Below are 57,671 nucleotides of genomic sequence, written 5' to 3'. Positions count from 1 at the left end.
CCTTCGACGATCAGGGGCGGGCCGTATCGATCGAGGAAAAGCCCGAGCGGCCCCGGTCCAGCTATGCGATCACGGGCCTCTATCTGTTCGACGGCACGGTCTGCGATCACGCCGCCACGCTGACTCCCTCGCCACGCGGCGAACTCGAGATCACCGACCTGGCGCGCCGCTACATGGATGCCGGGACACTGCATGTCGAAGCGATGGGGCGCGGCTTCGCCTGGCTCGACACCGGCACGCATGACAGCCTGCTGGAGGCGGCGGAGTTCGTCCGCACGATCCAGCACCGCCAGGGCATCCAGATCGCCTGCCTGGAGGAGATCGCCTATCTCCAGGGGTTCATCTCCCGCGAGCAAGCCGAGGCGCGAGGCCGGGCACTGGCCAAGACCGCCTATGGCCGCGCGATCCTGACCGCGATCGAGGACACCCCCGCGCCGCTGCCGCTGGGCGAACGGCGCAAGGGGGACAGGCGGCAGGGGTGAACGATCACCCCTTGGTCAGATACAGCGCGCGCAGCCTGGCGATCTCGGGAGCGCCCAGGCCGAGTTCGTCCTTCAGATACCCCATCGTCCCGCCGGGATGGCGGTCGGTCACGGCGAAGACCGCGTCGATATAGCGGCGGTCGACCCCGGCGAAGGTGCGCGCGGCCTCGGGGGAGAGCTTGGCCCAGAAGCCGGTCGGGTGGGCGGGCATCGGCGCCATGTGCTGGTTGGACAGCAGATAGTCGTCGATGGTCGTCGCCCTCGGCACGCCCAGCGCGGTCAGGAGCAGCGCGGCCGCGACGCCGGTGCGGTCCTTGCCCGCCGTGCAGTGGAAGGCGAGCGGCACGTCGCCCGCGAGCAGTTCGGCGAACATGCGGCGATACTGGCCGCGAAACTGGTCGAGCAGTTTCGGATAGGTCGCGGTCATCGCCGTCACGACCTGGTCATGCGTCCAGCCGGCGGGGTCGCCCGGCAGCCTCAGGCTGCTCATGTCGAGCGCATAGTCGTCGCTCAGCACCTTGGGGCTATGACCGGCGGGCCACAGCGTCGGCTCGGTCGCGCGTTCGCGCGTGTCGCGAAAGTCGCAGACGGTTCGGATGCCGAGCTTTTGCAGATAGGCATAATCCGCTCGCGTCAGGTCGTGCATCTCGCCCGAGCGATAGAGCAGCCCCCATTTCACCGTTCGGCCATCGGCGGTGCGATAACCGCCCAGATCGCGGAAATTGTGCCCGCCCTGCAAGGGCAGGACGCGGCTATGCGCCGGAGCGGCCACGGGGGCGGAGGCCGAAGCCCCCGTCGGAATGGCCAGCACCAGGGCGAGTGCGATCATCGCGCGCATCAGAACTTCACCGTCGCTTCGAGGCCATAGGTGCGCGGCTCGTTGAAGAAGCCCGACAGGCCGGTCAGCGTGTTCAGCCCCTTATAGAACATATGCTGTTCGTTCAGCAGGTTGCGCGACCAGGCCGAGACGCTCAGCCGCGCGCCGGTGTCGTTGAGAGCAATGTCGGTGATGCCGATCCGGCCGTTGACGACGAAGCCCGGATCGCCCTTGGGTTGGGCGACGCCCGGCGCGGGGTCGTTGTAATTGGCATAGAAGCCGCTGTCGTAATTGGCGTCGAGATGCGCGACCAGGCTATAGTCGCCCATCGGCCGCTCGTAATCGACCGCGCCGCTGGCGGCGTGCGCCGGGGTATAGACGGGGTAGATCTTGATCGGCGTCGTCACGATCTGGCCGGTCGCGCCTTGCGGGAAGGGGTTCACCGTCGCCGGGATGGTCACGTCGTTATAGGCATAGCTGGCGGTCAGCGTCAGGCCCGCCATCGGCGCGACGGTCAGTTCGGCCTCGACACCCTTGGCGCGGCCGGTGCCGGGTGCATTGGCGGTCTCGATCGTGGTGCGGTTGGTCTGGAGCAGGTTGCCCTGCGCATCGACCTGCAGATAATTCGCCTGGAAGTCGATCTGGATCGCCTTGTACGCGCCGGTATAGGCGGCCAGGTTCAGGCGGACGCGGTGGTCGAGAAACTCGCTCTTGGCGCCGATCTCGAACATCGACAGCGTTTCCGGGTTGAACGGCGCATAGCGCAGCGAGCGCGAATTGGCGCCGCCCGACTTATACCCCTCCGACCATTTGCCATAGACATGCACGTCGCTCGTCACGTCATAGGCCAGGGTCAGCAGTGGATCGACGCGCGACCAGGCGGCGTCCAGTGTGCGCGGGGCCACCACACCGTCGACATTGGGCGTCTTGCCGTTCACGATGAACAGCTCGCCATGCTTCATGTCGCGGGTATAGCGCGCGCCGCCCGTCAGGTGCAGCCGGTCGCCCAGGATCGCCGGGGTCCAGGTCGCCTGGCCGAACGCGCCGATGCTACGCGTCGTGATCCGGCTGGCGCGGTCGAAGGGGACGGTGGCGATGTTGTAGTTCGCCACGGTCGCGGCGGTGCCGTCGGCGTTCCACACCATGGTGTTAAACGCCTGGGCATTGTCGCTGCTATGCTCGCGATAGGCCATGGCGCCCGCGACATATTTCAGGCGCGGGGTGTCGCCGATCAGCTGGATTTCCTGGCTGAACTGGTTCTGTGCAAAGCCCGCCAGGCTGTAGCGGCTGAAGCTGGTGTTCGGTTTGTAGGTGGTGCTGTTCTGGCCGCCATTGTCATACTGGCTCTGGTCCAGCTCGCGGTACGCGGTGATCGACTTGAGCTGGAGCCCGGGCGCGAGGTCGAGGCCGAGCGTCAGGCGATGGCCATGCGTCTTGCCGATGCTCTCCTGCTGCGGCACGCCGATGCTGGCGCGGCGCACCCGGTTCGGCTGGAGCGGCAAGGCGGGCGCGCGGGTCAGCGTGCCGTTGGTGATCGCCTGGAGATAGAGCGGGGTCGAGGCGTCATAGGAGGTGTCGAACGCATAGTCGGCACTCACCCCGTCTTGCGGCTTCCACAGAACCTCGACATGCGCACCGTGCCGGTCGAAGCCGTTGAAATCGGCCTGTCCGGGCAGCGGGTTGATGACCAGCCCGTCGCGCTTGGTGACGATGCCGTCCAGCTTGACGCTGAAATTATGCCATTCGGGCAGGTTGAGGTGGGCCTCGGCCTTGTGCGACCCGAAATTGCCGATCCCGGCGGTCGCGGTCAGGCCGAACTCGCCGGTTGGCTTTCTGGTGACGATGCTGACCGCGCCACCCTCGGTATTGCGGCCGAACAAGGTCCCTTGCGGGCCTTTGAGCACCTCAATGCTCTCGATATCGTAGAGCGCGGTGCCTAAGCCTTGTGCGCGGCCCAGATAGACGCCGTCGATATAGACACCGACGCCCTGGTCGCGCGCGGGCTGGTTGCTGTCGGCCAGCACGCCGATGCCGCGAATGTTCATGATGAGCGCCGAGTTGCGCGAATAGAAGGGCGCGACACGAAGCGACGGGATCGCGCCGTCCTGCAGGTCGACCAGCGACTGGACATGGCGGTTCTGAAGGTCCTCGGCCGACAGGACCGAGATCGCGATCGGGGTCTTCTGCAGGCTCTCGGGCCGCTTCTGTGCGGTGACGATGACCTCGTTGAGCGAACCATCGGCATTGGTTTTCTGGTCGTCGGGCGCGGTCGTCTTGGCCGGTTCGGGCGCGGGGTCGGGATCGGCCGCAAAGGCGGGCGTGGCGAGCAGAAGCGCCAGTGCACTGGACGCAAAGAGCCGCCCCGCGAAACGCAGGTTGAACGAGATCATGATGTGGAGTCCCCCCAAAGGATTATGCGGCCGTCCCTTGGTGCCGCATCATTGCGGCTTGATGACGTTCTGGGGGAATGATGCGGTTTTTATGATGACAATGATGTCATCTGGGGTGGTGAGAGGATGATCGAAATCGTACGCCGCGCCCGGCGACCGTTCCGATTGGGATGGTATTTTGGGAAAATGGCATCACTTCCCGGCGATCGTTCGATCAAGCCACGCCTTGTAGAAAGCTACCCGCGTAGCCGCGAAGGTTTGTCCGCATAGACCCATGCGGAACGAGCCATCCTGCATCTGCGGCACAATCTTCTTTTCCTCGGCAAGAGTAGCGTCGAGGCCGTGTGTGATTCCGGCGAGGTATTTGCGTCCGGACACATCGATCGTGACCGGACCACCGCTGTCCCCACCTGCCGTTGCGCCACTAAGCAGCGGGGCGTGAGCACCACAATCGAAGGCGAAGCGAAGCCACTGCCCATCGGTCCGGGTCAGCCGGTTTTCTGCTCGCCGCAATTGCGTCCGATGACTGGCATTGTCGGGTGCGCCGGTGACGTCGGTGCCTGTCGCTCCCGCACCATATACCGTGCTCAATATTCCCGGCTTGGCGTTGCCCCAGTAGACCGGCATTGGCTTTACGTCAGTCACAGGCTCGGCAAGCTCTAGCAGAGCAATGTCGTGCATGTCGGCCATTGCCTTGACATACTGCGCTGCAAAGGTTTCGGGGTCTGCCGTCTTGAGCCCACCAAATAACTTCTGCCAGCCATCTCGGGCAGCAGGGTAATCCGGATATACAACGATCCGGCTTACTGCCCGTCTCTTGCCGTTAAGCGTTACGTACCTCTCCTCGGGCATCATCTGCATCATGCTTACGGCATGTGCCGCCGTGACGATCCAGCGCGGGGCAATCAGCGTGCCATGACCCTCATCGGGCAGGTCTGCCAACGCGGGAATAGTTTGCGGATCAACGCGATATTGCGCGTCCTGCTGCGTGCGGCGGATAACAATCGCGTCGGCGTCTGCGGCGATCAGCGCCAACGGAACAACGAGCCAAGTCAGCTTCCCCACGAATACCCCTTTGCCTCTTTGATCTTTCGCCAATCGATATGCGATCGGACTGGGATCGTACATACGGCGTTGATCGCTTCGCTTCCATTCTCGCAACGAAGGTTCAGGGATTGAGCCGGGGAGCATGCGCCGATCGCGCATGTCGCGGTCGACCGGCTTTCCCATAACCTGTTCCCGAATGCGTTTCCCGAAATGGCCCTTTGGACATGGGAAATGGGGACGCTCCGCAAACGAGCCTATGTGTGGCGGAGTGGCTGTCCGGCTCTATCCGCGTCAAACAGCGTCACCTCATCCGTCGCGCGATCCATGCGCCTTATTCGGTCCCGGCTCGGGGCGGAGTGACACGCTAAGGACGGCCCCCATCTGGGAGGCGACAGACTTTGGGAATGGGGCGGAGCGGATCACGCCGCTCCACCCCCGGTCGATCAGAAGCGCAGGCGCAGGCCCGCCGTGATCGTTTCCTGATGGTCGTCGCGGCCGGTCTGGGCGCTGCCGGTCGCATAGAGGTCGACGCCGTTCGCGAAGCGATAGGCGACGCCGCCCGTGGCGGTGCCGACCAGCGGCGCGCGCGCGGCGCCCAGCGCGACGAGGCCCTCGCCCCCGCCTGCATAGCCGCCCAGCGCGACGGCGCGGTTGCCCTCGATCTGGTAACGCGCGCCCAGCGTCACGAAGGGGCGGAAGGCTGCGTCCGACGCATCGCTGCGGCCGAAGGTGACACCGGCATCGGCAAAGCCGGCGACCAGATCGCGGCGTGCGACGGTCAGGGCGAAGGGGCTGCCGCCCGTCTCGCCCACGCCCGCCCGGCGGGTGCGCAGATAGGTCAGCCCGGCGCGCGGGGTCAGCGACCAGCCCTCGGCCAGCTCGGCCGCATAATGGACCGACAGATCGCTGGTCCAGCTGTGCAGGTCATAGCGCCCGAACGCCGAGGTCGTGCCCGGCAACGCGCGGGTCGTACGCGCCTGCGCACCGTCATAGACGATCGACGCGCCGAAGCCGAAGCCGTTCGGCATGGAATAGCGGCCATGGACACCCGCGACCACGCCGTCCGCCTTGGTCGAGGCGGCAAGCGGGGCGATCGACTGGCGGGTGTCGAGCCAGCCACCGAACGCACCGATCATCCACTGGCGATCGCCGTAACCGACGCCGCCCAGGAACCCGTAACCGCGCGTCTGTGCCGCGCTGGTCCCCTGGCCCATGTCCGCGCCCAGCGTATGCCACTGGCCGAGCGTCTGGGCGAAGGTGAAGACGCCGGCGTCCTCGCGCGTGGTGGCGAAGGCGGGACCGCGCGCGGCCTGGACCAGACCCAGCGCATTGTCGACGCCGATCTGGGCGGCCGAGGCATAGGCCTCCGGCGTTACTTGCGCGAAGCCACGCGGATTGGACGCACCCGAAATGGTCAGCAGCGACGGAAGTGCGGCGAACAGCGTGCTCGTCGCGGGCTGCTTGGCGAGCGTCGCGTTGGCATAGTCGATGCTGCGCGCCACCTGCGGGCTGAACCGCGCATCGCCCAGGAACTGGCCGAGCAGCTGGATGCGGTCGGCGCGCTGGACGATGAAGCCGAACAGGTCGGACGGCTTCAGCACATTGCTGTAGCTGCCCGAAATCCCGCCGCTGGCGACGATCAGGTCGTAGGAGGTGCCGGGGCGAAGTGCGCCGCTCGACACGATCTGCAACGTCGATCCGCTGCCGATGGTCAGCCCGCCATTGACGATCAGCTTGTCCGACACGGTCGGGGTCAGCTCGAAGTAGGACAGCGAGCCGCTGGCCAGCGTGACGTTGCCGTTGACCGTCATCGTGCCCGGCGACGCGCCGGGGCTCAAGATACCCGCGACGTTCACATTGCCGTTGACCGTGCCCGCCGAGCCGAAGGTCGCGCCCTGGCGCACCAGGAACTGGGTGGCAGCCATCGTCGAGCCCGCAAGCCCGACCAGGCGACCGCTCGCCATGTCGACCGAGCCGAACGACGCGTTGCCCGACACCGTGGCATAGCCGCCGGTCATCGCCAGCGCCTCGACATTGGCGACATTGGTGAAGGCGACCGGCGCGGCAGCGGTGCCGCCCGACAGCGCGATCGTGTCGGTCCCTGCCCCGCCGTCCACGGCGCCGGCGAAGGTGCCTGCGATGGTGAAGCGCTGGTTGCCGCCCGTGAAGGCGACCTGGCCTGCGGTCAGGCTGCTGCCCGAGGCGATGGTCAGGTCGGTCGCGGCGTTGACCTGGGCATAGGCTTGCGTTCCGGTCAGGGTCAGGTTGCCGGTCCCCTCGGTCGCCAGCGTCTCGAAGCCGTTCAGCGTGCCGGCCGCCAGAATCTGGTTGCCCGCAAGTTCCAGCGTGGCGCTGTCATTGCCCGAGCCACCCGTGACGGTGCCGAGCAGGACCGAGCCCGCCGCCAGGCGCAACGCGTCATTGCCCGCGCCCAGATCGATGACCCCGGCCAGCGTGCCGCCCTTGGCCACGGTCAGCGCCAGGCCGCCGTCGCCGAAGCTGAGCGGTGCGCCCTGTGCCCCCAGCGAACCGGTGACGGTCAGCGCGTTACCGGTGAGGGCGACATTCTCGAAGCCGGTCGCCACCCCGCTCAGCACGACGGGCGCATTGGCGGTGAAGCGCAGCGAGTCGTTGCCGGTGCCGCCATCATAGCGGCCCGCCGCATTGGCCGTGCCCAGCCCCAGCAGGTCGTCGCCCGCGCCCAGCGACACGATGGCGATGTCGCCATCGACGCGCAGCTGCTCGGCCGCGTCGGAGCCGGTGACCGCGCCGATGCGGTTGCCCGCCAGCGCGACGTTCAGCCCGGTGCCCGCCAGCGCGACGGTGTCGAAGCTCTGGTCGAGGGTCAGCGACAGCGTGCCGGTGCCGGTCACCGCCAGCTGCTGGAAGTTGCTGCGCTGGCCGAGGCCCGTGCGGTCGCCGCTGAGCAGCGCGGTATAGAGGTTGGTGCCCGCGCCGCCATCGACGCCGCCCACCACGCGTGAACCTGCGCCCTCGACAAAGCTGTCATTGCCGTCGCCCAGCGCCACCGCGCCCTGGACCAGCCCGGCATTGACGAAGCGGTCGTTGCCGCCACCCAGCGCGACCGAGCCGGCGATGGTGCCGTTGTTGGTCACCGTCTCGGCCGCGTCGGTGCCGGTGATGGTCACAGCACCGGTGCTGGTCAGCGTCTGGCCCGCCGCGACCGTCACCGATCCGCCCGCCACGCCCAGCGTGTCGAAGTTGAACGCGCCTGCATAGGTGACATTGCCCTGGCCGGTCTGGCTGAAGCGTTCGAAATTGACGAACTGGTTGCCGTTGACGGTGCCGCCCCCGGTCGCGTCGATGATCAGGCTGTCGGTGCCGTCGCCGCCATCGACCGTGCCGATCAGCGTCGCGCTGGCGCGGTGCAGGAAGCTGTCGTCGCCCGCGCCGAGGAAGACATTGCCCTCGATCCGGCCGCTATTCTCGATCCGGTCATCGCCCGCGCCGAGTGCGATCGAGCCGATGATGGTGCCGGTGTTGACGATCCGGTTGTCGAGCGCGCCGGTGGTGTGGATCGCGCCCGCCAGATAGGTCGAGCCGTTGAAGACCGCGAACTGGTCGGCGCTGTCCAGCGTGGTGCCGGTCCCGCCGCGAATGGTCCCCGCATTGGTCAGGTCGAGCGCGGCGCCGGTCGCCAGGACGGCCACCGACTTCTCGCCGGTTGCCTCGATCACGCCGCTGGCGGTGTTGGTGATCGTCGCGGCGACATCGCCGTTGCCGAAGACATGCACGCCGCCTGCCGGAGACGTCGCGGTATATTCCACCGGCTGCATCCCGCCCGGATAATAGACGCCGCTGCTGACCAGCCCGCCGCCATTGCCACGGATCGTGCCGCTGTTGGTGATGGCGATGGTGCGCGCCGGGTTGGTCGTCGCGGCAGGGGCATAAAAGCCGATCTGCGCACCCACTCCGCCTGCCCCACTGGCGTCGATCGTCCCGCTATTGTCGAAGCGGATCGCTCCGCCTGCGCTCTGGTAATCGTCGATCCCCAAGGATGCGGCCGCTTGACCCTGCTGGGCCGTGGTGATCGTACCGCTGTTGCTTAGCGCGATCTGCATCGATTGCGCCGCATTGGACTGCGGCGTCACACCATAGGTGGAATTGTTGACATAGGCGCTGACGCCCTGCGTGACGGTTCCGCTGTTGTCGAACCGGATCGATCCACCGGCGCCCCGTTGATCGTTGATCTGAAGCAGAACGGCCATCCGCCCCTCGGCGGTGCTGCCGATGGTGCCGGTGTTGGTCAGCGCGATGCCCAGCGGTTTCGGCGCGGCGGGCGTCGTCGTGCCGCCACCGTCGTAACCGCCGTAATTGCTGGCAAAGGCACCAAAGCCCTGGGCGATCGCGCCACTATTGGTGGCGGTGATCGTCCCGTCATTGACCGACAGGCTGACGCTGGGCTGGTTGCCGTCGTTCAGGATGCTGCCCGAATTGGCGAAGCTCATGTCGCCGACACCGCCGATCGACACGGCCACCTGCTTCAGGGCGGCGTCGCCGATCGCGCCGCTGTTGGTGAAGCGCGACACCCGGCCGATGACGCTGCCCTTGACGACGGCCTGGTTGGTCAGCGCCGCCAGGACGGTCTGCGGCTGAAGGACATAATAAGGGCTGTCGCCGATGGTAAGATCGCCATCGACATTGGCGGTGTTGACGATCTGGCCATCGCCCAGCACGTTCAGTGACGCCAGCGTCGCGCCCGACTGGACGGTCACGACCGTATCCATGCCGATCGCCTGAACGCCCTCGCGCTGGAAACCAGCCAGGGTCACGTTGCCCAGCGTGACGGTGCCGGACTTCGTAAAGGCATGGCGATAGGTGTTGGTGCCCGCGCCCGCGTCGATCGTGCCGGTAACGCCGATCTGGCCGTCGGTGACGACCAGCGTGTCGTCGCCGTCGCCGAAGCGCAGATTGCCGTTCAGCGTGCCGCCCGCGGCAGTATAGACCGCGTTGGAATAGGATCGGCCGCCATAGCTGGCATAACCCAGATCGACGTCGCCGATGATCGTCCCGGCATTGACGACCTGACCGCCGTTGATCCGGATGGCGTTCTGGCCGGTCGCCCCCGCGATCATGCCCCCGGCCAGATTGCGGATCGCGACGCCATAGCCGTAATCGCCGGTGATCGCGATCCCGCCGGTGCTGGCGATCCGGCCGCTATTGTCGAGCGTGTTGCCCAAGGGGTTATAGCCATAATCGACCTGGACCGCAGGGCCGGTCACCTCGATCGTGCCCGTGTTCACCAGCGATCCGACGCCGCTGATGCCGGTCGCCGCACGGCCCCCGGCGGCCTGCACGATGCGGCCGGTGTTGGTGACGCTCTGCGCGCTGCGAATGCCGGTCGCCCCGTCCAGCGTGATCGTCCCGTCATTGGTGACGCTCTTGCCGCCCGAGATCGCCGCGATCTGGCTATAGACCGGCGTACGGGCATCGCGGACGGTGATCGTGCCCGCATTGACGAAGCCGTCGCCACTGCCCAGCGACACGGCATAGCCCGGATAGGAATTCGCATCCGACGCCGTCAGCGACAGCGTGCCGCGGCTGGTGACGGTCAGCGCATTGTCGGCATAGGTCTCGCCCGGTGCCACGGTCCGGGAAGTTACGGAAATCGCTGGGCCGGTCGTGGCGGCGATGTCGGCGGTCAGGTCGACCGTCCCCTGCCCGGCCAGCGTCAGCGGACGGCTGGCGCCCGTGCCGGTCAGCGTCAGCGCGACCTTGTCGAACAGTTCGTAGCCGACCGTTGCGAAAGCGGCCGAGGTCGGCAGCGTCGCGCTGGCGTCGCTCCGCACGCGCAGTCGCAGAATCGCCTGTGCGCCCGAAACGGTGCCGGTGATGCCCGCAAAGCGGTCGCCGCTCGACCCCGCCATTTCGGCGACGAGCATGTCGCCCTTCGACAGCGCCAGATTGCCGTTCAGGACACCGCCCGCCAGCGCATAATAGGCATTGTTGTTGCCATAATAGCTGTCGAACGAGGACGTGCCGAAGGTCACGTTACCATTGATCGTACCCGCATTGGCGATGCGCGCGTTGGACACCGTGAAATTGCCGCTCGTCCCGATGCCGCGCGTGCCCCCGGTGATGACGCCGCCAGCCTGGTTGTTGAGCTGGCCGTAAGAGTCGATGAACACACCGGTGCCGGTCGCAGTGATCGTGCCGCTGTTGGTCAGCCCGCTCGATAGCTGTAGCCCGGCGATCGTGCCTTCGATTCGGCCGCTATTGGTCCAAGTCGAACCATAGGACCCCGACAGGGTCACGGCGATCCCGCCGGTCGAGCGGATCGTGCCCGAATTGGCAAAGCTCGGCCCGAACAGCGAAACGGCGGTGCGGGTCGCGGTGATCGTGCCCGAATTGACGAAGGCGCCTTGCGAGCTGAACGAGATGCCGTTCCCGGTCGCGGCGACCGTCCCGCTATTCTCGAACCGGTTCACCGAGCCCAACTGAACGATGAAACCGCCGCTCTGAGTCGTGGTGCCGGTGATGCTGCCCGCATTGGTGACGCTCGGCGAACCGGAAGAGCCGAACTCGTCGGACAGGAGGATGCCGGTGCCGCTCAGTGCGGCATTGCTGATGATCGTACCGCTGCCTGCGATGCGCAAAGGTCCCGCAACCGTAAAGCCGCTCGACAGTGTCGCGGTCACCTTGGCATCGGGGGCCAGGATCAGCTGTTCGTAATTGGTCGGCAGCGTCACCGGCGAGGACACGGTGGCATCGCTGGTGAAGCGGACGCGCAGCGTGTCGGTGCCCGCCCCGCCGTCGATCATGCCGCTGATCCCGGTGCGGATCGCGCCGTTCGCATAGCCGACGGTCAGCGTATCATTGCCCGCGCCGAAACGGACATTGCCGGTAATCGTGCCGACGGCGTTGTCGACATTGCTGCTATAGCCCTGAGAACCGATCGCCCCCAGAACATCGCCGACGATCGTGCCACTGTTGACCAGGGTTACCCCGCGGTCATTCTGAATGGCGGTCGTTCCCGCCGTCGTGATCCGGCCACCAACCTGATTGATCAGCGACGTATAGCCGTCCGCAATCGCCGCGCCCGTCCCGGCATTGCTGATCGTGCCGCTGTTGGTCAGCGTGTACGCGCGGACATTGGCCAGCGTGGCGGCGGTGCCGTTGTTGGTGATCGTGCCGCTGTTCGTCCAGCTATTGCCATAGAGAGACGCGTTGGAACTCGCGCCCGCATCGATCGCGCTGCGCGTCCCGCCGTCAATCGTGCCCGCATTGGTCAGCGTGCCGACAGCGCCGCTAATCGCGCCGATCGTGCCGCCAGCGCGGTTGGTGATCGATTGGAACACGCCGTAGGACGGATCGGTCGACAGCAGTGCATATCCATTCGTGCCGGTGCCGGTACCGCTGATCGTGCCGCTATTGTCGATCGACGCGGTCGTGCTGCCATAGCTGGTGCCGGTCTGGCCGATGACGACGCCGTTCGCCCCGCTGACGCTGCCGCCCGCCGCGACGGTCATGTTCAGGTTGAGGCCGGAATAATATGGGCTCGTCGTCTGGCGGATCAGTTGCACGCCCGTCTGATCACCGCCATCAACGCGGCCCCCGATGGTCAGCGTCGAATAGCCATAGCCGCTGAGGTTCGTGGGAATCGCATAGCGGATCGCGGCCGCCCCCGTGTTCGTCACGCTCGCGCCCGCCGCGACGTCGACCGTGGTGCCCGAGGTCGTGACGACCAGACCGTTGCTGTCGGTGCCGGTGCAGCTGCTAGTCGCGTTGGCCTGTGTCGGGTCGGGGGTGCACTGGGCGAAGGCGGGTTCTGCCACCAGGATCGCGACCAGGATCGCGCTCGACTGCAACGCACGTGCCTTTACCTGCCGGCCACGCGACAACGCCTTCACCATTTCGGACATCCCCCAATTGAAGAGCGACATCTATGGTGAAATTACATTCATGTCACGGGAAATCATGACGACTACGTCATGCTCAGATAGAGACAGTGCACGCGATTATACGACGCCTTTCATGATCGGATCGTCATCATGAGGGGGTGCTGATCGCAAGGCTATGAGCTGCCTATTCATTGGCGATCACGCATCTAAGCTTTGTCAGGGCAAATATATCGCCGGACGTGGCGACTAATGCGGCCGGTTCAGCACTCCGTCGGGATCGAGCAACTCCAGCGCCGCCCCCTCCCCGTCGTCGCCCAAGCGGTGCCAGCGCCACAGGACCAGCGCGGTGCCGCCCGGATTTTGTGCGGAGGGGACCAGCGCGCCCTCTGCACCCGCCGCCATGAGGGAAGCGGTCAGCATCCAGCTCGGCGGGATGCCGGCTTCGATCTCGGCGATGTGTTTCCAGGGCGCGGCCATGGCCTGCGCGACCGTGTCGTCGGCCGCCCGGCCCTGTCCGTCGGTCAGGTCGGCGATCGCCGTCGCGTCCAGGCGGTAAGGGGCCAGCGTGCCCGGCTTGGCGAGCCCCTGGTAGAATTCGGCGATGGCGGTGGCGTGGTCGGTGCCCAGATACAGCGCCGCCTGCCCCGGTGCGTTCCAGCGGCCGCCATGCAGCCGCGCCCCCTCCCCCGATAACGGATCACGCTGATAGCGGATGGTCAGCATCCGCCAGAGCGGGCAACGCAAGGGCTTCAGGGGATAAGGCATCCGCGTTCGCTCGCGGCGATCAGGAATAGACGCCCTCGGCCATGCGATCCAGGTCGCGCAGGACCAGCGCGGCATGGCCTTCCTCGACCAGCTGTTCGGGCGTCTTGCCGAAACCGGGCAGCGGCTGGTGGCGGAACCAGATGATCGCGCGCCCCTCGTCGCCCGACAGTTCGGCCGCGCGCGCGATGATCCGGGCGATCTCGCCCAGCCGTGCCTGGACCGCAGGACTCCCCGGCTTGGCGGCCATGGTGTTGCGGTTGACCTGCGCCAGCTTGGCCAGCCGGGTCAGCGGCAGGCGCAGCCGCTCGGCCAGGCGGCGCGGCGCGATCATGTCGTGATCGCGGATATCGTCCAGAAAGGCGGCGATCATCAGCGGATCCTCTCCGGTAAATTCCCATGTGCAAACATCGTGCACGGAATATGCCTGTTTCTTGCACGATCTTCAAGCCGCGCCCGCAAATAGGAGGCCATGACGGCCATGGCGGATTGATCCAGATCGCCCTAATACTCCCGGCCCCAGTATCGAGGGGGGACGAATGACCGGGGGCAGCGATTGAAGGAAGCGATCGGCTTTTCCAGCGAGGGCATGACGCCCGACCTCGCCTTTGCCGGCTATCGCCAGCTTTACGCGCAGGGCGCCGATGTCGAGCGGCTGGACGGGCCTTTTCACGCCCGCGTCACCGGCTGGCGGTTTCGCCACATGCTGCTGTTCGACCGGCAGCTGTCGGGCATGGCGCATGTCCGTGAGGAGCGGGTGACGGCGGACGGGTTCGACCATATCGTCCTGCACCATGTCCTGTCGGGCACGCTGATCGGCCAGGGGCGCAGCGGGTTCGAGCGGGCCGGGCCGGGCGACATCGTCTTTCTCGACACCAGACGCGGCCACCGGACCGAGGCGCGCGACCTGCACCTCATCACCGCCAGCATCGCGCGCGACCTGATGCTGGCGGCGCTGGGCAGCCTGGGCGCGCTGCACGGGATGGTCGTCCATGCGCCCGAGACGGCGATGCTGGGCGAGTTTCTGCAGATGCTGGTCCGCCATGCTCCGACGCTGGACGACCGGCATGACGGGGCGTTCGCGCGCGCGTTGATCGAACTGTTGCCGACCGCCCTGGGTGGCCCGCGCGACCTGGCCGTCGAGGCGCGGCGGCAGGACCATTTGCGGCGCGAGGCGGTCGAACAGCTGATCGACCGCGAGATCGCCAATCGCCAGCTGACCGGCGCGGCGATCGCCGAGCGGGTCGGCGTGTCGCGCGCGACGCTGTACCGGCTGTACGAGCGGACCGGCGGGATTGCAGGCCATGTCCGGCGTCGCCGCATCGATGCGGTGCGGCGCGCGCTGGAGGGGGCAGCCGAGCCGGATCTGGACGCGCTGGCGGAAACATACGGGCTGGGCAGCGCGGCCGCGCTGATCCGGATTTTCGAGGCCGATCAGGGGATCGACCCGGCCGCCTATCGCGCGCGCCTCCGCCAGGACCGCGGCGACCCGGTCGAGACCGGCACGCGCCGGTGGAACGGGTGGATGCAGGAATTGGATTGAATCCTATGCCGCCCCGGCAAGGGGAGGAATTGTCACCCGCCGTCCCGCCACCCAGGCGGCACCACAGCCCAGCAGGCAGGTCATTCCCAGCACCCGGCCGATCGCCTCGGCAAGGCCCGTCGGCCCGGCGATCGCCTGGCTCGCCAGCCCGACCCACCAGGGGCCGAGCGCGGTGCCAAGCAGGGTGACGATGGTCAGGAAGATCGCGGTTCCCTCGACCCTGAGCGCCGGGGGAATGCGCGCCTGCAGCCCGATCATGCCATTGGCGAGCGCGATCGACAGCCCGGCCACCGCCACGACCAGCGCCATGACGGCCACGATCAGGCTATCCGTCCGGGTCAGCGGCCACAGCGCCAGCGCACAGAGCGCCAGCCCGATCAGCATCAGCACGGGCGCGCGCGCCCGCCCCGGGCGATCGGCGAGCACACCGCCCAGCGCATGGCCCCCTGCCCCCGCCAGCATCATCACGATCCCGACCTGAAAGCCCGCCAGGGGCGGGGGCAGCGCGTGCATCCGGATCAACAGGCTGGCCGACCAGCTGGTCAGCGATTGCAATACCAGCGCCGCGCACAGCGCCGACAGGATATGCGGCGCCAGCATCGCCCGGTCGGCGATCATGTGGCGCAGCGCTGCGCCCATCCGCCCGCGCCGATCCTCGCGCTGCCCCATCGGTTCGGCCAGCCGCCCGATCAGGAGCGCGACGGGTAGGCCGAGCAGCCCGGCGGTCGCGAAGGTCAGCCGCCACGGCGCGACCGGCAGCATCGAAAGCGCTGGCAGGGCGAACACCGCCAGCAGCCCCCCGCCCCCGATCAGCGCCAGCCCCCGCCCCAGCGCGGCGCCGGCGGTGAACAGGCTGATCCCCCGCCCGCGATGCGCCGGCACCATCGCGGCGACGATCAGTCCCATCGCGGCCGGCCCGATCGCGGCCTGCGCCAGCCCGAGCAGCATCCGCGCCGGGACCAGCATCCCGACCGATCCGGCCAGTGCGCAGGCGATCGTCGCCACGCTCGATCCCAGCAGCGCGATGGGGAGCAGCCGGGCGACCGGCCAATGCCGGGCGAGCAGAACCATCGGCACCACCGCCGCGCCGTTGACGAAGGCAAAGGCCGGTCCCTGCAACACCCCGATCGCGGCGTCGCCCAGCCCCAGATCGGCCTTGATCGGCTCGATCAGGATCGACAGCAGGAAACGGTCACCCACCGCCAGCATATGCGCCAGCGCCATCAGCATCGCGATGCGATAACCCCGATGCGGGAGCGAGAGCGGCACTGGGGTTCCCTTCTATGGATCCTTTCCCCCTGGGCAGAGAGGGTTGGCGGAGCTTGGGTGAGGGGTTGAGCGAGCCAAAGGCCCGCGCGCGCACCCCTCATCCTGCTCCGACCAGGTCATTGCTGTCGCAAAGCCCCAGTCTGCGCAACCCTCTCCACCACCAAGGGGATAGGGGAAATACGACCTCAGAAGGGGGCGTTTAGCGGCCGATAAGCAGGGGCCGTGGGACGGGGAAGTCCGATCCGCAGCATCTCGGGCGGGCATGGCCGTTGCAGCGCGGCGATGTCCTCGATCGACCCGTGCAGCCAACGTTCGCGGTCCGCAGCCGCGACGATCATGGGCATAGGCGAAAGGTCGCCGTCCTCACACTCGACCAGCGCGAAGCAGCGTGCATCGCCGCTGTCGCGCCACAGCCCCGCCACGGTGAAGACCGGCGCGTCGGCAAGCGCGAACCAGGTCGCGCGCCGATCCCGCCCGGGCCGCGCGGAGGACGCCATGGTGCAGGCCGTCAGCGGGATCAGGCAGCGCTGCGCCGGACGCTCGGCCAGGCGACGCCACCAGGGCAGCGACAGGCCGGGTATCCGGGTGGTCGGCTCCCTCCCCTCCCCGATTCCCCAGCGCTGCGTGTCCAGCCCGGCCCCTTCGGGCGTATGGCGGATGACGAAGGCGGGATGGCCCGAGCGCAGGTCGGCCAGTTCCGACCAGGTGCCCCAGGACGCCTGCGCGGTCCAGCTGATAGCGAAGCTGCGGCACAGATCCTCGGCGGTGCGGTCGAGCGTGGCGCGATCGCTGGCCGCCCCGCGCAGGGTGAGGTCCATCATGGTCATGATGGCGCGATCATGGCGAACGCCGTCGCGGCGCAGAGTCCGTGCCGGTTCCGATGGCATGGCAAAGGAATGGCAAGAGACGAGACGCGCACGATCGGCCTTTGACGCTGGAATGGGGTGAGACGGACGACATGGTTGGGACACATCGCCCGCCTCACTTTTAAGTCTGTAGGTCAATCATTTGGCACTGCCCATGGGGCAGGTGGTGACGTCTCACGGTTGAGACAGTTGGGCAGGGAACCTCCGCCAAGACAGAAGAGGCGCCCGTTTCTCCCCTTCCCTCTGTGAGGGGCGAGGAGAAAAGATAGGCGGCCATATTCTAACCAATCGCCTCCGCCGCCAGCCGGCGCACATCGACCCGCGCCTTCAACCGAGCGCAGAGCAAGGCGGTGCCGCTGATCTTGCGTTGGACGAACAATGTCTCGACATGCGGGACGTGCCAGGTGGCGCGGTCGGCGATCATCGCCTTGGTCTCCTCGCGCACCACCGGCACGAAGGCGCGGTCGCCAAAGTCGAAGGCGCCGGGCCGCGCCATCGTGTCGTCGATCGCGGCGATGATCCGGTCGACCGCCGGGCGGTGCGCGGCGACCGCCGCTGCGCCCAGAAAGCCCGTCTCCACCGCAATCTCACGGATGCGGTCGCGGTCATGCGCGAGGCCCGCCTCGATCAACCGGCGATAGGAGGCGACGGTCTCGGGCGGCACGTCGCGCGCCGCGCCGAAGTCGAGCAGGACGAGGCGGCCCGTCCCCTCGGCGGTGTCGGCCTGCCAGCGATAATTGGCGAAGTTCGGATCGGTCTGCATCATGCCGAAGTCGAACAGCTCGCGCAGGACCAGCTGGATCAGCGCGGTCATCGCGGTGTCGCGCGTCTCTTGGGGGGCCTCGACCAAAGTCTCGATCGACTGGCCCGGCACGAAGTCCATCGCCAACACCAAGGGCGTGGTCAGCGCGGCGTCGGGCAAGGGCACGACATAGCGGGGATCCCCCGCCAGCCGCTCGCCATAAGCCTGCATACGCTCGGCCTCGCGAATATAGTCCGCCTCCTCGGCCAGCTGGCGCTTGGCTTCCTCGAGCAGCGGCTTGAGGTCGATCGCGGGCGGGATCAGGTTCGACACGCGCAGCAAGGTCGCGACATTGTCGACGTCCGAGCCGATGCTGTCCCGCACGCCGGGATATTGCACCTTGATCGCCAGCACCCGGCCATCGGGCAGCGTCGCGCGGTGGACCTGCCCGATCGAGGCGGCCGCCATCGGCGCGGCCTCGAAATGGCGGAAGCGGCGTCGCCAGTCTGCACCCCACTGCGCCTTCAACACCTTGTCGAGCTGCCCGGGCGGCATCCGGTACGCCTGGTCGCGCAGCCGGGCGAGGATCGCCTGGAGTTCGGGCGGCAACAGGTCGCCCGCATCCATCGAGATCATCTGCCCCAGCTTCATCGCCGCGCCGCGCAGGTGCGACAGCCGGTCGGCGACCCGCGCGGCATTGCCCGGCGTCAGCATCAGGTCGCCAAGTTTGGGCCGCTCGCCGCTCGCCAGCCGGCGCGCCCCCTCGGCCAGCATCCCGCCCGCGACCCCACCCGCCAGCCGCCCGAACGCGCCCGCACGGGCGAAGCGACCGCTGGGGACGGCGCGGTGGATGGGCTTGTCGTCGTCATGGGCCATGCCGGGCATAGCGGCGGGGCTGCGGGTTGGTTCCGTCGCCGCGCGCCAATCGCCAGGTCAGGCCGTGCGCGCCTTTGCCAATCCGTCGCGACGCAGGGCCATGCCGGCCGCCAGCCAGAGCCCACCGGTGGCCATCAACCCCGCCACCTCGCCGCCTGTCGGAGCTTTGATGACGAAGCCCAGGATCGCTGCGACGATCAGCGCCGTTCCCAGAGCATAGAATGGACGGAAATTGCCTGCGAAAGCGATCGGCAGGAAATGCAGCCCGACCACCAGCGCCATCGACGGCAAAAGAAGATCGGGCCGATGCAGGTTCATGACGATGTTGGCGGCCAGGAACAGACCGACGCCTTCGCCGATACTGCTCCACATGATGGCGCGTTCTTCGCCCGGCGACGGCTTGACGCCCTCCCCCGGCATGCGGATCACATGGTTCGCGGCGATACCGATCAGGATGAACCCCAGAAAGGGCACAGCCAGAGCGACCCCGTGAAGGTGCCATTGCCAATATAGCGTCATCGAAGCGAACACCGCGCCGAAGAAGCTCATGATCAGTGCGCCCCATGCCCCCATAGACCATGTCCTATCACGCCATGGGCCGATCCTATGCCTGCGATCGGAATGGGTCGAGGCATCGGATGCCCGCCGTCCGGTACATTTTCGTCATGATGCCGTCAGGAGTCCGCCGGGGCCGATGGTATAGACTTGTCCCGAACCGTGCGGGGTCCGCATGTTCAAAGGGGGTTGGCGATGAGCCTGTTGTCTTCGATCGCGGCGCTCGTCCTGGCGGTTCAGGCGACCCCACCGCCCGCCCCGCCTTCCGCCGACAAGGCCCCGTCGCTCGACCAGCGAATGATGCCGCAGCTCCAAGCCGCCGCCCAGGCGGTGCGCGCGCACCAGCCCCAGGCGGCGATCGACGCGCTGGCCCCCGTCCTTGCCGCCTATGACGCGGACCTCGCGCGGGAAACCCGGCGTATCTATTGCGGCATGTCGGTGCAGGAGACGCTGCTGTACCTGACGATGGCGGCCAAGGATAAGGTGGCGGCGGTCGCGGTGCCGCCCGGCTATTGCACCGCGCTCTATCTGAAGGGCTATGCGCTGGTCGATCTCGGCCGGATGGCGGAGGCCAAGGCGATCTACGAACGCCTGCTGACGCTGGCGCCGATGTATGCACAGTATCAGACCGAATATGGCCAGTTGATCCGGCTGGAAAAGGACTGGCCGCACATGCTGGCGATCTGCACCAAGGCGGGCGAGGCGGCGGCTATCGCCGATCCCGCGCTCAAGCCGAGGCAACAGGGCGCGGCGCTGCGCTGCCAGGGCTATGCGCTGACCGAGCTGCACCGTTATGACGAGGCGGAGAAGCGGTATCGCGACGCGCTGGCGATCAACCCGAAGGATGCCGTCGCACAGCACGAGCTCGGCTATATCGCGCAGCAGCGCGCCAAGGCGAAGCCGACGGCCAGCTGATCGGGCCGCTCGCGGATCGATACGGACCTTCGCATCATCGCGCCGGGACGGTCCCGTCCTCTCGGGTGATTCCCATGCATCTTCTGCTACTACCTGCGCTTCTTTTCGCCAGCGCTGCGGAGGCGGCCGTGCCGATCGGCCATTTCCAGACCTGGCTGCCGTCGAGCCGCGCGCCGATGGCCTTCACCTCGGGCGGCGTGACCGTGGAGGTCGCCCCCCTGCCCTGCCCCGCGCATCCCGTGGGCGATGGCGGGTGCAGCGGCGACGGCTATAACAACCAGGCGCGAGTCACGGTACAGGCGACGGGGGTCGAACCGATGTCGGTGACGACCGACCGGCAGAGCGGCTATGCCCGGATCGCGGTCGTGCGGTTCGGGCGCAGCGATCCCCGCCCCGGCGTCATAGTCGAAAGCCAGTCGGGCGGATCGGCGGGTGCTCTGAGCATGCAGTTCCTAGTCCCGAGCGGGGCGGGCTATCGCGTCCTTCCCCTCCCCCAAACACCGGACCACCCGTTGCAGGGCCAGATCGCCGACGAACCGCGCGACCTGTCGGGGGACGGGTATATCGACCTGACGTTGGAGGACGGGGCGTTCGGCAACGCCTTCGGCTGCAACGCCTGCACCCCGCGCCCGCCACGCGTGTTCGCGGTCAAGCAAGGCCGCGTCGTCGACGAAAGCCGTGACCCGGCGCTGCGTCCGGTCTTCGCGGCCGACATGGCGCGGTTGGAGCCGCGCTGCCTGTCGACGCAAACCTACCGCAACGGCGCCTGCGCCGCCTATGTCGCCGACGCCGCCCGCGCGGGGCGGTTCAAGGCCGCCTGGGCCAGGATGCTGGCGCATTATGAGCGGGGCGGTGCCGTCTGGCAGCCGGACAAGGGACGGCGCTTCAAGGACTTCCCGGAGTCGCTGCGCGCGTTCCTGATCCGCACAGGCTATTGGCCCCACTAATCCTCCCCGGCACGGGGAGGGGGACCGCCGCGAAGCGGTGGTGGAGGGGGCGTGCCGCACAGGAAACCCCTTGTGGAAGCCCCCCTCCGTCAGGGCTTCGCCCTGCCACCTCCCCGTGCCGGGGAGGATCAGAGGGTGTGCTCGAACGACAGCAGGATCGGGCAAGGCCCCTCCCCGCCGCGCCCGCATTCCTGCGCCAGATGCGCCAGCGACGCCCGCGCCTTCTGCAACCCCGCGATCTGCGCATCGAGTGCGGCGATCCGCGTCTTCGCCAGTTCGCGCACCCGCGCCCGGTCGTCGGTCGCGTCGAGCGCGAGCAGCTCGCCGATCTGCTCCAGCGTGAAGCCCGCGCCCTGCCCTGCGCGGATGAAGCGCAACCGCCGCACATCGTCCTCGCCATAGCGGCGTATACCCCCGGCCCGGCCCGGCCCCGGCGCGCGTTCGGGCAAGGGCATCAGCCCGCGCCGCTGGTAATAGCGGATCGTCTCCACCCCCACCCCGCCCTCGCGCGCCAGTCCGGCGATGGTCAAATCGGCCATGTCTTGACTCCGTACCATGGTACGGATGCCATATGGCGCATGGACCCCAGCCGGAGAAGGACCATGACCGCGACCCGTAAAGCCACGCTGTACCGCATGGTGATGCCCACCCACACCTGCCCCTACGGCCTGAAAGCCAAGGACCTGCTCCGTCGACAGGGTTATGCGGTCGAGGATCACTGGTTGCGCACCCGCGAGGAGACCGACGCCTTCAAGGCCGAGCATGGCGTGAAGACCACGCCGCAGATCTTTGTCGGGGGCGAGCGGGTCGGCGGCTATGACGATCTGCGCCGCTTCTTCGGCAAGCGGGTCGCCGATCCCAAGGCGACCAGCTACCGCCCGGTTATCGCCCTGTTCGTCATGACCGCGCTGATGGCGCTGGCGGCAAGCCAGGCGGTCTATGCCACGCCGTTCACGCTCCGCGCGGTCGAATGGTTCGTCGCGTTCAGCATGGCGGTGCTGGCGTTGCTGAAGCTCCAGAATGTCGAGAGCTTCGCGACGATGTTCCTGAACTATGACCTGCTCGCCAAGCGCTGGGTGCCCTATTCCTATGTCTATCCCTTTGCCGAAGGGCTGGCGGGGGTGCTGATGATTGCAGGCGTGCTCACCTGGCTGTCGGTGCCGATCGCGCTGTTCATCGGGGGCGTCGGCACGGTGTCGGTGGTCAAGGCGGTCTATATCGACCGGCGCGAGCTGAAATGCGCCTGTGTCGGCGGATCGAGCAACGTGCCACTCGGCTTCCTGTCGCTGACCGAGAATCTGATGATGATCGGGATGGCGGTGTGGATGGTGTCCCGATGATCCTCCCCGGCACGGGGAGGTGGCAGCGCTTAGCGCTGACGGAGGGGGGTTTCCGCAAGGGACGTCCTGTGTGGCACGCCCCCTCCACCACCGCTTCGCGGCGGTCCCCCTCCCCGTGCCGGGGAGGATTAAGTTTCCCCGGGGAAACATCGTCCCGCCCTCCCCCACCTTGCCCGATTGAATGAACTTTGCCATTAACCACCACCAAAAGCTTCAAGGGGTGTGTGAGTGGCGGAAGATCATGCAATGCTGTCCCAGATTGGCGATCTGGCGAGCGCGGGGGAGCGGATGATCGAGCGCCTGCGGCGCAAGGCGTTCCTACCCGAAAGCCGGAAAGGTCTGCACGTCCGCTTCGGTATCGCGGAGGCCGCGCAATTGCTCGGTTGTTCGACCAACCGCATCCGCATGGCGGAGGAGGATGGCCGCCTCCCCCCCGCCCCGACCACCGACAATGGCCGTCGTCAGGGTTATACGGTCGAAGAACTGCTGCACATGCGCGAGGTTCTGGGCGCCTCACCGGCCCGCGCGCCGCTGGATATTCCCGCGATCATCGCGGTCCAGAATTTCAAGGGCGGCGTCGGCAAGTCGACCGTGACCACCCACCTTGCCCATTATTTCGCGGTTCAAGGCTATCGTGTGCTGGTCGTCGATTGCGACAGCCAGGCGACGACGACGACCTTGTTCGGCTTCAACCCGCATTTCAACGTCACACGCGAAGAGACGCTCTACCCCTATCTGTCGATCGACCCGACGCAGAGCGACCTGGCCTATGCGGTCAAGCCGACGCCCTGGCCCAATGTCGACCTGATCCCGTCGAACCTGGAGCTGTTCGACGTAGAATATGAGCTGGCCGCAGCGGGCAGCGATGGCGGATCGGTGCTGGCGGCGCGCTTCCGCAAGCTAAAGGCCGGGCTGGCCGATCTGGCGCGCAACTATGATGTGGTGCTGCTCGATCCGCCGCCCGCGCTCGGCACGATCAGCCTGGCGGTGATGCAGGCGGCGAACGCCCTGCTGGTGCCGATGGCGGCGACGACGCCCGATTTCTGTTCCACCGTCCAGTTCCTGTCGATGATGGATCAGGTGCTCAACCAGCTGACGGGTGCCGGGATCGAGGTCGATTACCAGTTCGTCCGGCTGATCTGTTCCAAGTTCGACGGCAACGACCCCAGCCACGCCATGGTCCGCGCGATCATGGAACAGAGCTTCGGCCCCGCGCTTCTCCCCGTCCCCATCCTGGAGTCCGCGGAAATCAGCCATGCCGCGATGCGGATGATGACCGTCTATGAACTGGAAAAGCCGATCGGCACGCCCAAGACGCACAAACGCTGCCGCGCCAATCTGGACGAGGCGCTGCGTCAGGTCGAGCAGCTGGTCCGTCAGGGCTGGGGCCGGGTCGAACCGCTGAGCGAGGAGGCGGTGATCCATGCGGCGGCTTGAGTTTGCGAAACGCGCGAAAGAGCGCGTTTCGGGGCAGTGCCAGCCCACTCCCCCTCCCGACCTCCCATCAGCATACCGTGTGGGTGGCCGGGAGGGGGAGCGAGCTGGCACCGCAAAATCCCCGCTTTCCTACACGATGATGTTCTTGCAATGTTCTGCCGGGGAGGAAATCCATGGCGCGTAAACAATCCGATTATCTGGCGGCTCTGCTGGCGGAGGAAGAGGGCGATGCCCCCTCCCCTGCCCCGGCGCACGAGGCCAAGGCGGACCGGGTCCGCACCACCACGCTGTTGGGGCGCGAGTCCGCGCTCGCCCGCGTCGCCAGCGGCGAGGTGCGACAGGTCACGCAGCTGCTGCTCGACCCGGCGCGGGTGAAGATCTGGTCGGGCAATGCCCGCAACTACGATCTGCTGACCGAGGCGCATTGCCGCGAACTGATCGACTCGATCATCGCCGAGGGGGGGCAGAAGGTCCCCGCCGTGGTCCGCCGGGTCGAGGGCGATCCCGATCACGATTATGAGGTGATTGCAGGGACCCGCCGCCACTGGTCGATCAGCTGGCTGCGCGCCAACAGCTATCCCGACATGATGTTCGTGGCGCAGGTCGCGCAACTGGACGACGAAGCCGCGTTCCGCCTCGCCGATCTGGAGAACCGCGCACGCGCCGATGTCTCGGACCTGGAGCGGGCGCGCAATTACCTGGCCGCGCTGACCACCCATTATGGCAACCACCAGACCCGCATGGCCGAGCGGCTGAAGCTGTCCAAGGGCTGGCTGTCCAAGATGCTGAAGGTGGCCGCGCTGCCCGACGAGGTGATCGCCGCCTTTGCCTCGCCGCATGAGGTGCAGCTCAAGCCCGGCTATGCGCTGGCGCAGGCGATGCAGGACAAGGGCGAGGGGCGCGCGATCATCGGCGTGGCGCGGGTCATCGCGCGCGAACAAACGGCCCGGCGCGAGGCGGGCGAGCCCGCCATTCCCGCAGCGGACGTGCTGCGCCGGTTGCTGGGGGCGGCGAAGATGATGGCGGGCGAGGACGGCGAGCCGGAGCGTTACAGCTATCACAACCGTTATGGCCGCCCCGTGCTGTCGGTCCAGTCGGCCAATCGCCAGGGCGTGACGGTGCGGCTGCACGCCGGGTCAGGCGCGGATGTCGAGGAAATCGTGAAGGCGCTGCGCGGTGCTCTGGAGCATCTCGAACAGACGGGCAGGGGGCTTCAACCCTGATGTTTCCCCGGGGAAACACCGTCGTCCGCCCATCCCGCATGTTTCCCCGGGGAAACATGCGCCGGGGTCATGCCGCATGAGCACCAAGCCCAAGGACGGATCGGCCGAACAGTTCGAGCTGTTCCTGCCCTATCTCGCCGACCTGCCGCTGCGCGATCAGCGCGAAATGATGGAGCGGCCCTTCTTCAGCCTGGCCAAGTCGAAACGGGTCAAGCCGATCGACTACCGCTCGCCCGACGGCAAGCTGTGGGTGCATGTGTCGGGCAATCCCGATTACGGCATGGCAACGATCTGGGATGCCGACATCCTGATCTATTGCGCCTCGATGCTGGCCGACATGGCGCGTCGGGGGATCAACGACGTGCCGCGCAAGCTGCACCTAATGCCCTATGACCTGCTCCGCGCGATCGGCCGCCAGCCGACGGGACGCGCCTATGAGCTGCTCGGCCAGGCGCTCGACCGGCTGGTGTCGACCACGGTCAAAACCAATATCCGGGCGGAGAACCGGCGCGAGGCGACGTTCAGCTGGCTCGACGGCTGGACCCAGTTGGTCGACGAAAAGACCGAACGCTCGCGCGGCATGACCATCGAGCTGTCGAGCTGGTTCTACGAGGGCGTGATGATGACGGGCGGCGTGTTGTCGATCGACCGCGCCTATTTCGACATTTCGGGCGGCCGCGAGCGCTGGCTGTACAAAGTCGCGCGCAAACATGCCGGCGGGGCAGGGGAGGGGGGCTTCGCCATCTCCATGCCGACCCTGTTCGAGAAATCCGGGGCCGAAGGGCAATATCGCCGCTTCAAGTTCGAGATCGCCAAGATCGCCGAACGCAACGAGCTGCCTGGCTATGCCCTGACGCTCGAACAGGCCGAGGGCAAACGCGAGCCGAGCCTCAGGATGCGCAGGCGGGCGGAAGGGGAGGGGGCCACGCCAGCCGTACCTGCCCCCCCGAAGAAGGCCAAGGCCGCTGCCGCCCGACAGCTCAAGGCATCGACGCCGGAGGACACTCCACCGCCCCCCGCCGACCGCGACCTGGATGCCAGCGCGCTGATCCGGCGCAGCGTCAAAAGCCTGTCGACCCGGTCGACCTTCGGGGAAATCACGGACGCGACGCTGGCGCTGCTGCGGTCCGAATGTCCGGGCTGGGACTATCAGACCCTGCACGCCGAATTCAAAGCCTGGGTCGAGGGCGATCCCGCCCGCACGCCGGTCAGCTATCAGAACGCCTTCATCGGCTACGTGCGCCGCTTCGACGCCAAGAACCGGCACCTGCTACGCTGACGAGAGGGGAGGGGGGTGCGCCGATGCCGCCCCCTCCCCGACATTTTAGCCGCTAAAATTAGGACGCAGGAGGGGGATGCGTAGCCCATACGCGTTCCTGAAATATCGCGTATTCGATCCTCATTCCGATCGCGCGTAGCGGCGGGTTGCAACTTTGAACCTCACCACGCGCGATCGGTCAAAAACTGATTCAATCCGACCCGTTCCAGCGGCGTCCGTCACGCCTTTTCGATATATCGGGAACGGGCAACGACACTCCCGGAACGGTCGGGCGATACATCGGGAACGGCCATCACGATATTCCAGGAACAGATAGTCGATATGTCGGGAACGCGAAGGTCCCTAAAAAGCGAGCGAATTCTGCGTTTTAGCCTGTGGAAAACCGGGCTTAACCCTTTAAATCTCATCTAACGCTCTAACTCCCGAGATATGTTTTGTAAGTTTTTTTCATAGAGTTTGATGAGTTTTCTGAATCAGTCGCCTTTTCGCTTTGGGTTCGCCGCCTGTCGATTCACAAAGGGTCATGCCGATCGCACGCGAACATCGCTGGCTCTACCCGATCGACTGGCGCGAGCTGTCCGCGCTGATCCGCTTCGACCGCGCCAAGGGGCAATGCGAGCATTGCGGCCGGCCTCACGGTCGCGACATCGTGCATCTCGGCGACGGAACTTGGTGGGACGACACCCGCGCCCGCTGGCGGGACGGCCGGGGCAGGGGGGTAAGGGCACTGCCCAGCCCCACCGCCATGATCCACGCGCAGCCGGGCCTGGCAGGCATCGCACCGCCGCTGCCATTCCGTCGGACCCGCGTGATCCTGGCCAGCGCACACCTCAACCACGACCCCGGCGACAACCGGCCGCGCAACCTCGCCGCACTCTGCCAGGCCTGTCACATGCGCCACGACGCGCACGAGCATCGCCGACGCCGGTTGCGCAATCAGTTCCGGTCGCGTGCGATACGCGACCTTTTCGCCTGACTAAATGGGGGCAGAGACGATCCCCTCTGTCCTTCAGAGAGGGGCAGGGGGGTGGGGCGCTTCGACGGGCGGATCGCTGATGGAAAGGCTCCGCCCCGACCCCGCCGCTGAAGGGGAGGGGCACGTGACAGATCATGTCACGTCATTCCGATCCACCATCCTCGTCGCGATCACCCAATTCATACTCGAAAGCACGAATGGAACGCCGCCTGACCCCTATTTCCCAAGGGTCTCCCCGCTTGCCCTCCCCAAAGTTCGTGCTTTCGAGTATGAATTCAAACATGACGCGAACGCCCACTTCCCCGCCCCAAAAAGACACCGCACCGGCCCGCCCGGCCGCGCGCCCGCAACGCGACCTGTTCTATCTCGACAGCCCTCTCACCAGCGAGATCCGCGGCGAGCGCTCGCTGATGGCCTTTCCCTTTTTCGCGCTCAGCAAGACCGCCTGGATGAAGCCGCTGACCTATCAACATGCCAATGTCGCGATCGAGGTGCGCCCATCGGCCAAGGGGGTGGCGACCATCTATGACAAGGAGATCGTGCTCTACATCGCCAGCTTGATGGCGGGGAAGATCGAGCGCAGCGAGGAGGTGGGGCAGGACTTCATCTTCACCGCGCACGACCTGTTTTCCGTTACGGGGGCGAACCATTCGGCGCGTTCCTATCAACGGCTGTCCGAGGCGCTGGAGCGGCTGCAGGGCACCCAGATCAAGACCAATATCGAGGCGGGCGGGGAAGGGGAGGAGGGCTTCTTCTCCTGGCTCTCCGAGGCGCGGCTGCACTATTCCAAGACGCGCAGCGGCGAGCGTCGGCTGAAGGCGGTGAAGGTGCGGCTGTGCGACTGGCTGCACCGCGCGATCCTGCGCGACAAGCAGGTGCTGGCCTATGCCGCAGCCTATTTCCAGCTCGGCCCCGTCGAGCGGCGCATCTATGAGGTCGCCTGCGCGACCGCCGAGGAGGGGCGGCTGGAGATCGATCTGGCGACCTTCCGGCTCCAGGTCGGCTATCAGAACCCGCTCGCCAATTTCCGCGCCGCGATGAAGGCGATCGCCCAGGCCGACGCCATCCCCGACTATCAGGTCGCCTTGGTCGAGGATGCCGAGGCCGAGGAGCCCGCCGAGGGCAGGGGGCGTGGGCGCCGTGCGCCCTCCGCCAAGGTCATCATCACCGCGCGTCCCAAGGCGCTGAGCGAGCCTTCCGGCGAGGATGCGAATCACCTCGAGGCGTGATTCGCGCCAGGGCGGTCAATTCATACTCGATAGCACGAATTGTGCGTCCGAATTGATACTTGATAGCACGAAGTCTTCGCCCAATTGATACTCGATAGCACGAATGACACGCCCGATTTCGATCGTTTCGGGCGTGTTTTTTTGAATTCCTACTCGAAAGCACGAATGCCGACTGCTTTCCTAATCGGAGATTTACTGCGAAGTTAACCCATATCGCAGGTCGAGATCTGCGGTGCTGCATTGGGGCAGCGTCTGGACAGCATATGGGAGCGGTCGTGACCACATAAAGGAAAGCCCGGCACGAAGGCCGGGCATCCCAGGTTTAGAAGGAGCGACGTCGCCAAACGTCGATCCGGGGTGTCACTCACCTCCTCCTGATACGCCTGTCGCCCTTGCGGTTCAAGGATGCGCGCTTCGCGCCACGCCCTTTCTTTGTCCTTTTTTGGTCCGGCCCCGGATGTGAAGGGGAAGGAAGATGACGGCGTTCACCTTTGGTGAAGCGACGACGCGCGTGCTCGCCCAGGTGGCAAGAGGGCAGGGGGGTACAGCACCCCGCCGTGCCGGCGTGCGCCGCGGCAGTATCGAGGCGGGCACGTTCGAGGACGGCTTCTTCGCCAAGCCCGCCAAGGGCGAGTGCGACCGGCTGATCCGCATGGCGCGCGTGGCGCTCGACACCGGCCGCCGGGTGAAGCGCGAGGCACGGGGGCAAGGCAGGGAGCTGACCGGCCCCGAAAAGCTGCTCGCCGGACTGACCGCGGGCGCGGTGCGGGTGTACGAGGAACTCTGCACGCTCGCCCGGCTGAACGGCGGCAAGGTCTATCCCAGCTATGACCGGCTGGCATCGGCGACCGCGCTGGGCCGCGCCACCGTCGCCCGCGCGCTCCAGATCCTGGAGGATGCCGGCTTCCTGGTCCGCCAACGCCGCTTCCGCCGCGTGGAAGGACAGGGGCCGGGGCCGCGGTTCGAGCAGACCTCCAACGCATATCGTCCTGTCGCCCCGAAGAAGCTGCTGTCGCTCCTCCCCCGCTGGCTGCGTCCCGCGCCAGCGCCCGACGATGCGCTCCAGCATGTCGCGGACCAGGAGGAGGAGCAGGAACGGCTGAAGGGCCAATTGTCGTGCCGCGAATTGGCGCACTTCACCGTGGGCGGCTCACTGGGACGCATGCTGGCCCAACTCGGTGCCGCGCTCGACCGTCAGTCGGATTTACGTGAGTCTCATTCGTGTCCTGAACCCCTTCTGGATCCATTAGATCAAGAGCAAGCTGCCTCAGTCTCGCCATACAACATGCAAAGGTGACGTCATTGGAGAAGCAATCCTGCGAACGGCACGATAAGCCCAGCCGCCAGTTTTGGAAGCGCCGCCTTTGTCGGCGCTTTGCTTCCGAATGGGGAGTAATCGGGTTGGCAGCCTACCATTTCACCTCCGTCGCTGTTTGAATGCGAACGGACCTTGGGCGGTAAATTCCACTGATCAGATGAGTGGAGATGCACCTCAGCTTACTGGTATGTTACCGATAAGCATGCGACTTTGTTATCCAAATGGCAGGGCCGGCGTAGCCGCCGATCAGGCGGGGCGCCGCCAAGGCAGGAGCTGTGGAATCTTAGAAAAGTTTTTTGCCAGAATGGCAGGAATTACCGGAATCCCCGCACGACGCAGGGCAAGCGCGTCCTCCCGGGACTTACGGATGACCGCAGATACCGAACGATTGCTCGCGCCACCCATACGCATTTTGACGATAGTGCCCGGAAAGTAGCGGAAATCACCGCCACCTCCGAACAATCGTAAAATAAAGTCATAGTCGGCAGCGATCCGCATCGTCTGGTCAAAGCCCCCAAGTTCTAGGAAGCGATCTCGGCGCACGTATAGCGATGGATGAGGTGGCATCCATCCGAAGCGCAACCGTCGCGATGTAAACGGCGTAGATTCCCAATGCCTGACGATGGCAGTTGGATCTTTTTTGCGAACATAGTCCAAATCACCCCAGACCGCGTCCGGCCGCGCGCTGCCCAGTTCGCCGAACAGCGTTGCCAAGGCATCTACCGATGCAAAAAGATCATCTGAATGGAGAAAGCCGACATAGTCTCCTGTCGCCAGCGAAAGCCCGCGGTTCAGAGCCGGATATATGCCGCCATCGCGCGCGGAGACATAGGCTCCGAAGTGATTGCGGTACCGGTCCAGCACATCACATGTTCCATCGGTGCTGCCGCCATCGACGACAACCAGTTCCACATTTACGCCACGCTGCGACAGGACAGAGGTAATCGCCGTCTCGATCTCGGCGACATTGTTATAGACGGCTGTAACCACCGAAACTTTCATGGCAGGCGATTCTCGCTGGATGAGGAGTACCGGGCAGCCGATACCTTAAGATCAATCATGCGCTCATAGAGAGTTCGCATGCGGCAGAACAACAGACCCGGTCGGCCGTCCCGAAAACCGGCGCGCAGCACGTATAGGTACAGGAAGATCAGTGTCGGGCGGCCGGGCATACGATAGGCGAGCTGCTTGGCTGCCTTCCGGCGTGCCAGCGGGTCACCCGACAAAAGGTCGCGCCATGCGATAGGGCGAGACCTTTCCTGAGCCAGTACTAGTGCCTCCATTGTCGAATAGCGATTATGGCGTTCGAACCAATAGGCGATACCGCGGTTGAACGGAAAATGGATGATGTGGTTTTCCAACTCGCCAATGCCCAGTGATGTGCAGAATTCCTCGTTGATCTCCCGCTCCACCCGGACAGAGCCTAGTCGCAATAGTCTGCCGAACCATGTAGGGTAGCCCGAACTTCTCTGTAGCCAACGGCCCAAGAACATGTCCTGGCGGCGCATCCGGAACATCCCGATATCGGGGCCTGCCGTACCGAGGCGTCTTACGATTTCGGCGTGAAGCGCGGGTGTCATACGCTCGTCGGCATCCAGCATCAGAACCCACGGATGACGGTAGCCGGGCAGATCGAGCGCGGCGTTGCGCTGGGCTGCATAATTGTCGAAGTCCCGCTTGAATATGCGGGCGCCAGCGGCCGACGCAATGTCGCAGGTATCGTCCGTGCTATGGGAGTCCAGCACGACAATGTCGTCGGTTGGGATGGAGGCGATGCAATCACCAATATTGACCGCTTCGTCACGCGTCAGGATTACAACCGAATACATCAGTTCTTCCTCAGGCCGATATCAGCCAGAAGATCGGCGTACAGGGCATCGTATCGGTCCAATGCGTGGCGCCATTCCAATATTGCTGCGCGAGCGCGGCCGCGTTCGCGCAGCGCCTCGATGTTTGCGCCCGACAAAATGACAAGGGCATGGCGTATCATCATGTCGCGATCGTCAGGATCGAACAGCAGCGCCGCATCCCCCACGACCTCGGGAACGGAAGAGCGGTTCGTCGCAAGTACCGGACAGCCATGCTGCATCGCTTCGATGGGCGGAATGCCGAAGCCTTCGTATAGGGACGGGAAAAAGAAAAACGATGCAGCCGCATAGAGACCAGACAAGGTCGCATCGTCCACGCGGCCAAGGCTAAAGAACCGATCGGCAAGACCATGTGCTGCAATCGCGCGTGTTTCCTCCGGCGAAAAGCCGCTCCCGACGACGACACAGGCAATGTCACTCGGCAAGGCGCAGAGCAGATCATAGGTCCGGTCAAATCCTTTGCAGGCACCGCGGTGGCCAACATACAATATGAAGCGCCGCCCCGTCAGTGCGGCGGGCAGAACCGGTGGTTCGATCGCGCTGTCGGTGGGATCCACGCCATTGGGGATGACCTCGATCCGCTTGTCGTTGCAGAAGGGATAATGCTCAACGAGATCGCGACGTGTCGCTTCGGATACGCAGACTAGGCAGTCGGCGAGACGCAAAGCGCGCGACTTTTGCTGGATATGGACAGTGCGAGCCAACCCGCGTTCGAATTTTTCGTAAATCAGGTCATGAATGGTGGCAACATTGATCGCGTCAGGATGGCGATTGGAGCGGTAGTAGCTTGAATGAAAGATGTGCCGCTCTCCACCAAATCCCCGGCGGAAATCCAGATAACGTGCTACACGGAGCGGAAGGCGATGATCGGATATTATGGCTTGGGGCGCCAATGCCAACGTCTCTCGGTAGAGATTGATCAGCGAGGCATGTTCGACAAAGCGGGCCGACGGGTTTCCCTCATGCCGTTCGACCAGCTTCGACCAGAACCGACTGATTCCGCCGGTTCGTTGGAGCGAGAAGACGATATTGTCGAAGACCAACCTGTCGGGCGCGGTCGTAGAGATACCACTCATTTGGGTTTCGAATCCGATCGGGTGGAGGCTGGCGTAACCGCCTTAAGGGCTGCCCGTGGCGTCAGGACACGCAGGAACAGTGCGATCAACAACAACTGAATAGCAAACTTCAGAAAAACACCAAAGTCGTTGCGAAGTCCGAGTATGAAACCGGTATAGATCAACGGTGCCATGGCAGCGAAGATATCGGCATGGCCGACATAGAATGCACGCTTGTTTAGCCAACCAATGATCCAGCCCATCAGGGCGAACACCAGGAAAGACCACCAGCCGAAATTCTGGAACATCTCGGCCAACATGGAATAACCGCCATTGCGGACATCCGCGATATGAACCAGCGCATCATAGGCTTCGCTCTTGATAACCTCGATGCCGAGTAGGGTGCGCACGGGAGAGGGGATGATGAGCCAGAGCGACTTGAGGAATGTCAGCGGCTCTTGCACCACATAACGGTGTTCGATGGCACCGCCCAAGATGTTGTTGAGAATGACGCTGTATTCGATCGAAAACAAGCCACTCATCAGAGCGCCAAAGCTCCCCGGCATGCCCAGGCGTCCAAGCACGATCAGGTTCGGCACGGTCAGAGCAATCAAAAGCGCTCCGATGTAGCGCCAGCGAACCTTGTCCCCCGACCACATAAGATAGGCAAAAATTGGAACTGCGAGCAACTCGAACACGCGTGATCGCGACTGCACCACCAACACCGACAAGGTGTACACAAACACCACAAGACGGAAGAAGCGATATTGGTGACCGCGCCACAATGTTCGGGGTGCTACATTCAACGAAAGATAAGAAAAGCAGAGCAGAAATATAATGCGAAGTTCGAATATGAATGCGCTGGATTCCAACGTCTCCGCCATGGCTTGATATTGAAATCCGGATATATAAGCCAAGGCGAAATTCGCCGTTGCCTGCGTAAGGCCAAAAAATAGACAAATACGCATTATAGCGTCAATATTATTGCCAGTTACCGGTGCGAGCTGGACTGGCTGTAAACGCTGGCCATATATGTATCTATAGCTGACCGTAAAGGCGGCCGCACAGAGTACCGTGAATAAAAGGCTTAAAGTGGCAATGTGTCTGTCAAAAAGATAAGACTGGGTGAACTGAAAAAAAGTAGACTCATATGTTCCAAACACAATATTCCTTATGAGGAACTGTGCATGTAGGATAAAAAGCATGGCCAAGATGAAGAAAAGTAGCATCACACTCTCGAACGGCCGGCGTACTAGGAAAGTGTCTACCGGATCTCAATTTGGGCCGCTAGCGGCTAAAACAGTCTGATGAGCTGTTTAGACGCCTCCATACAGGATACGCGTCAGATACATCCATCGCGCCTTGGTGTTTGGGGGCGCGATGCTCAGAATATGTGCAACGTCCTGCGTGCTTGGCGACTGGTGCCAATGCGCCATCGCCGCACCCAACTCGTGGGCCAAAAGGGGGCGTAGCCAGTGGGACCATCGCTTCGGGACTAGACCCTCGGTAATCAACCGAGAACGTAATTGGAAATTGCGCACTAACACGCCTTTGAGCGTGTCCGGGTTCATCGTCTCGTTCACCTGAAGGCGTACTTTAGCCAGTTGCCGATGGGTCTGCAGGAACCGGCCTCTCGCCGCGAGCCGGACATTGAGCACGTAATCAGCGATCGGGGCTTCGTCAGGATCGAAGCCGCCGAGTTCCATCACCGCTTGGCGTCGATACAGGCTGCCAAGCGAACTGCCTGCAATGTTCGCCCAGAATAGCCGCTTGGGCGTCAAGCGGATACGTGCGCGTCCCCTGAACCGTAAGGCCGAGACGATGCGAGCATGAAGCGTTGTGGCTTTCTCTTCGGTCCGAACGTTCTCGGCCCGCTGGTCCAACAGCTCGGCGCGGCAGATCATCGCATCGACCTGCATCGCATCGTCAATTTCGCGCATCATGTCGCGCAGAAATGTCGGCTTAAGAAGGTCGTCGTCGTTGAGAATGCTGACCCACTGGCCTTGCGCCAGATCGAGGCAGCGGTTCCAGTTGCGAAACACGCCCATATTGGCGTCATTGACATAATAACGGACGGGACGCTTGGCGTCCCGCAACAGGGCAAGGACGGCACCGACATTCTCTGCAGTCGAGGCATTGTCGACGATGATGACGTCGTAGTCGGTAAAACCTTCCTGTGACCAGACCGATTCCAGGGTTTCGCGCAGCAGGTGGGGCCGATTAAAGGTTGGAATGGCAATGGTCACCAGCGGCCGGACATCCGTGTCCCTTTCTTTGGCGAACGCGAGATGATAGCCCGCGTCACCAAGCGACAGGGCACTAGGCTCGGTCAGCAAGCTCGGCAAATTTGCCAGAGAATCGGACATCATGGCATTACCCGCGTTGAAGTATCAACGGCTTCGGGCGCTTCGCCCTGCTGCCGCAATATGGCGTCTCGCCAGCGGTCATTGCGGCGTTCGATCGTGGTCCGGTCGTATCCATGCTCACGTTCGAACCGGCGCATCGCCAGAAAGACGTCATAGACCAGATTGTAGAAGCAATAAAAAAAGCCTTCGCGTCCGGCGCGATAGCCATGGCGCACGAAATAGTTGACCAGAAACGTCTTGAGTAGCCCGGCCATCATCCGCATCGGATGCGGAGCGGAACCACGCTGTGCCTCGATGTCTGAATAGCGGTCGAGATTGCCCAGCATTGTACCCGTCGAGTGCGAGATGAACTGATGGACGAAAAAACGCTTGGGATCGGCGTGATATACGCGATCGTCGGGCACCGTGATGCGGCCGAAATGGTGGATGACGTTTCCGGTAAAATCTATCGCATCTTTTCGAAACAGCCGGGGAAGCGCGCCACCCGCAAAGGCATCTTCGCAGAAGCTGCCATAAAAATAGTTCTTCTTACCGATGCTGACCACGTCATGATGCCCCTTGGAGACGATCGCCTTCAGGTGATCGATTGTTTCGGGGGACATCATCTCATCGGCATAACCCCAATATATCCATGGGGTCTGCACCGCCGCCTTCACGGCCCGCGCCGTGTCTTCGTCTTCGACCCAGCCAGGGTTTTTGTTGAGCAGGATTCGAGCGCCGAGGCTTTCGGCCAGACGACACGTGTCGTCGGCACTGTAATTGTCGACAACCAGAACAGGGCCGCTCGCACGCAGGTTGCGGACGACGCGTTCGATGCGCGCGGCTTCGTTATAGGTGAAGACGACCCATGTGATCGTCGCGTCCGTGTGATCGGTCACGAATTTCGTCTCCGTGCGTTGAGGCCAAGCCCGCCCAGGACCACCACCTGTGATAGGAGCAGGGCCAATCCGATCGCGGCGGGGCTTGCAGGTGCGATCGTCAGCGCCACGGCGTAACCCGCAGCGCCGACCACGGCACCTGCGATGTTCCACACCATGAGACGGCGGGTATCGTCCTTCAGCATCGATCCGACCGTTACGGCTGACACGATGACATTCGCTCCTTCCAGCAGAACGCCGAACACCATCAGTTCGGCGTGGGCGCTGTACTGCGGTGAAGTGATGAATGCCACCAGCATGGGTGCGGCAATCCAGGCAAAGGCTGCGACCGCAAGGGTCAGGAGCAACGCCCAGCGAATATAATGCCGGATATAGGTGCCTTGGCTTTGATAGATCCGGGGCAATAATATCTGCGCAAAGATCTGCCCGACGGCGGACATGCCCGCCGATCCCACATTCGCCACTACGGCGAAGATCGCAGCGGGCGCCGGATTGCCCGCCCAGGGGTACATGGTCCGATAGGCTTGCAGCTGAACCAGATTGCAGGCCGCCGATACGGATACCGGTGCCGTGGCGGGTATCAGGGCCGGTGATGCGGGAGGCGTGGCATCGGTCGCCCATTGCAGGCGGATCGCGGCATAGATCGCCAGTCCGATCAACTCCAGGAATAATGCGATCCCCGCGCTGGCGAACAGCAGTCGTCCCGATGGGGTCAGGAATAGAATGAGCGAGACGAAGGCACAGACCCGGCCCGCCGCCTCGAAGACCAGCGCGCCTGCGACAATACGCCGATGACCACGGTTGTTGAGCAGATTGCGCAGGCTGATGCAGCCGAACAGCAGCACAGCGACGATATAGAGGCTCACGATGTCGAGAATGGCAAGTTGCCCCAGCGCGACCAAGATCGCGCCGATCGCGGCCACCAAGATGAGCGCGGCGGCAAGAACGCCGGCGGTCATGCGTGCCACAGGCCCGACCGGCAACCGCTCTCCGGCCCGCGAGCAATAGGCTTGGAGGTAGAAGTCGAAGGGCACGAATAGCAACGCGTTGAGAAGATACGAAAGCGTGCCGAGGTAGAAGAATATGCCCAAGGCATCGGGCGGCAGGCGGTTGGTATAGATTTTGACGTACGCCAACCCGATCACGATCGCGACGACGCGCAGCATCGCCAGAAAACCTACGTCGAAAAGCAGACGCACGCTGCGGAACGAGTCGGGTATGCGCATGGGTTGGTTCCTATGCGCGGGAGACGTAGTGGCCAGCGGCGTCGTCGATCACGGCATCCAGATCGGTTTGGGACGCAGCCCCCAGGGCGGCGATGCGCGTCACATCCGGTACGTAGAGCGATCGTTGGCCGTCGCCCGCCGCGCCTAGGATTTCGACATCTCGGCCAGGCGACAAGCGATCCCGTACCCGCCTCGCCAGTTCCGCTATCGTGACCGGCGCTTCCGAACCGACATTATAGGCCTGCCCGGGCGTGCCCAGGCACAGGGCGGTAATCAAGGCATGGGCCATATCATGGCCGCTCAGATAGGAGCGCACGGCGGTGCCGTCTCCTGCGATGCGGATCGGCGCATCGTCATCGGACAGGGCATCGCGGATGAAGCTGCCTAGGGCATAGCGGCCATCGCGTGGAATATGGGCACTGCCAAAGGCAAACAGACGCGCAATGACGGTCGACAGGCCATATTCGGCGTGGAAGATCGTGCATAGCTGTTCCGCCACACGCTTGGCCTGGCCATAGGTCGACCCGGTCAGCAGGGTGTCCGGCGCGCCAATATAATCCTCTCGCAGACGAGGTATCGACGGCGGCTGGGGGCCGTAAACCGCGCCAGAGCTTACCAACAGAAAACGATCGGCACCCGCGGCACGGCTGGCGTCGAGCAAAGCGCGTGTGCCCCCGACGATCTGGTCGATCCAGGCGACGCGCCCCTGGCCAATATGCGTGTCCGCTGCGGCATGGACTACATCCGTGACGCCGACCGGTAGGGCGGGGAGGGCGCCCAGGTCGCCATTGACCAACGTCAGCCAAGGGAGGGCGGCCTGCACCGGATGGCGGGCGGCAAAGCCAGCGGCATCGCGCGTCAGCACCGTAACGTGAAAGCCATCACCCACCGCCCGGCATTGATCCAGATAATCGAGGAGGGTCCGGCCGACCGCCCCCGTTCCCCCGGTCAAAAAGATATGGCGACCGCCCAGATCGTGGAGATCAGGCACGGGCATCGAAGGCCGCGACACGCGCCGTCACCGTGTCCAGGTCGAGGCCATGCTCGCGCAAGAGATAGTCGTACGACCCGCAATGTTCGGAAAACCGATCCTGTACGCCGATGCGAAGGACTGGTAGCGGATGAAGGGCGCTGACCTCTTCGGTCACGAGCGAGCCGAAACCGCCCATGACGGAATGCTCCTCCATCGTGACCAGACGCCCCGCCGTTTGGCATATGGTCGCCAGCGCCGCGGTATCGAAGGGCTTGATCGACGGAATGCTCCAGACCGCTGCGCCTTCCACCTGGTCCGCGACGCGCACCGCCGTCGTTGCGATGGGACCGGTCGCCAGGATGACCGTGCCACCTTCGCGACCGGGACGGAGACACTGGAAGCGAGTCACGTCTACCGTCGTTTCCGGCGTATGGACGTCCCCCAGATCCGCCTTGCCCATGCGCAGATACACCGATCGCCCCGAGGCATGGGCGTGATCCATTGCGGCGGTCAACTCGTGTCGATCCGCTGGCGACAGCACGGTCATGCCGGGGATCGCCCGGATGCAGGCGATGTCCTCCAGCGACTGGTGGCTGGTACCTAGATGGCTGTAGACGAACCCCGCACCGTCACCGACGAAGATCACCGGCAGGTCGTCATGGGCCACGTCGAGCTTGATCTGCTCCAGGACGCGCACGGGTACGAAGGCGCTCAAGCCATAGACGAAAGGCCGAAACCCCATCCGGGCCAGACCTGCGGCCATGCCCACCATGTTCTGCTCGGCGATACCGGCGTTGATATAGCGGTCTGGATGTGCCTTCCGGAATGCATCGAACAGGGCATAGCCATGATCGCCTGTGAGCAGCAGCACGCGCGGATCAGCATCGGCGATGCGGACCAGGCTGTCGGAAAATGCCTGCCTCATGCCTGGTCTCCCCCGATGGCCGCGATGGCATCCCGATAGGTCTGCTCGTTCAATCGCGTATAATGCCAGATGTTGTTGTTTTCCATAAACGGCACGCCTCGTCCCTTGACCGTACGAGCGACGATGGCTTTTGGTCGTTGAGACCCATCGGAGCGGAATGCAGACAAGGTCTGGTCGATGGCTGCTTCGTCATGACCGTCGATGGTCACCGCATCAAAGCCGAATGTCGTGAACTTGGCGGCCATGTCGCCGAGACCGATGATCTCGTCGGTCCGGCCCATGGCCTGAAAGCCATTCTCGTCGACAATGACCACTAGATTGCTAAGCTTCTGCTGTGCCGCGAACAGCATCGCTTCCCAATTAGGCCCCTCGTTCATCTCGCCGTCGCCAACAATGGCGAAGACCCGACGGTCACTGCCGTCAATCCGCGCTCCCAGCGCCATACCTACCGCGATCGACAGGCCATGGCCGAGGGAACCGGACGTAACCTCCAGACCCGGCACGCGGGAGTCAGACAGGCCCTTGAGCGTCGATCCGTCGGCGAAATAGCCTGATACCGCTTGGTCGTCGATCCAGCCGATCTCATGCATGCAGGCATATTGGGCCATGACGCCATGACCCTTGCTGAGCACCAGCAAGTCGCGATCGGGCGACCGCGGATCAGTCGGCGAGAAGCGAAGGTGTTTACGATACAGAACCGCCAGCAATTCGATAATCGAGAAGGCACAGCCGATGTGAACCGTCTGACCGGCATAGGCCATGTCGAGAACAGTACGCCGGAGCCTTGCCGGCTCGAACGAAAGATTGGATCGGGAAACATTGCGAACCGACTGCATCATCATGTCCTTAGAGGGGGGACCTCAGGTAGCATCAGTGACCGGCATGTACCGGTCGTGAGCTTGGCCGCTTGGCTGGCAGTAGTAATCGGCCGGTCATCTGTCATCTATGACCGACGATCGGGCGTCATAGTCGGTAGACAAAGCCGAGCCTTATGGATGAATGACGGGCGCTCGGTAGCAGCCGCTTGCGGGGCAGGCAAGGCGCTGATGGCATGCACATGGACTATGGGCGTTCCATTGGCCCGGCGCATCCGACATTGATGAGGTGGGAATCGTCGGTCGGCATGACATGCCGGGCGGTGGAGCACCTCTCTGCGGACAGGTTAGGATGGAACCACATGCGCTGCCGGCGCCTTGAACGCTGAAATAAAGGACGAAGTCATGAATGTTCCCGGCCCCATGGGTCTCTTCTTGCACCGTCGCAGAATGATCGGTGGCATGATCGGCGGGGTAGTGGCAGCGACGGCTTTGGCAGTGCCATGGCGCGGTGCGGCGTCGGCTAAATACGTCACGCCTGAGGCGTTCGGCGCCAAGGGTGACGGCGTTACTGACGATGCCGAGGCCTTTCGCAAGGCATGTCATCACTGTGCGGTGACCGGCGAACACCTGCGTTTATCAGAACGCCGGTATCGCGGCGCGCGGATCGAAGTGCATGGCACATTCGACGTATTGGGCGAGGGCGCCACTGTCGATTATGTTGGTGTCGGCAATACACTGATCGGGGGCAGGGGGCAGGGGCGAGCGGCGGTTGCGGCGGCCTGGCCTGCCGTCGATCGCGATGCCTATGCGGACCGATTTCCAGTTCGGATGCTTGTTCTTGCGCGGGCGGCACGACAGGGCGCCACAGAACTGACCTTCCGTGGAACGGGTGCCCTGAAACAGGGCGATCAGCTATTTTTGGCGCAGCGGCCGACGTCGATGTCGAGCCCGATCAACTATATTCCCAGCAGTTTCTGCTTCGCGAAAGTGCGGGCGGTGTCGGGCAATCGAGTGACTTTGGGCGAACCGCTCCAGCAGGCTTTCCCGGCCGGTACAGGTGTGTTCACTTCGACGGGTACGGCGGTGGGCTGTCGAATCTCCGATCTGACGATCGCAACCGACGACGACGCCTATCAGCATGTCCTGCGATCCGGTGTCGATGTCACCTTCGAGCGCATCACCTTCGCAGGCAAGAGCGCTGTCGGTGCCTGTACCTTTGCCGAGGGAGTTTCCTATCGAGACTGCCGCGTACTTGGTGCATACGGACCCTTGTCGACCGCACGCGGGTGCAATCGCGTTCTGATTGATGGCTTCACCTTCGAGACGCGGCGTCATCCGCCGACGGCGCAGCCTTTTGCAATCTTCATCGAGGAGAGCCTTCGCGATATCGAGATCAGGCGCGTGGTGAGCGAAGGGGCTGGTTTTTCCATTCGCATGACCGACATGGCACCGGCGGAGGCACGCGGGCGGGTGAGGATCGATGCTTGCCAGTTTCGTAGCGACAATGCGGTCGAAGGGGCGACGGCACCGTTTCAAGGCGGTGTCGCGATCGGCCTCGATATTGACGTCACGAACACGGTGTTTCGGGGCGCCGCCATCCGACCGGACAGCAACCAGTTTCCAGGGATCGGGCAGCGCGCACTGGCATGGATGGCGAGCAGTGGTGGGCAAGACCGTTTGTCATTTACCGGCTGCACATTTGAGGCCGTCAATGGCGGTGTGGCGATCGCCACTGGCACGGGTTTCCAGGGGCAGCTTGTGGCGAATCCCGACAGCAATCGGTTCATCGGCTGCCGGCCCCCTGTTTAGGGGCTTGTCGGCCCGTTTTCCTTTACGAAGGTTTCGCGTAGAGGGGCTGGCATGCGTACTGCCAATCGTCTCGGTATTCCCACTTCCAGCCTGAACTTTGCCCTGCTGGCGGCTCTGCTGAGCATCTTGCTCCTTGCAGGGGGGGCGTCGCGGGCGGATGCCGCTGGGCAGATTCTCGTGCGTGCTGCATCCTGGCTCTTTTTGGTGACGGCGTTTCTCTTCGGTCGACGTCCCTCGCTAGACCGAGGCAGGATGGCGTGCGTTTTCCTTGCGGCTGCAATCCTGCTGGCCCTTATTCAACTCGTTCCGCTTCCCCCCTCCGTGTGGACGTCATTACCTGGCCGAGACGTACTACGTGCAGCGGCTGGCATGAATGGCGACGCCCAGCCTTGGCGGCCCTGGTCGATGGCGCCCACCATGACGATCAATGCGTTGTCCTCCCTAGTGGCGCCGGCTGCCGTGCTTTATCTGCTGCTGACGTTGGACCAGGGAGAGAGGCGGCGAATACCGGGCTTGTGTCTGATCCTGATTGTCGCGTCCGCCGTTATGGGCGCCTTGCAGGCCTCAGGTGCGACCTTCGACAATCCGCTCATCAATGAATCGGTCGGTTTCGTGAGCGGTAATTTCGCCAATCGCAACCACTTCGCACTCTTCCTTGCCATGGGATGTCTGTTGGCGCCTGTCTGGGCTTTTCTCAACGGGCGGCGACCGGGATGGCGAGCGTCGGCCGCTCTGGGACTGATCATGGTGTTCGCGCTGGAAATCCTCGCAAGCGGATCGCGAGCAGGTCTCCTCGTCGGCGCACTTGCCCTCGCCGTTGCGCCACTCATCGTCTGGCGCGGGGTCAAAACGGTCTTCGCTGGCCAGCCGCGCTGGATCTTTGTCGCATTGATCTCTGCGGCCGCTGCCGTCGTCGTTATCGCCGTGCTTTTGAGCATTTCGGCCGATCGAGCTGAATCGATCAACCGTGCGCTGGTGATCGATCCCGGACAGGATATGCGCGGTCGCGGGCTGCCCGTCGTATTGGCGATGATCCGCGATTATTTCCCTTGGGGCTCCGGGCTTGGCGGGTTCGATCCCATCTTTCGTCTGCACGAACCCTTGGGCTTGCTGAAGCCTACCTATTTCAATCATGCGCACAACGACCTCATCGAAATTGTGCTCGATACCGGTGTATTCGGTTTGCTCATCTTGATAGCGGGCATGGGGTGGTGGGCATGGGCCGGTGTGCGGGCTTGGCGCGGGGGGGCGCGTCAGGTGCTGCCCCGGCTTGGGGCGACGATGCTGTCGCTGGTGATCATTGCCAGCGTGTTCGATTATCCCGCGCGAACGCCCATGATCATGGCGATGATGGTGATTGCGGCAGTATGGCTGGGCGAGCGACCAGAAGAACGTGGATCGTTCACTTTACCCGACACGGGTCAGCACCTATAGGAAGGCTTCTTTTCTTCTCCACACTGGAAGCTTTTCGTCCGCATGCGTAGGATATGTCCCCCTCTGCTGCTCGCAATCGCCCTATCAGCGTGCGCTGGCGGGCCGCCGCTGCAATCGACCGATCGGCTGACGGTGGTCGAGAATAGTTCGGTATTGCCGCCACCTCATCGCGGAGATCTCACTGCCGCCGATCGCCCGGCATTGATCGGGCCGCTGGATACGATCCAGGTCGATGTCTTCAATGTTCCCGATCTCAGTCGGGAAATTCAGGTCGACGCCAGCGGACGTATCGCCATGCCGCTGATCGGAACGGTCGATGCGCGGGGACGTACCGCCGACGAGCTGGCGCGTACCGTCGAGACGGCGCTTCGCGGTCGCTACGTTCGTAATCCGGAAGTCACCGTCAATATCCGCAGTTCGGTCAGCCAAGTGGTGACGATCGACGGACAGGTAGTGGAACCGGGTCTGTACCCGGTCACCAACCAGATGACGCTCTTACGGGCGGTCGCATCTGCCAAAGGTCTCTCAGAGTTTGCGAAGGAAGACGACGTCGTCATCCTTCGCACGGTCGAAGGTCAGAAGATGGCCGGTCTGTACAACATCGCCGCAATCCGTCGTGGTGCCTACGACGATCCTCCAATCTACGCCAATGACATCGTCGTCGTCGGTGACTCGCCGTCGCGTCGCGCATTCCGCACTATCGTTTCTGTTGCACCTCTAGCGATCGCGCCGCTGATCGCGATCCTGCAAAGAAGGTAAGGCCCACCACTTTTATGAACATGGTTTCGTTCCCGCCCCGTGGTGGCACTTCGTCTGTTGAACCGGCACTCGCTGACCCGCAACCCAATGGCGACCCGGTGCCCTTGATCCGGCAATATCTTCGGATCGCGTTCCGTTGGCGCTACGTCATCCTCGGGGCGGTGGCTGCCTGTGCACTGCTTGGGATTGTCATCACGCTGCTGATGACCCCGAAATACACCGCCTACACCACGGTCGAAATTTCCCGCGAGGCCGACAAGGTCACGTCGTTCCAGGGGGTGCAGAGCGACGCCAGCATCGCGGATCAGGAATTTTACCAGACGCAGTATGGTTTGCTGCGCTCACGCTCCTTGTCGGAGCGTGTCGCGACCCAGCTTCGCGTCGTCGACGATCCCAAATTTTTTGAAAAAATGCGGTTCGCCAGCAAAAGCCCGATCTTCCAGACCGTCAATGGTCGCTATCCGGCGGCTGGGCACAAGGATCGACTGCGGATCGCTGGAGAAATCTTACTCAAGAACCTGTCTGTCGATCCTACGCGCTTGTCACGTCTGGTCGATATCGGATTCACCAGCCCTAACCCCGAACTGTCGGCACAGGTAGCCAACGCGTGGGCGGATAATTTCATCCAGATCAATCAAGAACGAAAGATTCAGGCGACTTCCTACGGTCGTAATCTGCTTCAGCGCCAGCTCGCCTTGCAGAAGGAGCGGCTGGATGAGTCGCAGCGGCAGCTGGTGGGTTATGCATCGGACCAGCAGATCATCAATCTGCCAACGTCTTCTGGCAACGGAACGACGTCGGAACGCTCAATCGTTGCGGACAATCTCGCCGCTCTCAACACCGCGTTGACGCAGGCCACCACAGATCGCATCCAGGCGGAGGCTAAGTACCAGCAGGTGGGCCGCGCCGGTGCCTCGGCTGAGGCGCTTCGTAATCAGGCGATCAACAGCTTGCGACAGCGCCGCGCCGAACTGGCCGCTGACTATCAGCGGCTGATGGTACAGTTCGAGCCAGGCTATCCTGCCGCCAAGGCGATCCAGTCGCAGATCGACCAGCTTGATCGGTCGATTGCGCGGGAGGAAGGCCGTGTCTCGGGCTCGCTACAGGCTGAGTATCGTGAAGCACGGGAGCGCGAAAGCGCGTTGCAGGCTAAAGTGGACCAGTTGAAGGCCAGCTATCTGGATCTTCGTCGCCGCAGCATCCAGTACAATATTTATCAGCAGGAAGTAGACACTAACCGTGCCCTATATGACGGCCTGCTTCAGCGTTTCAAGGAAATCGGCGTCGCCGGGGGCGTTGGCGTAAACAACGTTTCGGTTGTCGACCCTGCCGACGTGCCGCAGAGTCCGTCGAGCCCAAGACTGATGGTCAATCTGATCGTGTCGATCCTAGCGGGCATTTGCATCGGTGGCGCACTCGCGTTCGCTCTCGAGCAGATGGATGAAGCGATCGCTGATCCGGTAGAAGTCGAGCGGCGGCTGGGTCTTCCGCTGCTCGGCACCGTGCCGAAGGTATCGGCGGACATGACACCACGCGACGCGCTGCTTGATCGCAAGTCCGAATTGGTTGACGCTTATCTTGCGGTTCAGACCAACTTGGCCTTTACGACCGAACATGGCGTGCCGCGTACCTTTGCGGTGACGTCGACCCGTCCGGCCGAAGGCAAGTCGACGACGGCATTGGCCCTCGCAACGACGTTGGTTCGTGGCCATCGCAAGGTGATCCTGGTCGACGGCGATATGCGCTCCCCATCGATCCACCATCTCGGTGGGGTCGATCACAACCGTGGTCTCAGCAATTTCCTTGCCGGTGACGACAATATCAGCACGCTGACGTTCGAAATGTCGGATCTGGGCTTTACGGCAATGTCGGCTGGCCCGATCCCGCCGAATGCGGCCGAGTTGCTCACCGGTACCCGATTGTCGGTGTTGTTCGAGCGTTTGCTTGAAACCTACGACCATGTCGTGGTCGACTCTCCGCCCGTCATGGGCCTTGCCGATGCGCCATTGATCGCCAGCCGTGTTGAGGGCGTGATCTATGCCGTGGAGTCGCATGGTATACGCTCGAGCTTGGTCAAGACGGCGCTGGCCCGCCTGAGTTCGGCCAATGCCCGCATCATCGGTGGTGTTCTGACCAAGTTCGAAGCCCGCAAGGCTCATTACGGCTATGGCTATGAATATGGCTATGGTTATGGCCGGGACAGCAAGGCGAAGGCATAGGCCGGGGCTATGGCGCGACGTCATTCGCGAGTTCGTCGATCACGGGCGGAATGGGCAGGGCTTGGAGCGCTGTCCGTCGTAGCTGCCTTTATTGGCTTTCAAAGTGTGGCCTTCACTGCCGCTCAAGTGACAGCCAAAGCCGACCCGGCGACGGCGCATCGGTTGGCACCGGCGAACGCTTACGCCAGCGCGGCGCTGGCCGCTTCGTTATCGGGGGCGGATGCCAGCCCTGCGGATCGTCGGCGTGCGGATGAATTGGCGTGGAGCGCGTTGCGCCACGATCCGACCGTGGCGACTGCCGCTTCAGCACTGGGGCTCAACGCACAGGTGCGTGGCGACACGGCTGCAGCCAAGCGTTTGTTCGATTATGTGGAAACGCTTTCCCGGCGTGACTTGCAAACCCAGTTATGGGCAATCGAGTATGCCGTAAGCCGCGGCGATGTGCCCGGCGCGCTGCGCCATTATGATATAGCGTTGCGAACCTCGCCCGAATCTGCTCAGACGCTGTTCCCCGTTTTAGTTTCGGCGAGTGCCGATCCGGATATCCGTGCGGCGCTGACCCGAACGCTTGCTGGCGGCTCGCCGTGGAGTGAGGGCTTCGTGAACTTCGCCGCGTCCAGTGGTGCCGATCCGAAAGCGATCACGCAGTTGTTCGTCGCTTTGCATCGTGCAGGCGTTGCGGTGTCTGATAACGCGCGGGCGAGCTTGGTCAGCAAATTGATCTCGGCCGGCGCTCTGGAAGATGCGTGGGCTTATTATGCCGAAAGCCATCGTGGTGCCGATCGTCGTCAGTCGCGTGATCCCCGTTTCCGGAATATGGATACGCCTTCGCTGCTGGACTGGGTCCCGATCAGCGATGGTGGCGTCAGCGCTTCCATCCAGCGTGACGGCGATGCGGGGGTCTTGGAATTCTCCGCTCCGTCCAGTGCGGGGGGGCCTGTCGTCGAACAGCTGCAACTGCTGCCCCCCGGGAGTTACCGGATCCAGGGGCATAGCGACGGCATCGACCAAGCGGTCGAGGCGCGGCCTTATTGGATATTGCAATGTCGTGAGGGGCGCGAGCTCGGTCGGGTGGTTCTGCCTAATTCAGCGGCGGCGAGGGGCGAGTTCGATGGTCGTTTCACCGTGCCCCAAGGCTGCCCCGTACAGATGCTGGCGCTGGTCCTTCGCCCCTCGGAGGCGGTTTCGGGTGTTTCCGGCCGGATCGACCGCGTTCAGCTGACGCCGATCCGGTAAAGAGGTGAAAGCGAAAGGACGTACCATGCGTGCCATATCCATAGCGGCCCTCTGCTTGGCCTTTGCGTCGCCCCTATCGGCGCAGAGCCGCACGCAAGATCAGACGCAAGAGCAAGAACAGGATCAGCCGCAGCAGCAGGCTGCGTCGCCTTTGCCTGTTCAAACGGGCAGAAATGCGTCGTCATCCGTCGGTGTCGTGGGACAGCGACAATCGACGCAAGCTGGCGTGAACGTCGCTCCGATGGGAAGGGTCAACGCGCGGATTGAATCTCGCATCCAGTCACGGATCGCCAGCCGGATCGACCGCAACTATAATCCGCAAACCAATTCGACCACCTCAATCACGACCGCCGCAGACCAGGTTCGCATCGCTGGGGCGGGGCGCTGATCGTCTATATGCGGCCAACTACGGGTTGGCAGGCGGCCGCATATAGACGTCGAGAGGGCGCTGCCGTGGCGTTAGGCGACAGTCAATCGTGCCTCGCCGTGGTGGTCCAAGAACCAGCGATACGTGGACGCGATGCCGTCCTCCAGGGCAATGGCCGGATGCCAGCCCATGCTCTGCAACTTGGATCCGCTCATCAGCTTGCGCGGCGTACCATCAGGCTTGCTTTCGTTGCGAACGATAGCGCCATCGAAGCCGACCGCACGCGCGACCATTTCGGTCAGTTCGAGGATGGTCACGTCACTGCCCGAGCCGACATTGACATGCTCGTCGTCGGAATAATTCTTCATCAGGAAGACGCAGGCATCCGCCAGGTCGTCGACGTGCAGAAATTCCCGCCTAGGGGTGCCCGTACCCCAGATTTCGATCTCACCTGCGCCATCATGCTTCGCTTGATGCGCCTTGCGCATCAGTGCCGGCAAGACATGGCTGCTATTCAGATCGAAATTGTCGCCGGGGCCGTAGAGGTTGGTCGGCATTGCCGAAATGAAATCGCGACCATGCTGGCGGCGGTAAGCCTGGGCCAGCTTGATGCCTGCGATCTTCGCGATCGCATACCACTCGTTGGTCGGCTCCAGCGGGCCGGTCAACAGCGCGCTTTCCTCGATCGGTTGAGGGGCCAGCTTTGGATAGATGCATGACGAGCCAAGGAACATCAGCTTGCCGACATCGCTACGATGCGCTGCCTCGATGACGTTAGCCTCGATCATCAGATTGTCGTAGAGAAAGTCGGCCGGATACGTGTCGTTCGCCAAGATGCCACCGACCTTGGCAGCCGCGAGGAAGACCGCATCGGGCTTTTCCTGTGCGAACCATTCGCGGACCGCGCGCTGGTCCTGTAGGTCGAGTTCGGCCCGGGTGGCAGTGAGAACGGTGCAGCCCTCACTCGCCAGTCGTCGCACGATCGCTGAGCCGACCATGCCACGATGACCGGCGACATAGACGCGCTTGCCGGAAAGATCGAACGCCCCCGCCGCCATCATGCGTCCTTGGCGATCGGTGCATCGCGCATGACCTGAAGGTCGGCCAGCACCATCTCACGGGCAAGCTCTCGCACCGATGTTTGATGTACCCAGCCGAGCTTGGTCTTGGCCTTGGTGGGGTCGCCGATGAGAAGGTCGACCTCGGTCGGACGAAAATAGCGCGGATCAACCTCGATCAGGCATTTGCCCGTTTCGGCGCAATAGCCCTTTTCGTCAACGCCCGTACCTTCCCAGCGGAGCGTGATGCCGACATCGGCGAACGCCCATTCGACAAAGGTGCGGACCGGCGTCGTCTCTCCCGTCGCCAGCACGAAGTCATCCGGCTCATCCTGCTGGAGCATCAGCCACATGCCACGGACATATTCTCGGGCATGGCCCCAGTCGCGCTTGGCATCGAGATTACCGAGCCACAACTTGTCCTGCCGGCCGAGTTTGATCGCGGCAGCGGCGCGCGTGATCTTGCGCGTGACGAAAGTTTCACCACGCAAGGGGCTTTCATGATTGAACAGAATGCCGTTCGACGCATGCATGCCATAAGCCTCGCGGTAGTTTACCACGATCCAATAAGCATACATCTTGGCCGCGCCGTACGGCGAACGCGGATAGAAGGGCGTGGTTTCCTTCTGCGGCACTTCCTGCACGAGGCCATACAGCTCCGAGGTCGATGCCTGATAGAAGCGGCAGGTCTTTTCCATGCCGAGAATGCGGATCGCTTCCAGGAGACGCAGTGTACCGATGCCATCGGCATTGGCGGTATATTCCGGCGTCTCGAAGCTCACCGCGACGTGGCTCTGCGCGGCCAGATTGTAGATTTCGTCGGGCTTGGTCTGTTGAACCAGGCGGATCAGGTTGGTTGAATCGGTCAGGTCGCCGTAATGCAAGTGGAAGCGGGGGTTTTCCTCGTGCGGATCTTGATAGATATTCTCGATCCGACCGGTGTTGAACGACGACGAACGCCGCTTCACACCGTGGACGATGTAGCCCTTCTCTAGCAGAAATTCCGCGAGATAGGCACCGTCCTGACCGGTTACACCTGTGATAAGCGCCGTCTTCTGAGCCATGAAGCCTTCATTCCTGCCTGACATGCGTGGCGCCATGCGCCAGATGCATGGCGCGTTGCAAGCTATTGCCGATTCTTTTGATCCGATTGATCCCTTGCCTCCGCCTGAAACTGCGCGCGAACAGCAACGCAGCGCCGGAGGCGGGGTTGGCCATCACAGTTGCAACGGGGCGGCGGGATCTGCCGGCTTTCGAACCAGCCTGGGAAAGGATGCAGATCGTTTTTCTGAAACAGCGGTTTCGCAACATCATCGAGACAACACGTGCTGGACTGGATTTCATAATCGACTATCAGCGGGGCACACATGTCGACCGTAACTCTCAACACCGGCCGCTCTTTTGCGGCAGACACAGCCATCTCCATCTTGGATGCCGCGCGCAATGCTGGCGTCACGCTTGAGTATAGCTGTCGAACGGGGCGCTGCGGGATATGCAAGGCGCCTGTCGTATCTGGCACAACAAAAACGCTGCGCGTCGAAGAAAGCCTGACTGAAGGGGAGGCGGGCGAGGGGCTGGTACTCACCTGTTGCCGAGCGGCGACGAGCGACGTGGTGCTGGATATAGAGCCCCTCGACCGGCTGGCTGGCCTTGAAATCCGGACCGTGCCAAGTCGGATCGTATCGATCGACAGGCTGGCGATCGATATCGTCCGGGTGGTGCTCAAAACTCCACCGTCCTCCCCGATGCGCTTTCTCCCCGGCCAGTATATTGACGTCTTGGCCGAGGGTGTCCGGCGCAGCTACAGTCTGGCCAACGCTCCGCGGGCGGATGGTATGCTGGAGCTCATCATCAAGCGGTATCCGGGCGGCGTGCTGAGCGGTTACTGGTTCGACCGTGCCAAGCCCAATGACCTGATCCGGATCGAGGGGCCTTTTGGGACCTTCTTCCTGCGGGACGAGGCGCCGCGCGACATCGTTTTTCTTGCAACGGGCACCGGCATTGCTCCGGTCAAGGCGCTGCTGGAGGAACTGGCCGCCGATCCTGAACGCGCTGCACGCCATCGCCTTCACGTCTTCTGGGGCAATCGCGAGGCGGAAAATTTCTGCTGGGATCCGGTGGACCTCGGCCTCGACGTAGGCTTCCATCATCTGCTATCGGGCGGGGATGCCAGCTGGGGCGGCAAGCGAGGGTATGTGCAGGACGCGGCAATCCATCATGGGTTTGATCCCGTCGATACAGTTGTCTATGCTTGTGGTTCGAACGCGATGATCGCGTCGGCGCGTACCGCAATGACTGCACTTGGCCTTCCGGCCAGACGTTTCTTCTCCGACGCATTCGTCAGCTCAAACTGAGATAGGACCCGATGAAGGCAGTTATTCTAGCCGGCGGCCTCGGCACGCGTTTTGCCGAAGAAACCAGCCTGAGGCCCAAGCCCATGATCGAGATCGGGGGGCGCCCGATCCTATGGCATATCATGAAGATCTATGCGGCGCACGGCGTCACGGACTTCGTGATCTGCTGCGGTTACAAGGGTTACGTCATCAAGGAGTATTTCGCCAACTACTTCCTGCACATGTCGGATGTGACCTTCGACATGAAGGCGAACGAAATGATCGTGCACGAGCGCCGCGCCGAGCCGTGGAAGGTAACGCTGATCGACACCGGCGATACGTCGATGACGGGTGGACGGCTGAAGCGTGTAGCAGATCACGTGAAGGACGAAGAAGCCTTTTTCTTCACCTATGGTGACGGTGTCGGCGACATCGACATTACCGCGTCGCTGGAATACCACCGTTCGCACGGCAAGGCGGCGACGCTGACCGCCACCTATCCCCCGGGCCGCTTCGGCGCGCTGCACATGGAGGATGGTCGGATCACGGACTTCCTTGAAAAGCCGCAAGGCGATGGGGGCATGATCAATGGCGGGTTCTTCGTCCTCAGCCCCAAGGTGCTCGACTATCTGGAGGGCGATGACACCGTCTGGGAGCAGGAGCCACTGCGGACGCTCGCTTCGGACGGCGAACTGATGGCTTACGAGCATCACGGCTTTTGGCAGCCCATGGATACGCTGCGTGACAAGCAGCACCTCGAAAGCCTGTGGAGCGGCGGCAAGGCTCCCTGGTGCGTGTGGCGGTGAGCGTACCTTCCGGCACCGTCGATCCTGCCTTCTGGGCGGGCAAGCGCGTGTTCCTGACGGGGCATACGGGCTTCAAGGGAAGCTGGATGGCTTTGTGGCTCCAGCGGATGGGGGCCGAGGTTACCGGCTTTGCGCTGGCGCCCCCCACCACGCCGGCGTTGTTCGATGTGGCTCGTGTGGCGGACGGCATGACGTCCATCATTGGCGACATCCGCGATCGCCAGACGCTGGAACAGGCGCTGGTATTGGCCGATCCCGAGATCGTCATCCACATGGCGGCCCAGCCACTGGTGCGTGCGTCCTACGACGATCCGGTCGGCACCTATGCCACCAACGTCATGGGCACGGTCCATCTGCTCGAGGCGGTCCGTCGGGTGCCGGGCGTGCGCGCCTGCGTCGTCGTGACGACCGACAAATGCTACGAGAACCGCGAATGGCCCTGGGGCTATCGCGAGGACGAGGCGATGGGGGGGTATGATCCCTATTCCAACTCCAAGGGCTGCGCTGAGCTGGTCACGTCTGCCTATCGCCGCTCGTTCTTTAGCGACGGCAAGACGGCATTGGCGTCCGGTCGAGCGGGCAATGTCATCGGCGGAGGCGACTGGGCCGATGACCGGCTCATTCCCGACATCCTGCGCGCGGTCGCCAAGGGCGAGCCCGTGTCGATCCGCAACCCGATTTCCATCCGGCCCTGGCAGCATGTGCTGGAGCCGGTTGGAGGCTATCTGGTTCTCGCGCAGGCGTTGTGGAGCATGCCCGAAGCTGCCGCGGAAGCGTGGAACTTTGGCCCGCGCGATGACGATGCTCAGCCTGTCCAATGGATTGTCGAGCGCATGTGTGAGGCCTGGGGCAATGGCGCTACCTGGGTCCATGACGAGAATGTCCAGCCCCATGAGGCACGCTATCTTAAGCTGGATATCTCTAAGGCGCGTGCAGGCCTGCGTTGGACGCCCCGCTGGAGCCTAGCTCAAGCCTTGGAAAGCATCGTTGCCTGGCATCGCGCCTGGCTGGCCGGTGCCGACATGCACCAATATTGCAATACCGAGCTGGAGCGCTTCGTGGCGGCTCCCCTCAATCAAGCCGCGTAAGGATTTCTGTTTTCATGACCGCTGACGACCTCCGCAAGCAAATTCGTGCCCTGGTCACCCAGTACGCCGAAACCCAATTTGCGCCTAAGCCCTTCGTACCGGGCGAGAGCATCATCCCGCCAGCCGGCAAGGTGATCGGCGCCCCTGAGATCGAGTTGATGGTCGAGGCTTCGCTCGACGGTTGGCTGACCACGGGACGCTTCAATACCGAGTTTGAAGCCAAGCTCGGTCGGATCGTTGGAGCGCCCTTCGTGCTGACGACCACGTCGGGTTCGTCGGCGAACCTGCTGGCGCTGTCTTGCCTCACAAGCCACAAGCTGGGCGAACGCCGCCTCAAGCCCGGCGATGAAATCATCACCGTCGCGGCTGGTTTCCCGACGACGGTCAACCCGTCGATTCAGCATGGGCTGGTTCCCGTCTTCGTCGACGTCGATGTTCCGACCTACAATATTGACGTCTCGCTGATCGAAGCGGCCATCACAGACAAGACCGGCGCGATCATGATCGCGCACACGCTCGGTAATCCGTTCAATCTGGCCGAAGTACGGCGCATCTGCGACGAGCATGATCTGTGGTTGGTCGAGGATTGCTGCGACGCGCTCGGTGCCACCTACGACGGCAAGAAGGTTGGGTTGTGGGGCGATGTCGCCACCCTGTCTTTCTATCCGGCGCATCACATCACGATGGGGGAAGGCGGAGCGGTCTTCACGCGCTCGGCCGAACTTAAGCCGATCATCGAGTCGATCCGCGACTGGGGCCGCGACTGCTATTGCGCACCGGGTTGCGATAACACGTGTGGTTCGCGGTTCGGTCAGCAGCACGGCACGCTGCCGTTCGGCTATGACCACAAGTATGTCTACAGCCATATCGGTTATAATCTGAAGATCACCGATATGCAGGCGGCTTGCGGCTTGGCACAGCTCGATCGTGTCGACGATTTCGTCGAGGCCCGTCGCCGCAACTTCCGCCTGCTCACCGAGCGGCTGAAGGGTATGGAAGAGATCTTCATCCTGCCGGAGGCGACACCCAATTCGGATCCGTCGTGGTTTGGCTTCCCCTTGATGATTCGGGATGGCGTGGATGCCAAGCGTGTCGACGTCACACGCTTCCTCGACCAGAACAAGATCGGCACCCGCTTGCTGTTTGCGGGCAACCTGACGCGACAGCCCTATTTCCAGAACGTCGAATATCGCGTGGTGGGGGATCTGACTCAGACCGACCGAGTGATGAACAACACGTTCTGGCTTGGGCTGTACCCGGCATTGGGAAGCGAACATTTCGACTATGTCGGCGAGAAGCTCGAAGAATTTTTCGGGCTGAATTTCTGATAAGTTGGGCATCGGCCTTTGTCGGAAGGTCGATACGGGCAGGTTTCGAATGAGGGTTTCAGGCGCCTGCGGGCTGGCAAATGCGGATCATGAGTTGTGATCCTATCGCCCGCCCGCGGCGCCTGATTCTTTATCCGCGGCTGCCGTGCAGTATATAGCGCGAAGGGCAAGACAGACGCTCGGTAATATCGAGTCTATTCGCCTTTTCGGATCGTTGGAAGCAAGCGGTCGAGCCGGTTCTTCGCTTGTGTGGTAGCAGAATGAGACCGTGCTATCGTGGACGCGGTGTTGCGAAGTTGAGGAGTGTTTGAGCTCGCAATGGAATATTATGTCCACACTCGATATGGCCCTTGGCATCGTTTACGCGTACAGGTGGCCGGTGGATTGGTAGCGGCGTTTGCTCCCTACCTCCTACGTTTGGCAATGATCTGGGGTGACCCCAACCTTCTTGTCGGTGCAAATGACGGCATCGCCGTGTTGCACCTGACGTTTGTGCTAAGTCTGTTATGCATCCTCGCCGGTTCGCTCATCATGCGAAGCATGTCGCGTTATCCCGGCGTCGAGGGCAGTGCATCCATTCTACCCGCCTTTTCTGCGGCTTTCGGCGTGATGCTGTTGGTTCTCGTTATGGGGCGGATCGAGTATAACCGCTTCGTTCTGGCCGGGTCTTATGGCTTGGTCTTGCTGTGGTTCTATCTGGTTCATTTCAAGGAGCAGCGTCGTTCGTTGCGCATCGGGATCATACCCAATGCGCCGATCGATCCGGCATTGTCTCAAATTCGACGTGTCGAGCCTGTCATACTTGATAGCCCCGAGGCCAATGTTGGTGGAATAGATGCCATCGCAGCAGATTTAAGAGTGGATATGTCGCCCGAATGGGAAAGGCGGCTTGCCGATTATGCGCTTGAAGGGCTGCAGATATTCCATATCAAGCACCTCATCGAGTCCCTAACGGGACGTATCGCGCTCGAGCATCTATCGGAAACCAGTTACGGCACGCTCTCGCCGTCTTCCGTGTACTTGGTGGTCAAGCAAGTTTTCGATTGGCTGGCTGCACTGATCGCCCTGATTGTCCTTTTGCCATTACTTCTTATCCTGGCGCTTATCATCAGGCTTGATTCCAAGGGGCCGGCAATATTCAAGCAGCGACGTATTGGCTATCGTGGAAAGCCTTTTGTCGTTTATAAGTTCCGGACTATGACGAATAGCGCTCCCCAGACAGAGCAGCGCGTCGCAGCCATGACCCAAGACAATGATGTCCGCATCACCCGTATTGGTGGGGTGTTGCGCCAGACCCGGATTGATGAGCTTCCTCAGATATTCAATGTTCTCAAAGGACAAATGAGCTGGATTGGGCCACGGCCGGAAGCGGAAGTCCTGTCGCGTTGGTATGAGGACAATATACCCTTTTATCGGTATCGGCATATCGTGCGACCAGGGATTACCGGATGGGCACAAGTTAACCAGGGCCATGTCGCCGAATTAGAAGACGTAACAAGTAAGCTCCATTACGATTTTTACTATATCAAGAATTTTTCACCTTGGATTGATATGTTGATCGTAGTGCGCACTGCATGGACAATGTTGACCGGATTTGGCGCTCGGTAACGCGAAGCGATACGTATTAATTACGAAGCTCAGGTTGTCACCGTAAGTGTGGTGCGAGGGCACTTTGAGAATAGTAGGAGCAGCGCCGAGGTCGAAACTGACGTCATGGGTTGGACGGCCCCTGCACCAGCGTAGCTGTGCAATGATGTGGTCGTTGAGCCATGTGTGGACGACCCCTGCGGTGCAAGTGCTTTCGTGCGGCGATGAGCACCGGTCGGGTGCATCCATGTGTTCGGCCTGTTCGTGCAGCACCGCATGGCTGCTGGCCCTGATGAAGTCCGCGGATCGGATCCCTAATCACGTCATCGCGCTTGAAGCGCTTTGCTCCCCTGGGTTTGTTCGATCCCCGGTCTGACCGGTTTGTCATCACCACTCAGCTGCCCCTACACCATCCTGCCGGCCGCTCAGCGGTCGGCGAGGACAGCGGTCACGCGGCAGCCGCCGCGTAGACCTCCTTGCGCGCCATCACCGCCCAGGCGATGCGCGCTGTGGACCTAAAACACGTTCTTCGCCAGATCGACCCCGACGGTCACGACATCCTGGTGCATGGATCGACTCCTAGACGTGGCTCAACGACCACATCATTGCACAGCTACGCTGGTGCAGGGGCCGTCCAACCCATCACGTCAGTTGGACCGACCGAACATGATCTCGATGCGGCTTCGTCGCCGATGGTGCCGCTTGTCGTATCTGACCGGCTCGTTGCGTGATCGCCGGCCTGGAATGCGGGGCTGGATGCCTTTGGCTTGCAGGGCGTCCCTGAACCAGTCGGCGTCATAGCCGCGATCGCGGAGCAGCCATTGTGCCTTGGGCATGTCGTCGAGCAGCGCTGCCGCTCCGGTGTAGTCGCTGGCCTGGCCAGCAGTCATGAAAAAGCTCAGGGGCCGGCCGTTCGCGTCGGCAACGGCGTGGAGCTTGGTATTCATGCCGCCCTTGGTGCGGCCGATCAGGCGGCCGAGATTCCCATTTAACCTGCAGGCTCGATGCCGTGCGGTGCGCCTTCAGGTAGGTCGCGTCGATCATGACCGTCTGCGGCTCGGCGCCAACTGCAGCCAGACCTTCCATCATGCGCGTGAACACACCGGCCTCGCCCCAACGCCTCCACCGATTGTAGAGCGTCTTGTGCGGGCCGTAGGCGCTGGGTGCGTCTCGCCCGCGCAACCCGTTGCGGTTGACGAACACGATGTCGCTCAGCGCCCGCCGGTTATCCACGCGGCGTGCCATGGCTCCTGAGAAAGAACGGTCCCAGCCGCTCCATCTGCTCATCCGTCAGCCAAAACAGGTTGCTCATTCCGGTCTCCTTGCGGAGCCTGGATCAGATCGCGACGCTTACATCAATGGGTTCTCACCCTAGCACAACATAAACTTAACATAACAATTATTATTGAACTTTCTGTCGTATTGGTGGTAAGCTACAGAAAGGGCAGTCAGGCCAAAAATCTGCACAATCAATGTTAAAAATGTGCATCATAGTGCGAACACTTGCACTCTGCATGGTACTGATATCGATGCGATCCACATGAACTGGTCCCATCTCAACCAGACGAATTTGAGCCTAAGAAGGAGGCTTGGGGCTATCCCCTGAGCATAGGCTTATGTCCGTGTCCGAGATCATCACCGACGGCGGTCGTCGCCGTCACTG

General features: G+C 63.2%; 45 protein-coding genes and 1 pseudogene (1 of these 46 running past the window's edge). 22 read left to right on the top strand and 24 right to left on the bottom strand.

Annotated features, from left to right (window positions below; translation table 11 throughout):
- Window positions 1–482, top strand: the 3' portion of a protein-coding gene (rfbA, locus tag GGR45_RS17465) for a glucose-1-phosphate thymidylyltransferase RfbA (RefSeq protein ID WP_175310682.1). It extends 448 nt beyond the left edge of the window; 482 of the gene's 930 nt are visible here — the last part of the coding sequence; its start codon lies off the left edge, out of view; the stop codon is at window positions 480–482.
- Between the two features lie 4 nt (window positions 483–486).
- Here the strand turns inward: rfbA and GGR45_RS17460 are convergent, their stop codons facing one another.
- The 6 genes from GGR45_RS17460 to GGR45_RS17435 form a co-directional block, all read right to left on the bottom strand.
- A complete protein-coding gene (locus GGR45_RS17460) occupies window positions 487–1,320 on the bottom strand; it encodes a tyrosine-protein phosphatase (RefSeq protein WP_175310681.1) in 834 nt (277 codons plus the stop codon).
- Window positions 1,320–3,689, bottom strand: a complete 2,370-nt coding sequence (locus GGR45_RS17455) for a TonB-dependent receptor (RefSeq protein ID WP_175310680.1) — start codon at window positions 3,687–3,689, stop codon at window positions 1,320–1,322. Before GGR45_RS17455 ends, GGR45_RS17460 begins: the two co-directional genes overlap by 1 nt.
- Before the next feature lie 192 nt (window positions 3,690–3,881).
- Window positions 3,882–4,919, bottom strand: coding sequence for a S1 family peptidase (locus GGR45_RS17450; RefSeq protein WP_175310679.1), 1,038 nt, complete (start codon window positions 4,917–4,919; stop codon window positions 3,882–3,884).
- A gap of 260 nt (window positions 4,920–5,179) precedes the next feature.
- Window positions 5,180–12,640 carry an autotransporter outer membrane beta-barrel domain-containing protein gene (locus tag GGR45_RS17445; RefSeq protein ID WP_246358297.1) on the bottom strand — a complete coding sequence of 2,487 codons (7,461 nt, stop codon included), beginning with the start codon at window positions 12,638–12,640 and terminating at the stop codon, window positions 5,180–5,182.
- Window positions 12,641–12,844: 204 nt separating this feature from the next.
- Window positions 12,845–13,363: an RES family NAD+ phosphorylase gene (locus GGR45_RS17440; protein WP_175310678.1), complete on the bottom strand. Its 519-nt coding sequence runs from the start codon at window positions 13,361–13,363 to the stop codon at window positions 12,845–12,847.
- A 19-nt stretch (window positions 13,364–13,382) separates the two neighbouring features.
- A complete protein-coding gene (locus GGR45_RS17435; protein ID WP_058746727.1) occupies window positions 13,383–13,733 on the bottom strand; it encodes an antitoxin Xre/MbcA/ParS toxin-binding domain-containing protein in 351 nt (116 codons plus the stop codon).
- Window positions 13,734–13,916: 183 nt separating this feature from the next.
- Between GGR45_RS17435 and GGR45_RS17430 the strand changes: the two genes are divergently transcribed.
- Entirely contained in the window at window positions 13,917–14,903 is a 987-nt protein-coding gene (locus GGR45_RS17430; protein ID WP_175310677.1) for a helix-turn-helix domain-containing protein, read from the top strand.
- 3 nt (window positions 14,904–14,906) lie between these two features.
- On the opposite strand, the gene GGR45_RS17425 is transcribed toward GGR45_RS17430, so the two are convergent.
- The 4 genes from GGR45_RS17425 to GGR45_RS17410 all read right to left on the bottom strand — a co-directional run bounded on the left by GGR45_RS17425 (window position 14,907) and on the right by GGR45_RS17410 (window position 19,229).
- Window positions 14,907–16,172 carry an MFS transporter gene (locus GGR45_RS17425; RefSeq protein ID WP_175310676.1) on the bottom strand — a complete coding sequence of 422 codons (1,266 nt, stop codon included), beginning with the start codon at window positions 16,170–16,172 and terminating at the stop codon, window positions 14,907–14,909.
- A 185-nt stretch (window positions 16,173–16,357) separates the two neighbouring features.
- Window positions 16,358–16,999, bottom strand: a complete 642-nt coding sequence (locus GGR45_RS17420; protein ID WP_175310675.1) for an SOS response-associated peptidase family protein — start codon at window positions 16,997–16,999, stop codon at window positions 16,358–16,360.
- Window positions 17,000–17,318: 319 nt separating this feature from the next.
- Window positions 17,319–18,656: an ABC1 kinase family protein gene (locus tag GGR45_RS17415; RefSeq protein ID WP_175310674.1), complete on the bottom strand. Its 1,338-nt coding sequence runs from the start codon at window positions 18,654–18,656 to the stop codon at window positions 17,319–17,321.
- A gap of 57 nt (window positions 18,657–18,713) precedes the next feature.
- Window positions 18,714–19,229, bottom strand: a complete 516-nt coding sequence (locus GGR45_RS17410; protein ID WP_175310673.1) for a hypothetical protein — start codon at window positions 19,227–19,229, stop codon at window positions 18,714–18,716.
- Window positions 19,230–19,406: 177 nt separating this feature from the next.
- On the opposite strand from GGR45_RS17410, the gene GGR45_RS17405 reads away from it, so the two are divergent.
- Window positions 19,407–20,126 (top strand): tetratricopeptide repeat protein, encoded by a 720-nt coding sequence (locus GGR45_RS17405; protein ID WP_175310672.1) that lies wholly within the window; start codon window positions 19,407–19,409, stop codon window positions 20,124–20,126.
- Between the two features lie 74 nt (window positions 20,127–20,200).
- Window positions 20,201–21,073, top strand: a complete 873-nt coding sequence (locus GGR45_RS17400; RefSeq protein WP_175310671.1) for a hypothetical protein — start codon at window positions 20,201–20,203, stop codon at window positions 21,071–21,073.
- 128 nt (window positions 21,074–21,201) lie between these two features.
- On the opposite strand, the gene GGR45_RS17395 is transcribed toward GGR45_RS17400, so the two are convergent.
- Window positions 21,202–21,612: a MerR family transcriptional regulator gene (locus tag GGR45_RS17395; RefSeq protein ID WP_175310670.1), complete on the bottom strand. Its 411-nt coding sequence runs from the start codon at window positions 21,610–21,612 to the stop codon at window positions 21,202–21,204.
- 63 nt (window positions 21,613–21,675) lie between these two features.
- Between GGR45_RS17395 and GGR45_RS17390 the strand changes: the two genes are divergently transcribed.
- The 7 genes from GGR45_RS17390 to GGR45_RS17360 all read left to right on the top strand — a co-directional run bounded on the left by GGR45_RS17390 (window position 21,676) and on the right by GGR45_RS17360 (window position 29,854).
- Window positions 21,676–22,413, top strand: a complete 738-nt coding sequence (locus GGR45_RS17390) for a glutaredoxin family protein (protein ID WP_175310669.1) — start codon at window positions 21,676–21,678, stop codon at window positions 22,411–22,413.
- A 246-nt stretch (window positions 22,414–22,659) separates the two neighbouring features.
- Window positions 22,660–23,850, top strand: coding sequence for an AAA family ATPase (locus GGR45_RS17385; RefSeq protein WP_175310668.1), 1,191 nt, complete (start codon window positions 22,660–22,662; stop codon window positions 23,848–23,850).
- A 173-nt stretch (window positions 23,851–24,023) separates the two neighbouring features.
- Window positions 24,024–25,073, top strand: a complete 1,050-nt coding sequence (locus GGR45_RS17380; protein ID WP_175310667.1) for a ParB/RepB/Spo0J family partition protein — start codon at window positions 24,024–24,026, stop codon at window positions 25,071–25,073.
- Between the two features lie 76 nt (window positions 25,074–25,149).
- Window positions 25,150–26,352, top strand: a complete 1,203-nt coding sequence (locus GGR45_RS17375) for a replication initiator protein A (RefSeq protein WP_175310666.1) — start codon at window positions 25,150–25,152, stop codon at window positions 26,350–26,352.
- A gap of 523 nt (window positions 26,353–26,875) precedes the next feature.
- Complete coding sequence (locus GGR45_RS17370; RefSeq protein WP_175310665.1) at window positions 26,876–27,328, top strand: hypothetical protein; 453 nt, start codon at window positions 26,876–26,878, stop codon at window positions 27,326–27,328.
- Window positions 27,329–27,609: 281 nt separating this feature from the next.
- Window positions 27,610–28,557: a replication initiator protein A gene (locus GGR45_RS17365; protein WP_175310664.1), complete on the top strand. Its 948-nt coding sequence runs from the start codon at window positions 27,610–27,612 to the stop codon at window positions 28,555–28,557.
- A gap of 475 nt (window positions 28,558–29,032) precedes the next feature.
- Window positions 29,033–29,854 carry a helix-turn-helix domain-containing protein gene (locus tag GGR45_RS17360; protein WP_175310663.1) on the top strand — a complete coding sequence of 274 codons (822 nt, stop codon included), beginning with the start codon at window positions 29,033–29,035 and terminating at the stop codon, window positions 29,852–29,854.
- Between the two features lie 267 nt (window positions 29,855–30,121).
- On the opposite strand, the gene GGR45_RS17355 is transcribed toward GGR45_RS17360, so the two are convergent.
- The 10 genes from GGR45_RS17355 to GGR45_RS17310 form a co-directional block, all read right to left on the bottom strand.
- Window positions 30,122–30,877 (bottom strand): glycosyltransferase family 2 protein, encoded by a 756-nt coding sequence (locus tag GGR45_RS17355; protein ID WP_175310662.1) that lies wholly within the window; start codon window positions 30,875–30,877, stop codon window positions 30,122–30,124.
- The gene (locus GGR45_RS17350; RefSeq protein WP_175310661.1) at window positions 30,874–31,704 is read right to left on the bottom strand and encodes a glycosyltransferase family 2 protein; all 831 of its coding nucleotides are present in this window, start codon (window positions 31,702–31,704) and stop codon (window positions 30,874–30,876) included. Before GGR45_RS17350 ends, GGR45_RS17355 begins: the two co-directional genes overlap by 4 nt.
- Entirely contained in the window at window positions 31,704–32,819 is a 1,116-nt protein-coding gene (locus GGR45_RS17345; protein ID WP_175310660.1) for a glycosyltransferase family 4 protein, read from the bottom strand. Before GGR45_RS17345 ends, GGR45_RS17350 begins: the two co-directional genes overlap by 1 nt.
- Window positions 32,816–34,027: a hypothetical protein gene (locus GGR45_RS17340; RefSeq protein WP_175310659.1), complete on the bottom strand. Its 1,212-nt coding sequence runs from the start codon at window positions 34,025–34,027 to the stop codon at window positions 32,816–32,818. Before GGR45_RS17340 ends, GGR45_RS17345 begins: the two co-directional genes overlap by 4 nt.
- A gap of 87 nt (window positions 34,028–34,114) precedes the next feature.
- On the bottom strand, window positions 34,115–35,164 hold the full coding sequence (locus tag GGR45_RS17335) for a glycosyltransferase family 2 protein (protein ID WP_175310658.1): 1,050 nt from the start codon (window positions 35,162–35,164) through the stop codon (window positions 34,115–34,117).
- A complete protein-coding gene (locus GGR45_RS17330) occupies window positions 35,164–36,042 on the bottom strand; it encodes a glycosyltransferase (RefSeq protein ID WP_175310657.1) in 879 nt (292 codons plus the stop codon). Before GGR45_RS17330 ends, GGR45_RS17335 begins: the two co-directional genes overlap by 1 nt.
- Window positions 36,039–37,268 carry a polysaccharide biosynthesis protein gene (locus tag GGR45_RS17325; protein WP_175310656.1) on the bottom strand — a complete coding sequence of 410 codons (1,230 nt, stop codon included), beginning with the start codon at window positions 37,266–37,268 and terminating at the stop codon, window positions 36,039–36,041. Before GGR45_RS17325 ends, GGR45_RS17330 begins: the two co-directional genes overlap by 4 nt.
- Before the next feature lie 10 nt (window positions 37,269–37,278).
- Window positions 37,279–38,265: an NAD-dependent epimerase/dehydratase family protein gene (locus GGR45_RS17320; protein WP_175310655.1), complete on the bottom strand. Its 987-nt coding sequence runs from the start codon at window positions 38,263–38,265 to the stop codon at window positions 37,279–37,281.
- Window positions 38,252–39,166, bottom strand: a complete 915-nt coding sequence (locus tag GGR45_RS17315; RefSeq protein WP_175310654.1) for a transketolase family protein — start codon at window positions 39,164–39,166, stop codon at window positions 38,252–38,254. Before GGR45_RS17315 ends, GGR45_RS17320 begins: the two co-directional genes overlap by 14 nt.
- The gene (locus GGR45_RS17310; protein WP_175310653.1) at window positions 39,163–40,002 is read right to left on the bottom strand and encodes a transketolase; all 840 of its coding nucleotides are present in this window, start codon (window positions 40,000–40,002) and stop codon (window positions 39,163–39,165) included. Before GGR45_RS17310 ends, GGR45_RS17315 begins: the two co-directional genes overlap by 4 nt.
- 441 nt (window positions 40,003–40,443) lie before the next feature.
- Between GGR45_RS17310 and GGR45_RS17305 the strand changes: the two genes are divergently transcribed.
- From GGR45_RS17305 to GGR45_RS17280, 6 genes are all read left to right on the top strand, one after another.
- Window positions 40,444–41,793, top strand: a complete 1,350-nt coding sequence (locus GGR45_RS17305; RefSeq protein ID WP_175310652.1) for a hypothetical protein — start codon at window positions 40,444–40,446, stop codon at window positions 41,791–41,793.
- Between the two features lie 417 nt (window positions 41,794–42,210).
- On the top strand, window positions 42,211–43,227 hold the full coding sequence (locus GGR45_RS17300; protein ID WP_175310651.1) for an O-antigen ligase family protein: 1,017 nt from the start codon (window positions 42,211–42,213) through the stop codon (window positions 43,225–43,227).
- A 132-nt stretch (window positions 43,228–43,359) separates the two neighbouring features.
- Window positions 43,360–43,986: a polysaccharide biosynthesis/export family protein gene (locus GGR45_RS17295; protein ID WP_343051218.1), complete on the top strand. Its 627-nt coding sequence runs from the start codon at window positions 43,360–43,362 to the stop codon at window positions 43,984–43,986.
- A 14-nt stretch (window positions 43,987–44,000) separates the two neighbouring features.
- Entirely contained in the window at window positions 44,001–46,205 is a 2,205-nt protein-coding gene (locus GGR45_RS17290; protein WP_217497872.1) for a GumC family protein, read from the top strand.
- Window positions 46,206–46,214: 9 nt separating this feature from the next.
- Window positions 46,215–47,441: a tetratricopeptide repeat protein gene (locus GGR45_RS17285; RefSeq protein WP_175310649.1), complete on the top strand. Its 1,227-nt coding sequence runs from the start codon at window positions 46,215–46,217 to the stop codon at window positions 47,439–47,441.
- Window positions 47,442–47,466: 25 nt separating this feature from the next.
- Entirely contained in the window at window positions 47,467–47,829 is a 363-nt protein-coding gene (locus tag GGR45_RS17280; RefSeq protein ID WP_175310648.1) for a hypothetical protein, read from the top strand.
- A 71-nt stretch (window positions 47,830–47,900) separates the two neighbouring features.
- Here the strand turns inward: GGR45_RS17280 and fcl are convergent, their stop codons facing one another.
- Window positions 47,901–48,866, bottom strand: coding sequence for a GDP-L-fucose synthase (fcl, locus tag GGR45_RS17275; RefSeq protein WP_217497877.1), 966 nt, complete (start codon window positions 48,864–48,866; stop codon window positions 47,901–47,903).
- The gene (gmd, locus tag GGR45_RS17270) at window positions 48,866–49,930 is read right to left on the bottom strand and encodes a GDP-mannose 4,6-dehydratase (RefSeq protein ID WP_175310646.1); all 1,065 of its coding nucleotides are present in this window, start codon (window positions 49,928–49,930) and stop codon (window positions 48,866–48,868) included. Before gmd ends, fcl begins: the two co-directional genes overlap by 1 nt.
- A 303-nt stretch (window positions 49,931–50,233) precedes the next feature.
- Between gmd and GGR45_RS17260 the strand changes: the two genes are divergently transcribed.
- The 5 genes from GGR45_RS17260 (at window position 50,234) to GGR45_RS17240 (ending at window position 56,029) form a co-directional block, all read left to right on the top strand.
- The gene (locus tag GGR45_RS17260) at window positions 50,234–51,220 is read left to right on the top strand and encodes an FAD-binding oxidoreductase (RefSeq protein WP_175310645.1); all 987 of its coding nucleotides are present in this window, start codon (window positions 50,234–50,236) and stop codon (window positions 51,218–51,220) included.
- An 11-nt stretch (window positions 51,221–51,231) separates the two neighbouring features.
- Entirely contained in the window at window positions 51,232–52,005 is a 774-nt protein-coding gene (gene rfbF / locus GGR45_RS17255) for a glucose-1-phosphate cytidylyltransferase (RefSeq protein ID WP_175310644.1), read from the top strand.
- Window positions 52,002–53,093 (top strand): CDP-glucose 4,6-dehydratase, encoded by a 1,092-nt coding sequence (rfbG, locus tag GGR45_RS17250; RefSeq protein WP_343051217.1) that lies wholly within the window; start codon window positions 52,002–52,004, stop codon window positions 53,091–53,093. The genes rfbF and rfbG overlap by 4 nt, the downstream gene beginning before the upstream one ends.
- Before the next feature lie 14 nt (window positions 53,094–53,107).
- Window positions 53,108–54,421 (top strand): lipopolysaccharide biosynthesis protein RfbH, encoded by a 1,314-nt coding sequence (rfbH, locus tag GGR45_RS17245; protein WP_175310643.1) that lies wholly within the window; start codon window positions 53,108–53,110, stop codon window positions 54,419–54,421.
- 318 nt (window positions 54,422–54,739) lie between these two features.
- Entirely contained in the window at window positions 54,740–56,029 is a 1,290-nt protein-coding gene (locus tag GGR45_RS17240; RefSeq protein ID WP_175310642.1) for an exopolysaccharide biosynthesis polyprenyl glycosylphosphotransferase, read from the top strand.
- A 635-nt stretch (window positions 56,030–56,664) separates the two neighbouring features.
- On the opposite strand, the pseudogene GGR45_RS17235 reads toward GGR45_RS17240, so the two are convergent.
- A pseudogene (locus GGR45_RS17235) lies at window positions 56,665–57,320 on the bottom strand (IS5 family transposase); the annotation flags it as partial.
- Window positions 57,321–57,671 lie beyond the last annotated feature (351 nt).

The organism is Sphingomonas zeae, from assembly GCF_014197135.1.
Taxonomy (GTDB): domain Bacteria; phylum Pseudomonadota; class Alphaproteobacteria; order Sphingomonadales; family Sphingomonadaceae; genus Sphingomonas; species Sphingomonas zeae.
Note: the sequence above shows the minus strand (reverse complement) of the source record. Positions and strands in the feature narration are given on the sequence as shown.

Coding starts and splice junctions, on each gene's coding strand:
- GGR45_RS17460 (WP_175310681.1), bottom strand. CDS start 1,320: ATGCGCGCGATGATCGCACTCGCCCTGGTGCTGGCCATTCCGACGGGG.
- GGR45_RS17455 (WP_175310680.1), bottom strand. CDS start 3,689: ATGATCTCGTTCAACCTGCGTTTCGCGGGGCGGCTCTTTGCGTCCAGT.
- GGR45_RS17450 (WP_175310679.1), bottom strand. CDS start 4,919: ATGGGAAAGCCGGTCGACCGCGACATGCGCGATCGGCGCATGCTCCCC.
- GGR45_RS17445 (WP_246358297.1), bottom strand. CDS start 12,640: ATGTCGCTCTTCAATTGGGGGATGTCCGAAATGGTGAAGGCGTTGTCG.
- GGR45_RS17440 (WP_175310678.1), bottom strand. CDS start 13,363: ATGCCTTATCCCCTGAAGCCCTTGCGTTGCCCGCTCTGGCGGATGCTG.
- GGR45_RS17435 (WP_058746727.1), bottom strand. CDS start 13,733: ATGATCGCCGCCTTTCTGGACGATATCCGCGATCACGACATGATCGCG.
- GGR45_RS17420 (WP_175310675.1), bottom strand. CDS start 16,999: ATGACCATGATGGACCTCACCCTGCGCGGGGCGGCCAGCGATCGCGCC.
- GGR45_RS17415 (WP_175310674.1), bottom strand. CDS start 18,656: ATGGCCCATGACGACGACAAGCCCATCCACCGCGCCGTCCCCAGCGGT.
- GGR45_RS17410 (WP_175310673.1), bottom strand. CDS start 19,229: ATGGGGGCATGGGGCGCACTGATCATGAGCTTCTTCGGCGCGGTGTTC.
- GGR45_RS17405 (WP_175310672.1), top strand. CDS start 19,407: ATGAGCCTGTTGTCTTCGATCGCGGCGCTCGTCCTGGCGGTTCAGGCG.
- GGR45_RS17400 (WP_175310671.1), top strand. CDS start 20,201: ATGCATCTTCTGCTACTACCTGCGCTTCTTTTCGCCAGCGCTGCGGAG.
- GGR45_RS17395 (WP_175310670.1), bottom strand. CDS start 21,612: ATGGCCGATTTGACCATCGCCGGACTGGCGCGCGAGGGCGGGGTGGGG.
- GGR45_RS17390 (WP_175310669.1), top strand. CDS start 21,676: ATGACCGCGACCCGTAAAGCCACGCTGTACCGCATGGTGATGCCCACC.
- GGR45_RS17385 (WP_175310668.1), top strand. CDS start 22,660: ATGCTGTCCCAGATTGGCGATCTGGCGAGCGCGGGGGAGCGGATGATC.
- GGR45_RS17380 (WP_175310667.1), top strand. CDS start 24,024: ATGGCGCGTAAACAATCCGATTATCTGGCGGCTCTGCTGGCGGAGGAA.
- GGR45_RS17375 (WP_175310666.1), top strand. CDS start 25,150: ATGAGCACCAAGCCCAAGGACGGATCGGCCGAACAGTTCGAGCTGTTC.
- GGR45_RS17370 (WP_175310665.1), top strand. CDS start 26,876: ATGCCGATCGCACGCGAACATCGCTGGCTCTACCCGATCGACTGGCGC.
- GGR45_RS17365 (WP_175310664.1), top strand. CDS start 27,610: ATGACGCGAACGCCCACTTCCCCGCCCCAAAAAGACACCGCACCGGCC.
- GGR45_RS17360 (WP_175310663.1), top strand. CDS start 29,033: ATGACGGCGTTCACCTTTGGTGAAGCGACGACGCGCGTGCTCGCCCAG.
- GGR45_RS17355 (WP_175310662.1), bottom strand. CDS start 30,877: ATGAAAGTTTCGGTGGTTACAGCCGTCTATAACAATGTCGCCGAGATC.
- GGR45_RS17350 (WP_175310661.1), bottom strand. CDS start 31,704: ATGTATTCGGTTGTAATCCTGACGCGTGACGAAGCGGTCAATATTGGT.
- GGR45_RS17345 (WP_175310660.1), bottom strand. CDS start 32,819: ATGAGTGGTATCTCTACGACCGCGCCCGACAGGTTGGTCTTCGACAAT.
- GGR45_RS17340 (WP_175310659.1), bottom strand. CDS start 34,027: ATGCTACTTTTCTTCATCTTGGCCATGCTTTTTATCCTACATGCACAG.
- GGR45_RS17335 (WP_175310658.1), bottom strand. CDS start 35,164: ATGTCCGATTCTCTGGCAAATTTGCCGAGCTTGCTGACCGAGCCTAGT.
- GGR45_RS17325 (WP_175310656.1), bottom strand. CDS start 37,268: ATGCGCATACCCGACTCGTTCCGCAGCGTGCGTCTGCTTTTCGACGTA.
- GGR45_RS17320 (WP_175310655.1), bottom strand. CDS start 38,265: ATGCCCGTGCCTGATCTCCACGATCTGGGCGGTCGCCATATCTTTTTG.
- GGR45_RS17315 (WP_175310654.1), bottom strand. CDS start 39,166: ATGAGGCAGGCATTTTCCGACAGCCTGGTCCGCATCGCCGATGCTGAT.
- GGR45_RS17310 (WP_175310653.1), bottom strand. CDS start 40,002: ATGCAGTCGGTTCGCAATGTTTCCCGATCCAATCTTTCGTTCGAGCCG.
- GGR45_RS17305 (WP_175310652.1), top strand. CDS start 40,444: ATGATCGGCGGGGTAGTGGCAGCGACGGCTTTGGCAGTGCCATGGCGC.
- GGR45_RS17300 (WP_175310651.1), top strand. CDS start 42,211: ATGACGATCAATGCGTTGTCCTCCCTAGTGGCGCCGGCTGCCGTGCTT.
- GGR45_RS17290 (WP_217497872.1), top strand. CDS start 44,001: ATGAACATGGTTTCGTTCCCGCCCCGTGGTGGCACTTCGTCTGTTGAA.
- GGR45_RS17285 (WP_175310649.1), top strand. CDS start 46,215: ATGGCGCGACGTCATTCGCGAGTTCGTCGATCACGGGCGGAATGGGCA.
- GGR45_RS17280 (WP_175310648.1), top strand. CDS start 47,467: ATGCGTGCCATATCCATAGCGGCCCTCTGCTTGGCCTTTGCGTCGCCC.
- fcl (WP_217497877.1), bottom strand. CDS start 48,866: ATGGCGGCGGGGGCGTTCGATCTTTCCGGCAAGCGCGTCTATGTCGCC.
- gmd (WP_175310646.1), bottom strand. CDS start 49,930: ATGGCTCAGAAGACGGCGCTTATCACAGGTGTAACCGGTCAGGACGGT.
- GGR45_RS17260 (WP_175310645.1), top strand. CDS start 50,234: ATGTCGACCGTAACTCTCAACACCGGCCGCTCTTTTGCGGCAGACACA.
- rfbF (WP_175310644.1), top strand. CDS start 51,232: ATGAAGGCAGTTATTCTAGCCGGCGGCCTCGGCACGCGTTTTGCCGAA.
- rfbH (WP_175310643.1), top strand. CDS start 53,108: ATGACCGCTGACGACCTCCGCAAGCAAATTCGTGCCCTGGTCACCCAG.
- GGR45_RS17240 (WP_175310642.1), top strand. CDS start 54,740: ATGGAATATTATGTCCACACTCGATATGGCCCTTGGCATCGTTTACGC.